39 protein-coding genes, 2 tRNA genes and 1 pseudogene are annotated in these 44,985 nt (G+C 50.2%); 17 read left to right on the forward strand and 25 right to left on the reverse strand.

Annotated elements, in window-relative coordinates:
- From ACJAZW_RS07025 to ACJAZW_RS07050, 6 genes are all read right to left on the reverse strand, one after another.
- Positions 1–351: ATP-binding cassette domain-containing protein (locus tag ACJAZW_RS07025; RefSeq protein ID WP_415156457.1), on the reverse strand; the 351-nt coding region annotated here is incomplete at its 3' end.
- Positions 338–1,015 (reverse strand): SMC-Scp complex subunit ScpB, encoded by a 678-nt coding sequence (gene scpB / locus ACJAZW_RS07030; RefSeq protein ID WP_415156532.1) that lies wholly within the window; start codon positions 1,013–1,015, stop codon positions 338–340. The genes scpB and ACJAZW_RS07025, both read right to left, overlap by 14 nt.
- Positions 1,016–1,046: 31 nt before the next feature.
- A complete protein-coding gene (locus ACJAZW_RS07035; RefSeq protein ID WP_415156459.1) occupies positions 1,047–1,838 on the reverse strand; it encodes a segregation and condensation protein A in 792 nt (263 codons plus the stop codon).
- Between the two features lie 105 nt (positions 1,839–1,943).
- Complete coding sequence (locus ACJAZW_RS07040; RefSeq protein WP_415156461.1) at positions 1,944–4,151, reverse strand: SPOR domain-containing protein; 2,208 nt, start codon at positions 4,149–4,151, stop codon at positions 1,944–1,946.
- 88 nt (positions 4,152–4,239) lie between these two features.
- The gene (gene argS, locus ACJAZW_RS07045; RefSeq protein WP_415156463.1) at positions 4,240–5,994 is read right to left on the reverse strand and encodes an arginine--tRNA ligase; all 1,755 of its coding nucleotides are present in this window, start codon (positions 5,992–5,994) and stop codon (positions 4,240–4,242) included.
- A gap of 41 nt (positions 5,995–6,035) precedes the next feature.
- Positions 6,036–7,235 carry a deoxyguanosinetriphosphate triphosphohydrolase gene (locus ACJAZW_RS07050; protein WP_415156465.1) on the reverse strand — a complete coding sequence of 400 codons (1,200 nt, stop codon included), beginning with the start codon at positions 7,233–7,235 and terminating at the stop codon, positions 6,036–6,038.
- A 101-nt stretch (positions 7,236–7,336) separates the two neighbouring features.
- Between ACJAZW_RS07050 and ACJAZW_RS07055 the strand changes: the two genes are divergently transcribed.
- Positions 7,337–7,687: a HesB/IscA family protein gene (locus ACJAZW_RS07055; RefSeq protein ID WP_415156467.1), complete on the forward strand. Its 351-nt coding sequence runs from the start codon at positions 7,337–7,339 to the stop codon at positions 7,685–7,687.
- Between the two features lie 68 nt (positions 7,688–7,755).
- Entirely contained in the window at positions 7,756–8,535 is a 780-nt protein-coding gene (gene xth / locus ACJAZW_RS07060) for an exodeoxyribonuclease III (RefSeq protein ID WP_415156469.1), read from the forward strand.
- A 10-nt stretch (positions 8,536–8,545) separates the two neighbouring features.
- Here xth and ACJAZW_RS07065 read toward each other — a convergent pair whose 3' ends face one another.
- From ACJAZW_RS07065 to ACJAZW_RS07090, 6 genes are all read right to left on the reverse strand, one after another.
- The gene (locus ACJAZW_RS07065; protein WP_415156471.1) at positions 8,546–9,331 is read right to left on the reverse strand and encodes a tetratricopeptide repeat protein; all 786 of its coding nucleotides are present in this window, start codon (positions 9,329–9,331) and stop codon (positions 8,546–8,548) included.
- On the reverse strand, positions 9,318–11,042 hold the full coding sequence (gene ilvD, locus ACJAZW_RS07070) for a dihydroxy-acid dehydratase (protein WP_415156473.1): 1,725 nt from the start codon (positions 11,040–11,042) through the stop codon (positions 9,318–9,320). Before ilvD ends, ACJAZW_RS07065 begins: the two co-directional genes overlap by 14 nt.
- A gap of 270 nt (positions 11,043–11,312) precedes the next feature.
- Complete coding sequence (locus ACJAZW_RS07075) at positions 11,313–13,970, reverse strand: valine--tRNA ligase (RefSeq protein WP_415156475.1); 2,658 nt, start codon at positions 13,968–13,970, stop codon at positions 11,313–11,315.
- A gap of 123 nt (positions 13,971–14,093) precedes the next feature.
- Positions 14,094–14,978, reverse strand: a complete 885-nt coding sequence (locus ACJAZW_RS07080; RefSeq protein ID WP_415156477.1) for a DUF2497 domain-containing protein — start codon at positions 14,976–14,978, stop codon at positions 14,094–14,096.
- A gap of 138 nt (positions 14,979–15,116) precedes the next feature.
- Positions 15,117–16,460, reverse strand: a complete 1,344-nt coding sequence (locus ACJAZW_RS07085) for a TolC family outer membrane protein (RefSeq protein ID WP_415156479.1) — start codon at positions 16,458–16,460, stop codon at positions 15,117–15,119.
- A gap of 171 nt (positions 16,461–16,631) precedes the next feature.
- Entirely contained in the window at positions 16,632–17,282 is a 651-nt protein-coding gene (locus ACJAZW_RS07090; RefSeq protein ID WP_415156481.1) for a protein-L-isoaspartate O-methyltransferase family protein, read from the reverse strand.
- 181 nt (positions 17,283–17,463) lie between these two features.
- Here ACJAZW_RS07090 and ACJAZW_RS07095 point away from each other — a divergent pair.
- From ACJAZW_RS07095 to ACJAZW_RS07110, 4 genes are all read left to right on the forward strand, one after another.
- Positions 17,464–17,537, forward strand: a tRNA-Cys gene (locus ACJAZW_RS07095).
- Between the two features lie 363 nt (positions 17,538–17,900).
- Positions 17,901–18,626, forward strand: a complete 726-nt coding sequence (locus ACJAZW_RS07100) for an alpha/beta fold hydrolase (RefSeq protein ID WP_415156483.1) — start codon at positions 17,901–17,903, stop codon at positions 18,624–18,626.
- Between the two features lie 95 nt (positions 18,627–18,721).
- Entirely contained in the window at positions 18,722–19,348 is a 627-nt protein-coding gene (locus ACJAZW_RS07105) for an NTP transferase domain-containing protein (protein ID WP_415156485.1), read from the forward strand.
- A 90-nt stretch (positions 19,349–19,438) separates the two neighbouring features.
- Positions 19,439–19,514: transfer RNA gene (locus ACJAZW_RS07110), tRNA-Asn, on the forward strand.
- Positions 19,515–19,627: 113 nt separating this feature from the next.
- Here ACJAZW_RS07110 and ACJAZW_RS07115 read toward each other — a convergent pair.
- From ACJAZW_RS07115 to ACJAZW_RS07140, 6 genes are all read right to left on the reverse strand, one after another.
- A complete protein-coding gene (locus tag ACJAZW_RS07115; RefSeq protein WP_415156487.1) occupies positions 19,628–20,440 on the reverse strand; it encodes an ABC transporter permease subunit in 813 nt (270 codons plus the stop codon).
- 9 nt (positions 20,441–20,449) lie between these two features.
- On the reverse strand, positions 20,450–21,406 hold the full coding sequence (locus ACJAZW_RS07120) for an ABC transporter permease subunit (protein ID WP_415156489.1): 957 nt from the start codon (positions 21,404–21,406) through the stop codon (positions 20,450–20,452).
- Positions 21,403–22,539, reverse strand: a complete 1,137-nt coding sequence (locus tag ACJAZW_RS07125) for an ABC transporter ATP-binding protein (protein ID WP_415156538.1) — start codon at positions 22,537–22,539, stop codon at positions 21,403–21,405. Before ACJAZW_RS07125 ends, ACJAZW_RS07120 begins: the two co-directional genes overlap by 4 nt.
- Before the next feature lie 71 nt (positions 22,540–22,610).
- Positions 22,611–23,696 (reverse strand): polyamine ABC transporter substrate-binding protein, encoded by a 1,086-nt coding sequence (locus tag ACJAZW_RS07130; RefSeq protein WP_415156491.1) that lies wholly within the window; start codon positions 23,694–23,696, stop codon positions 22,611–22,613.
- 26 nt (positions 23,697–23,722) lie between these two features.
- On the reverse strand, positions 23,723–25,030 hold the full coding sequence (locus ACJAZW_RS07135) for an NAD(P)/FAD-dependent oxidoreductase (RefSeq protein WP_415156493.1): 1,308 nt from the start codon (positions 25,028–25,030) through the stop codon (positions 23,723–23,725).
- Positions 25,030–26,346, reverse strand: a complete 1,317-nt coding sequence (locus ACJAZW_RS07140; protein ID WP_415156495.1) for a glutamine synthetase family protein — start codon at positions 26,344–26,346, stop codon at positions 25,030–25,032. Before ACJAZW_RS07140 ends, ACJAZW_RS07135 begins: the two co-directional genes overlap by 1 nt.
- A gap of 135 nt (positions 26,347–26,481) precedes the next feature.
- Between ACJAZW_RS07140 and ACJAZW_RS07145 the strand changes: the two genes are divergently transcribed.
- On the forward strand, positions 26,482–27,201 hold the full coding sequence (locus tag ACJAZW_RS07145) for a GntR family transcriptional regulator (RefSeq protein ID WP_415156497.1): 720 nt from the start codon (positions 26,482–26,484) through the stop codon (positions 27,199–27,201).
- Here ACJAZW_RS07145 and ACJAZW_RS07150 read toward each other — a convergent pair.
- Both ACJAZW_RS07150 and speB read right to left on the reverse strand, forming a co-directional pair.
- Positions 27,198–28,625: an aldehyde dehydrogenase family protein gene (locus tag ACJAZW_RS07150; protein WP_415156540.1), complete on the reverse strand. Its 1,428-nt coding sequence runs from the start codon at positions 28,623–28,625 to the stop codon at positions 27,198–27,200. The two genes, ACJAZW_RS07145 and ACJAZW_RS07150, sit on opposite strands and share 4 nt — an antisense overlap.
- Before the next feature lie 54 nt (positions 28,626–28,679).
- Entirely contained in the window at positions 28,680–29,633 is a 954-nt protein-coding gene (speB, locus tag ACJAZW_RS07155) for an agmatinase (RefSeq protein ID WP_415156499.1), read from the reverse strand.
- 94 nt (positions 29,634–29,727) lie between these two features.
- Between speB and ACJAZW_RS07160 the strand changes: the two genes are divergently transcribed.
- From ACJAZW_RS07160 to ubiV, 7 genes are all read left to right on the forward strand, one after another.
- Positions 29,728–30,414 (forward strand): GntR family transcriptional regulator, encoded by a 687-nt coding sequence (locus ACJAZW_RS07160; protein ID WP_415156501.1) that lies wholly within the window; start codon positions 29,728–29,730, stop codon positions 30,412–30,414.
- Between the two features lie 52 nt (positions 30,415–30,466).
- Complete coding sequence (locus ACJAZW_RS07165; protein ID WP_415156503.1) at positions 30,467–31,834, forward strand: glutamine synthetase family protein; 1,368 nt, start codon at positions 30,467–30,469, stop codon at positions 31,832–31,834.
- Positions 31,835–32,113: 279 nt separating this feature from the next.
- Entirely contained in the window at positions 32,114–33,505 is a 1,392-nt protein-coding gene (locus ACJAZW_RS07170; protein WP_415156505.1) for an aspartate aminotransferase family protein, read from the forward strand.
- A 17-nt stretch (positions 33,506–33,522) separates the two neighbouring features.
- Positions 33,523–34,827: an NAD(P)/FAD-dependent oxidoreductase gene (locus tag ACJAZW_RS07175; RefSeq protein ID WP_415156507.1), complete on the forward strand. Its 1,305-nt coding sequence runs from the start codon at positions 33,523–33,525 to the stop codon at positions 34,825–34,827.
- Positions 34,828–34,919: 92 nt separating this feature from the next.
- Positions 34,920–35,450: a ubiquinone anaerobic biosynthesis accessory factor UbiT gene (ubiT, locus tag ACJAZW_RS07180; RefSeq protein ID WP_415156509.1), complete on the forward strand. Its 531-nt coding sequence runs from the start codon at positions 34,920–34,922 to the stop codon at positions 35,448–35,450.
- Positions 35,447–36,451, forward strand: a complete 1,005-nt coding sequence (ubiU, locus tag ACJAZW_RS07185) for a ubiquinone anaerobic biosynthesis protein UbiU (protein ID WP_415156511.1) — start codon at positions 35,447–35,449, stop codon at positions 36,449–36,451. Before ubiT ends, ubiU begins: the two co-directional genes overlap by 4 nt.
- Positions 36,452–36,467: 16 nt before the next feature.
- Positions 36,468–37,379: a ubiquinone anaerobic biosynthesis protein UbiV gene (ubiV, locus tag ACJAZW_RS07190; protein WP_415156513.1), complete on the forward strand. Its 912-nt coding sequence runs from the start codon at positions 36,468–36,470 to the stop codon at positions 37,377–37,379.
- Between the two features lie 70 nt (positions 37,380–37,449).
- Here ubiV and cysN read toward each other — a convergent pair whose 3' ends face one another.
- Positions 37,450–39,366: a sulfate adenylyltransferase subunit CysN gene (gene cysN, locus ACJAZW_RS07195; RefSeq protein ID WP_415156515.1), complete on the reverse strand. Its 1,917-nt coding sequence runs from the start codon at positions 39,364–39,366 to the stop codon at positions 37,450–37,452.
- Between the two features lies 1 nt (position 39,367).
- On the reverse strand, positions 39,368–40,282 hold the full coding sequence (cysD, locus tag ACJAZW_RS07200) for a sulfate adenylyltransferase subunit CysD (RefSeq protein WP_415156517.1): 915 nt from the start codon (positions 40,280–40,282) through the stop codon (positions 39,368–39,370).
- Positions 40,283–40,705: 423 nt separating this feature from the next.
- On the opposite strand from cysD, the gene ACJAZW_RS07205 reads away from it, so the two are divergent.
- Genes ACJAZW_RS07205 through ACJAZW_RS07215 form a run of 3 tightly spaced genes read left to right on the forward strand, consistent with a single transcriptional unit; the run spans position 40,706 to position 42,882 of the window.
- Positions 40,706–41,755 carry a cysteine synthase A gene (locus ACJAZW_RS07205; protein WP_415156519.1) on the forward strand — a complete coding sequence of 350 codons (1,050 nt, stop codon included), beginning with the start codon at positions 40,706–40,708 and terminating at the stop codon, positions 41,753–41,755.
- Entirely contained in the window at positions 41,745–42,494 is a 750-nt protein-coding gene (locus ACJAZW_RS07210; protein WP_415156521.1) for an alanyl-tRNA editing protein, read from the forward strand. The genes ACJAZW_RS07205 and ACJAZW_RS07210 overlap by 11 nt, the downstream gene beginning before the upstream one ends.
- A 25-nt stretch (positions 42,495–42,519) precedes the next feature.
- Positions 42,520–42,882, forward strand: a complete 363-nt coding sequence (locus ACJAZW_RS07215) for a GFA family protein (RefSeq protein WP_415156523.1) — start codon at positions 42,520–42,522, stop codon at positions 42,880–42,882.
- 11 nt (positions 42,883–42,893) lie between these two features.
- On the opposite strand, the gene ACJAZW_RS07220 is transcribed toward ACJAZW_RS07215, so the two are convergent.
- From ACJAZW_RS07220 to ACJAZW_RS07230, 3 genes and pseudogenes are all read right to left on the reverse strand, one after another.
- Positions 42,894–43,910 (reverse strand): transporter substrate-binding domain-containing protein, encoded by a 1,017-nt coding sequence (locus ACJAZW_RS07220; RefSeq protein ID WP_415156525.1) that lies wholly within the window; start codon positions 43,908–43,910, stop codon positions 42,894–42,896.
- Between the two features lie 117 nt (positions 43,911–44,027).
- Positions 44,028–44,822, reverse strand: a complete 795-nt coding sequence (locus tag ACJAZW_RS07225) for an amino acid ABC transporter ATP-binding protein (RefSeq protein ID WP_415156527.1) — start codon at positions 44,820–44,822, stop codon at positions 44,028–44,030.
- 6 nt (positions 44,823–44,828) lie between these two features.
- Positions 44,829–44,985 (reverse strand): annotated as a pseudogene (locus tag ACJAZW_RS07230) (amino acid ABC transporter permease); the annotation flags it as partial.

Consider the following 44,985-nt stretch of genomic DNA (forward strand, 5'->3'; position numbering starts at 1 on the left):
CGCAAAGTCTTGAAACATCAAACCAATGCCGCGCTTTTCGGGGCGCACTGAGACGGTTGATGAGGCAACGACCCGCTTGTTGATGCTGATTATGCCAGATGTAACATCTTGTAAACCAGCTGTTGCGCGCAGAATTGTCGATTTTCCTGATCCCGACGCCCCAAGTAGGCAAAGAATCTCGCCCGGTGCAGTGGAGAAATCAGTGCCTTTGAGAACCTCGCGGCCGCCCATTTCACAGTGAACTTTGCTAAATTCCAAAGCAGCGGCGAAACTGATCCCAGCGGTGCCGCGCGGGCCCCATTCTTGGTCTACCCCGCCGGATTTGGCATCTCGATTTTTAGTCAAGGTCATCTTGGCTCAATTCAGTCAGCAAGTCATTGCCATCGTCATCTGCATCAAGCGGGTCTTCATTGTCAAACAAATCCCCATCATTTGGCGCAGGAATTGTAAATTCAGCTGGTAGGTTCGCAGATAACAGCCCCGTTCCTTTCAGCTCATTCAATCCCGGCAGATCTGAAATGGCCTCAAGGCCAAATTGATCCAAGAATTCCGGCGTTGTTCCATATGTCACCGGCCGACCGGGCGTCCGACGGCGACCGCGCATGCGCACCCAGCCCGCTTCCATCAACACATCCAGTGTGCCCTTTGAAGTTGCTACGCCGCGCACTTCTTCAATTTCCGAACGGGTAACCGGCTGATGATACGCAATTATCGCCATTATTTCGAGCGCAGCGCGAGACAGTGGCTTGCGTTCTATTTCTTCTCGACGCAACAAGAAGCTAAGGTCTTGCGCTGTTCTAAACGCGTAGGCTTCGCCCCGTTTTACAAGATTTACACCCGCATATTTGTATTTTTCAGTAAGTTGTTCGGCAAGCTGGGCAATATCTGCACCATCAGACAAAAAAGGTTGTGCTTCACTCAGGTGAAGCGGTTCTTTTGCTGCAAACAACAGCGCCTCAAGTACCCGCAAATTGCGCCGCGCGATGTCGCTTTGCTCATAGCCATCAGGTTGCATTTGTTCATTTTCTTGATTCAAATTGCTTTTCCTAACAGTCTTTCTTGCGGCGCAACATGAGCGGCCCGAATGCTTGTGCCTGACGCAATTCAATTGTTCCCTGCCGAACCATCTCCAGCGAGGCTGTAAAACTTGACGCGAGCGCCGTTGCACGTTCGTCTGGCAGATCGATATAAGCTGACAAACAGGCATGCAGCGGAATCCAATCGGCGCCCTCACCGATTAATCTGCGCAAGATGTCTTCTGCATCCTGCAAAGACCATACTGTGCGTTGTGTGGGGGAATATTCAGCAGGGATTTGGCGTTCCCGTTGCACCGCATAAGCCCGCAGCAAGTCAAAATATGTCGCCTCCCAAATGTTCTTTTTGTCTGTAACGACCGCCTCCGGGTCGCCACGACTGAATATCTCCCGATTTAGCTGAGGCCGGTTTATCAATTTTGCCGCTGCATCGCGCATTGCTTCAAGTCGTTTCAAGCGAAATTGCAGCAGTGCCGCCATTTCTTCGCCCGTTGGTTCGTCAGCATTGTCGTCTTGGGGCACCATCAGGCGACTCTTAAGGTAAGTCAGCCAAGCTGCCATGACCAAATAATCGGCGGCGACTTCGATCCGGCGCTCACGGATAGTGTCAATAAAGCCAAGATATTGTTCGGCAAGTGCCAATACGGAAATATTTGCCAAATCAACTTTTTGCTTTCGCGCAAGATCAAGCAGGAGGTCAAGCGGCCCCTCGTACCCTTTTACGTCGACATACATAATTCCATCGCCCCGTACTTTGGGGTCTTGGGCCTGCATGAAGTCCGACTGATTTGCGTCTTGGGCCATTTGCCTTCTCACATCACGAATTGAATGCAAGTGTGACGTGGGCGATACCATATGGTCAAGCAAGATTGAAGGCATAAGCCGCCAATTCACTGAAAATGGTAAGGTTTAGTTGTTTCTGACGAAACAATCACCACCGCTGGACTTTAAGCTGGAGCACAGAGCATTCGCCTCAGCCAAACTGCTTGTAGGAACCCGCACACGGAAGTAAATTCCTTTGTCATCCAAATCCACCCGATTGATGTCGATTGTTTGGTTACCAAGGACAGTAGGGTACTTACTTTGCAGCGACGACGCTGTTGCCTGAGCGGTCTCAACAGAACGCTGTGATGCAAGTTGCACATAAAATGGCGCTAAAACACCCGCCGTTGTCGCACTATTTGTACTTGCCGGTGGGCTAATTGCGTTCGCTGTAGGCAACAATGATAGCGGCTGGGCCGCAATAGATGGTTGTGCCGGAGCAATACCAAGAGCTGGAGCAACACCAACGCCTAAGCCAATTGGACGAATGGGTGGCTGTGGAGCTGCGGGTTCGTCCGCAGCAAGTGCTGCATTTTGTGTCGCTGCTGGAAGCTCTGGCGCGACACTGGCATCCGCGCCCGGCGGCAATAATTCAGTGGGCAGCGCTGGTGCTTGGTTACCTTCTTTAATGGCGTTGAGAACATTTGCGATCTCATCTGTCGAACCGCTTGGTGTAGCCACGGCAACAGTTGGCGCATTTGGACGCACATCTTGAGGCAACTGCTCCGCACCCGCTGATGCTTCCGTTCCACTTACGATTGTTCCATCAGCCAAAACCGTAACAGTTTTGACTTTTCTATTTGTAAGACCATTGCTCGAGCTATTTGGTGTCACAACACGCGCAACATCTGTGCCCGACGCGCCCGCTGTTTCGTCTCGAGATATGATTTGCTCTGACGAGGTAGCCTCGGTGTTGCCCTCAAGCGCGTTGAAAACACTAGACCCGTTTGTGTCAGTGGGTTCTACCTCAGGTATTTCTTTAACCTGAGTATTTTGCGCAGCTACTACTGGAATATCTTGACCCACCTGGCCTTGACCCGTGAAAATCCAATAGCCGACGCCCCCAATTAGCGCCAACAACACAATTGCTGAGACGGAAGCAATAATCGGCAAAACGCCACCGCGCCTGTGCTCTGTGATATACTTTTGTGCAGGCTCGGGTTGTACAGGGTTTCGATATTGCGGGTTGATGGAATCGCGCGCCGTTGGTGCCGCTGTTTCCAACATGGGTTTGTTCATGGGTTCATTTTTTTGAACCGTAGAGGCGCGCGCTGCGGCGACGGGCGAGGTCTCAATTCTCGACCTGCTACCCGCCGCGGATGCCAATGCTGCTAGAATGGCAGCCTCAGCCGCGTCTGCGGGTCTTGGTTCTGGCGAAACTGATGGTGTATTGGTGTCAGAGATTAGGTTTTCGATGTCTGTCAGCGGATCATGGATTTCCGCACCGTCGTTCGTCAGAGTTGGCGGCACTGCAAACTCGTCCTCACCTGCGGGAACATGCAACGCCTGTTGCGGGATATAGTCATATGCGCCATCAACCTCGCCATCGTTCGGCGTTGAAGCCGGTTGTTGAACAGCGGCAGCCGGTTCTGGCAAATCGGTTTGTTGCGGCGTTGCATGCAGAACAGGGATTGGTTCAAATGGCGTAGAACTTGGCGCTGCCGACTGCAATTCGACATCCTCAATGATGGCCGCAATGCCATCAAGTGTATCGGGTGTGGGAACTTCTTCGTTAGCAAATTCGTCTACAGGAGCACTCGATTGCACAGTCGAAACAACATCTTCGTTTTGAACCGGGTTGTCGGCAATAGGGTCGACTGATGAATTTTCTAGGGCGCCAAGTCCGGCTTTGATGTTGTGTGAAAAATCAAACTCAAATGGTACGGCGGTTTGCGTGGCACCATCGCCCAGGTTTGGAGATGTGGATGGGTTTTCTTCGGCCGGCATTGCATTTTGGTCGGACCGAATTGCCGTCACACCGTCTCCAACTTGCGAAAAAGGCAAGGGTGAGTGGTCGGGAGTAAATGGCGAAGTTTCCGTGGGAGCCGATTCTTTGCTCGCTTCAGCCGAGGTCGAACTGGCCCCAAAAGCCGGAACCTCCACCTTTGCGATCGGCTCAAATGAGCGAGCTGCGGGTACGTGTGTACGGGCATCCGCTGCAAGCTTTGTGCGTTCATCAACTGCTTGGGAAACACTGGATTGTCTCGCATCATCTGCGACAATGCGCGCAAGTTCAGCAATCAAATCGTCTGTTTGATCCGTTGCCAGGTTGTTGCGATCATTCGAATTCGTCATTTTGTATGGCCAATAACGTTAGTTATGACCCTCACCGTTACATTCGCGACACTGTAGTAACAGCTGGTAAACCAGCAATGTGCCTGAATTATGATAGTTCATCCGGCGCCGACACTCCAAGAATACTCAAACCATTTCGAAGTATTTGCCGTACAGCATTTACCATTGCGAGTCGCGCCAATGTTATTGTCCTATCTTCATGATTAACAAATCGTAACTTTGGCTCTTCTTTGCCCTTTGTCCAGAACGCGTTAAACGCCCCAGCTAGCTCGTGAACATAAAAAGCAACCCTATGTGGCTCATGCGCAACAGCTGCGGCTTCAATGGCCCGAGGAAACTGCCCCATGACCTTCAACAGCGCCAGTTCTGCTGGATGAGAGAGCAAGCTGAGATTGGCCGTATTCAAAGCATCCAATGAAACGTCAAGTTCGGGAACGTCCCGCGCAGCGTTTCTGAAAGCTGAACATGCCCGCGCATGCGCATACTGAACGTAGAACACTGGATTATCCCGGGTTTGCTGGGTCACCAGATCAAAATCGAAGTCCAAAGGCGCTTCATTGCGGCGGAACAGCATGATGAAACGGACCACGTCCTGTCCCACTTCTTCGACCAGATTTGCCATGGTGATGAAGTTGCCGCTTCGCTTTGACATCTTTGCGGGCTGGCCATTGCGCAACAAATTCACCAGCTGGCAAATCTTCACGTCAACTGCTGCTTCACCACCTGATACTGCTTTGCCGGCAGCATTCAACCGCTTGATATAGCCAGCGTGGTCAGCGCCGAGCACCACGATTTGCGAGTTGAAACCACGCAAGAATTTATTTCGGTGATAGGCGATGTCTGCCGCAAAATAGGTATATGATCCGTCAGACTTCACCAAAGCACGGTCTGTGTCGTCACCGAAGTCCGTCGCTTTGAACAAAGTTTGTTCGCGGTCTTCCCACTCTTCAGGGGTTTTGCCTTTTGGGGCTTCCAGTGTGCCTTGATAGACCAAACCTTCATCTCGCAACCATTGTAGCGTCTTGTTGATGTCGCCATCTTCGCCATGCAGAGTATTCTCAGAGAAAAATACGTCATGTTTGATGCCAAGTTTCGCCAAATCAGAACGCACCAAATCCATCATGAGTTCCAAAACGATTGGTCGAATGGTGGCTTCCCGCTCGGCTTCATCCATTGACTTTAGCTTGTCACCGAACTGGTTTGCGAGTGCCTTGCCCACTGGAATAAGATATTTTCCCGGATAGAGCCCGGTCGGAATTTTGCCTATGTCGTCGCCCAATGCCTCGCAATAACGCAAATAGGCTGAATTGGCCAAAACAGTAATCTGACCACCCGCGTCATTGATATAATACTCGCGCGTGATGTCGAAACGGCAAAACGCCATCAGGCTCGCCAACGCATCACCAAAAACAGCGCCCCGTGTATGCCCAACATGCAACGGCCCGGTTGGGTTTGCAGAAACATACTCGACATTCACTTTGCCTTCTTGAGCCTTCGCTGGGCGACCATAATCACCGCCCTGCTCGTTGGCGTCCGCAATAACGGATTGCCATACGTCCGGCGTCAGCGTGAAGTTGATGAAGCCAGGCCCAGCGATACCAATGCTTAAAACTTGCTCGTCGCCATCAAATGCTGCAACAAGTTTTTCAGCGATTGCGCGTGGATTGGACTTAAGGGCCTTGGATAACACCATAGCCGCGTTGCAGGACAGATCGCCGTGGCTTGCATCGCGGGGTGGTTCAACCACAAATCGGCTAAGCGCTGCCTTGTCGTCGCTTAGTTCGGGAAATAGGTTGACCAATTTTTCTTCCACACGGTTGCGGAAGACTGCAAATGCGTCCATTTTGATGTGTCCATCTCATAAAGAATTGATTGTGCAAGCGGTTACCGGAAATCCACGTCCGCGTCAAACAATCGGTTGAAAGTGGAAGTTGCATATGGGTCTGTCATGCCCGAAACAAAATCGCAAACAACGCGCTCTCGCCCGCCAATTGGATTGGAATTTGCCAACTGTTCCCAATCGCCCGACATGGGTTCACCATTGTTGAATGTATCAAACAAGCTGCCAACGATTTTTTCACCCTGGATCACGGGCACCATGACGCGTTCGGAACGATAAACATTGGCAAATAGAAAGGATTTGAGCTCCTTTTCTTTGGCTGCCATTTCTGGTGAAAACCCAATCAATGCTCGGCCTGCGGTCCTGATATCTTCTGGGGATTGAGGCGAAAAGCTTTTGATGTTTTGCGCGGCAAAATCAATTACATCCTCAATTGTTCTGGTGATCAATCGGCGAATTGTTTCATGCGACTGACGGTCGGCGCTAACTGTTGGGTATTTGTCCTGCACTTCGCGCACAATTTCTCCAACCAACGCCACGTCGCGCAGTTGATCAAGGGTGAGCAAGCCTGCCCTTAGCGCATCATCAATATCATGTGCGTTGTAAGCCACATCGTCGGCAATGGCTGCAGCCTGTGCCTCTAAGCTGGCATAGCTATCCAGTCGCAAGTCAGCGATGGCAGGAATTTGTTTCACACCGAACGGCAATCCGTCGGTTTGATAGCGACCAATCGGCAAGCCATTTGCATCCGTCAATGGCCCATTGTGCTTAATGATGCCTTCGAGCGTTTCCCACGTCAGATTAAGCCCATCGTGCTCGGCATAGCGGTTCTCCAAAGACGTAACGATGCGCATGGCCTGCACATTATGGTCAAAACCACCATACTCTTTCATTCGGCCATGCAGCACACGCTCACCGGCATGACCAAACGGGGTATGCCCAAGGTCATGAGCAAGCGCCAAGCATTCCGCCAAGTCTTCATTAAGGTTCAAGGCCCGCGCGATTGATCGTGCAATTTGCGACACTTCAAGCGTATGGGTTAGCCGCGTGCGGAAGTGATTGCCCTCATGGTGCAAAAAAACTTGCGTCTTGTGCTTTAAGCGCCGAAAGGCGTTCGAATGGATAATTCGATCCCTGTCGCGTTGGAATTCTGAGCGGGTTGGACTGTCACTTGTAGAGAACAAGCGACCCAAAGAATCCTGTGAATGTGAAGCATAAGGGGCGAGTGCGTGATTTAGTTGCATATCAACTTTCCTTGTACCCTCTTTTCAAAGCGCTTTATGAAGCCTATCTATTAAACAAGACTTGTAAAATCGCCTTTTTGGCGTGCGGATAGGGAATTATTATGTCAGATGTCGCAGTAGCACCTGCAAATGTGGTCGTAACAGACAGAGCATTGGCACGGATCGAAGCAATTTTGGCTAAACAAAAGTCAGGCACGGTTCTGCGTGTGGCAGTGTCCGGTGGCGGATGCTCGGGTTTTCAGTATGAATATAATTTGGTTCAAGAACAACCAACAGACGATGATTTGGTCTTAGGCGGCGAAAAATCTCGCGTTTTGATCGATTCACTCAGCCTAGAATTTATGCAAGGCGCTGAAATCGATTTTGTGAATGACCTTATTGGTCAAAGCTTTCAAATCAACAACCCAAATGCTGTTGCATCATGTGGTTGTGGCACTAGCTTTTCAGTTTAGTTTATTGCGACTAGGTATACTTCGCCCTAGTTTAGGAAACTGATTCAAATGGAAACGAGCCACAACAAATGCAAATAGCGACTTGGAACATCAATGGAATCAAAGCTAGATTGCCCGAAGTGGAGTATTGGCTGAAGGCAAACATGCCTGATCTTGTGTGCCTGCAGGAAATCAAGAGTATTGATGAAAACTTCCCGCGCGAAGTGTTTGAAGACCTTGGCTACAATGTGGAAACACATGGTCAAAAAGGTTTCAACGGGGTAGCGCTGCTGTCACTCCACCCGTTTGAAGAAATCAATCGCGGGTTGCCCGGAGATGACGGTGACGAACAAGCCCGATTTATCGAAGGTGTGATTGCGCGACCAACCGGCCCGGTTCGCGTGGCTGGAATTTACTTACCCAATGGCAATCCGGTTGATACGGAGAAGTTTCCTTACAAATTGGGTTGGATGGATCGGCTAAACACTTGGACCAAGTCTCGACTGTTACTTGAAGAACCTTTGATAATAGCAGGTGATTACAACATTATCCCAGAACGGCTTGATACACATGACCACGATGCGTGGTGGGGGGATGCCCTTTATCGACCAGAGAGCCTTGAGCGTTTTAGAACATTGCAAGCCATGGGTATGACGGATGCGTTGCGCGCAACGAATAATCAACAAGCCTTTACATTTTGGGACTTCCAAGCGGGCGCGTGGCGCAGGAACAACGGTATCCGCATCGACCATTTAATGTGTTCACCACAAGCTGCAGATCGTCTCAATACTGTCGAAGTGCATAAAGATATGCGCGCCCGCGAGAAACCGTCAGATCACGTGCCAGTGATTGGGCATTTTGATTTTTAGATTTGGTGCGTTAGCCGCCAAACCGACTGCCGAGTGAATCGGCCGCTCGAACAGCCTGTTGACGCTGGTCTGGGGACGCAACAGAAATCGCACGTTCATGCAGTTCTGCAATCCAATGTTCGTCGTCCGTCCCGCCAGCACCGCGGCTAGCCAAGGTTAGCCACATCAATCCTTCGACCGGGTCAGAATCGATTCCCTCGCCGTTAAACATGAGGTCACCCAACGTTGCTTGGGCGGCAGGATGTCCCTTGCGCGATGCTAAAGAAAGCCAACGTGCGCTCTGCAATGGGGAGTAGCCAAATTCATTTTCATCGAGATAAAGTTGGCCGACTTTATATTGCGCGTCAGCATCGCCAAAATATGACGCCGCATGGAGCAGGAGCTTGCGCGAGAGCGAATCATTGGCTTGCACACCAGCGTCCGGCACACCTTCACGGTAATATTGACCAATCTTGAGGAAACTTTGCGCAACAATATCGGCACCAACAGATTTTGGTGGCGTGTCGGCATTGTCATTTGCCAGCTCACGGAAATAAAGGAAGGCTTTGGTGCGGTCTTGCTGCACGCCGTCGCCTTTTTCGTACATCATGCCCAAGCGCCACAATGCAATTGGCTGGCCCGCATCGGCGGCTTCTTCCAAAGCCGCCAGCAGATCTTGATTGGACACTTCGCTGTCGCTATCGCCGAAAAACGACAAAATGTTGGTATTGTCCTGCGCGTTGGCGCTGCTTATTCCCACAAGCGCCAACGACAAAGCAACCAAACAAGCAACAAATTTAGTGCTAAATGTCCGCATAGCACTCCTTTTCGCCCTTTGCGCCAGGGTGGGTCAGCGCGCCATAGCGGGCAGCCCCAACTCCTTGTGCATATTTCCAAATGACACCTGAACCAAAATTGGTTTCACGCGGTTGCCATTTGGCTTTTCGGGCCTCTAACTCTTCATCAGAAAGATCAACAGAGATCTCGCCTGAATTGGCATTTATGGTGATCATATCACCGCTATTGATGAGTGCGATTGGGCCGCCAATGGCCGCTTCGGGGCCAACGTGACCAACACAGAAACCGCGCGTCGCGCCAGAGAAACGACCGTCTGTGATGAGCGCAACCTTGTCGCCCATGCCTTGGCCATAAAGAGCGGCTGTTGTTGCCAACATTTCGCGCATGCCCGGTCCACCTTTTGGACCTTCGTAGCGTATAACCAGCACTTCACCTTCTTTATAATCACGTTTTGACACTGCTTTGAAACATTCTTCCTCGCTGTCAAAACAACGCGCAGGACCGGTAAATTCCAGCTGCGCCATGCCCGCAACTTTTACGATGGCACCTTCGGGCGCTAAATTGCCGCGAAGCCCAACAACACCGCCGGTTTTGGTGATCGGTTTATTGGCGGGCCAAACGACGTCTTGTTTGTCGTTCCACTTAACCTTTTCAAGGTTTTCAGCAATCGTGCGCCCTGTGACGGTCATGCAGTCCCCATGCATAAAGCCATTGTCGAGCAATGTTTTCATGAGTTGGGGCACGCCACCAGCTTCAAACATGTCTTTGGCCACATAGCGACCGCCTGGTTTCAAGTCTGCAATATAGGGTGTTTTTTTGAAGATTTCGGCTACATCAAACAAGTCAAAATCAATACCTGCTTCGTTCGCAATCGCTGGCAAGTGCAGCGCGGCGTTTGTGGAGCCGCCGGACGCAGCCACAACTGTTGCGGCATTTTCAAGTGCTTTACGGGTCACAATATCGCGTGGACGAATGTTGAGTTTAATCAATTCCATCACCTGCTCACCCGCAGTGTAACAAAATTGATCACGTATTTCGTAAGGGGCTGGTGCGCCAGCAGAATATGGTAGTGCTAGACCAATCGCTTCTGACACGGTCGCCATTGTGTTGGCCGTAAACTGCGCGCCACATGCACCCGATGATGGACAAGCGACGCGTTCAAGCTCTTCCAAATCATCGTCAGAGAAGTCACCAACTGAATGTTTGCCAACAGCTTCAAAAACGTCTTGAACGGTTACCGGGTTGCCTTTGAAACTTCCAGGTAGGATTGAACCGCCGTAAAGAAACACAGAAGGCACATTCAAACGCACCATCGCCATCATCATGCCCGGCAGCGACTTGTCGCAGCCTGCAAGGCCAACAAGCGCATCATAGCTGTGACCGCGCATGGTCAATTCAACAGAATCAGTGATGACATCGCGCGAAACCAGGGAAGACTTCATGCCTTGGTGACCCATGGCAATGCCGTCAGTCACGGTAATGGTTGTAAATTCACGCGGCGTGCCGTTTGCAGAAGCAACGCCTTTTTTGACAAATTGTGCTTGGTGGGAGAGCGCAATATTACAAGGTGCGGCTTCGTTCCAACACGTCGCCACGCCAACAAATGGCTGGTGAATTTGACCGCTGGTTAAGCCCATCGCATAATAATATGAGCGATGCGGAGCCCGTGCGGGGCCTTCCGTCACATGTCGACTGGGTAATTTGCTCTTGTCGATGTTCTTTTCGTCCACTGGTCATTCCTTCCAAGCATCATTGTTGCCGTAGCGCTAAAATGTTTTTACTTCGGCCACCGTTTGATGCAAGGCACAATTGTGACAAGGCGTACGGTATGGTTCGCAATCCAGTGCGAGAAACAACATACCATCCGCCAACGTCGTTGTTGTGTGCCGTTATGAACATCCAATGGGTTAAAAAAATGGCGACCACATTGTCAAAATGTGATCGCCCATCACTTTGGTGTGATTTATTGCGCTGTGTTGCAATTTTATGACAGAAAAATTCTACCCAAGTCGCGCCAAAGCAGCCTCAACCCGTTGTTTCTTTGCCATTGCATCATCACGGCGTTGTTTCTGGTCGTTCACGACACTTTCGGGTGCTTTTGAGGTGAATTGCACGTTGGCAAGTTTGCGATCGACACCGTCAATCTCCTTGTCCAACTTGGCCAAGTCTTTGCCCAAACGATCTTTTTCGGCTGAAATGTCGATGACACCTGCAAGCGGCAAACAGAATGTCGCCTCATTCAAAACCAATTGCGCGGCTTCATTCGGTACCGAGCCAGCAAATGAAACATCTTCAATCCGTGCCAAACGTTTCACCATTGCTTCTTGGCTCTCAAGCCGCGAGCGGGTGGTTGATTCTGCACCAACAACCACAAGTGGAACTTTGGCACTTGCCGGGACATTCATTTCGGCACGAACTGAGCGAATGCCAGAGATCAAATCGATCAACCATGTCATTTCGCCTTCTGCATCCTCGTCAACAAGCGCACTCAGCTGTGGCCACTCAGAAATGATCAACTGCTTTGTCCGTGCTGGGCCTTGTTGGCCCGTTTGCGCCCAAAGTTCTTCGGTCACGAATGGCATAAATGGATGCAAAAGCGCCAGTATTTGATCAAGAGCATAAGCAGCGGTTGCCCGCGTTTCAGCCTTCAATGCCTCGTCAGCACCATTAAAGACTGGTTTTGCAAGTTCAACGTACCAATCGCAAAATGTGCCCCAGACGAAATCATAAGCCGCATTTGCTGATTCATTGAAGCGGAAAGTCTCGATGGATTTTTCAACATCTGCAACAGCTTTCGCGGTGCGGCTCAAAATCCATTTATTGAGCGTAGAATTCACCGATTTCGGATCAAACCCCTCAACGCGAATACACTCGTTCATTTCTAGGAAGCGGGCCGCATTCCAAATTTTGGTGACAAAGTTCCGGTAGCCCTCAACGCGTGACAATGACAGGCGAATGTCCCTACCCTGCGCGGCCATTGCGGCCAAGGTGAAACGTGTTGCGTCAGTGCCATATTCATCAAACAGCACCAACGGATCGATCACATTGCCTTTGGTTTTGGACATTTTTTGCCCATTTTCATCCCGAACAAGCGCATGAACATAAACGTTCTCAAACGGCTCTTCGTCCATGAAATGCAGACCAAACATCATCATCCGGGCAACCCAGAAAAAGATGATGTCAAAGCCGGTTACTAGCGTGTTGGTTTGGTAATAGGTGGCCAATTCTTCAGTTTTCTCGGGCCAACCCAACGTTGAAAATGGCCAAAGAGCGGATGAAAACCAGGTATCGAGAACGTCTTCGTCGCGTTTAATCTTTGTCGGTGCACCATAGTGGGCATCAGCTTCTGCCTGAGCTTCTGCTTCAGTTGCGGCAACAAAAAACTTATCGTCTGGGCCATACCATGCTGGAATTTGGTGTCCCCACCACAATTGGCGTGAAATACACCAAGGTTGCAGGTTTTCCATCCAAGCGTAGTATGTGTTTTCCCAGTTTTTCGGAACGAATTTTGTGCGCCCTTCTTTAACGGCCGCTAATGCCGGTTTCGCGAGCGTTACCGCATCCACGTACCATTGATCGGTCAAATATGGCTCAATGATCACCAACTTCGATTTTTCGTCGTGCGGAACTGAAATCATTTTGTCTTCGACTTCAACCAAAACGCCGAGCGCATCGAGATCGGCAACAATCTTCTTACGCGCGTCAAACCGATCTAGCCCACGATAGGCTTCGGGGGCCTCATCATTGATTTTCGCATCAGCGGTGAAGATATTGATTTGCTCAAGATTGTTGCGCTTGCCAACTTCAAAGTCGTTGAAATCGTGTGCGGGGGTGATCTTTACCGCGCCAGAACCTTGCTCGGGATCAGCATGTTCGTCCGTAACGATCGGAATTTTGCGGCCTGTCAGGGGCAAAATGACCATTTTACCCACAAGATGGGTGTAGCGCTCATCGTCGGGGTGAACAGCAACAGCGGTATCACCCAGCATGGTTTCGGGGCGGGTCGTCGCAACTACGATGGTTTCGTCTGTGCCCTCAATCGGGTAACGCAGGTGCCACATGTGGCCGTTAATTTCGACATTTTCAACTTCAAGATCCGAAATTGCCGTTTGCAAAACCGGATGCCAGTTCACCAGGCGTTTGTCTTTATAGATCAAACCTTCCTTGTGTAGCTGCACAAAAACCTTAAGCACCGCGTCGGACATGCCCTCGTCCATCGTAAAACGCTGGCGCGACCAATCAGCAGAAGAGCCAAGACGCTTTTGCTGCGACACAATGGTGTTGCCGCTTTTTTCTTTCCATTCCCAAACTTTTTCTAAGAACTTCTCACGCCCCATATCACGGCGTGATGGCAATTGATTTTCCATCAATTGCCGCTCGACAATCATTTGTGTCGCTATGCCTGCGTGGTCGGTACCTGGTTGCCACAGCACGTTTTTACCCCGCATCCGCTCAAAGCGGGCCAACAAGTCTTGAATTGTGAACGTTAGGGCGTGTCCAACATGCAGATCACCGGTGACATTTGGTGGGGGCATTGCAATAGTGTAGCTCTGTGCGCCCTCTTTTGCGCCAGCACCTGCAGCAAACAGGTTTTCGCGGGTCCAACCTTCATAAATCCGGGTTTCAACCTCTTGCGGGTTGTAGCTCTTATCAATCATCTCGCACAGCCTTTGTCTGCTAAAGGCAAAGAACTGCCTTCAACTGAAATTCTTCGAACTAGGTGTAAAGCTAAGGACAGCCGCGCTGTCAACAGCACCGCTCAGATTAATGGGCAAATATGTTCAGCGGTTTCCGCGTGACACACGTTCTATCTCTCGTTGAACAAGTTTTTCAACGACACCCGGCAGGTTTTCATCCAACCAGCCTTTTAACATTGGGCGCAGCATCTCGCGGATCAAATCCTCAACAGTTTGGCCGTTACCGCTCGCCATTGTTAGCGCGTCTAACTGGCCAAAGGCACTCTTGGCAGCGGCTTGGGTCGTGGGTTCTAACAGTTCATCTGACATTTGTGTGGTCAATGTTGGATCGGGCAAGGGGCTTGGGGCTGGAACTTCTTCAAAAACCGGCGCTTCAACCTCAGGGGCAACGAACGCTTCATCTAACGAAGCAATATCGACCTCCGCCACAAGAGCGTCCAAATCGGTTTCAGTCGGATCGCCTTCAGCGTCGTCATCGCTAATGAATGCAATATCGTCCGGCACGACCATTGCAACATCTTCGGATATGGCATCGTTAAATTCAGCAACATACTCCTCAGGAGGAGGTGCAGCGCGCATCATATCGTTAGGAATTTCACTCTTGGCTGCACTTGGTGGATTGAGCATCTGCTCGGTACTAAGCGCCAATGGCGCATCTTCGGCCACGTCAAGTTCAGGGTCGGGCATGCCCACACTCTGTTTTGGTGGATTGAGCATTTGCTCAGTGCTCAGCGTCAGAGGCTCCTCTTCAACATCCATCACTTGAGGTCGTGCTGCGGCCACAGGCTGTGCAGGTTCCTCAATCATTGAAGTCGGATCAATATCGGGTTCGTCCGCTGTTATCTCGGTCGCAAGCGCCTCTGGCTCCGCCATAACCTCGTCGGCAGGCGGTTCATCATCTGCTATAATCTGCCGAATAGATGACAGAATTTCGTCCATCGATGGGTCTTTAGACGCAGGTTGATTCATCTTGGCCTCACAATCGTGCGAAGCAAAAAGCACATCAAATACACGACGCGATTCGCACTATTCCAGCTTATTGTGCGAGATATTAACTTGTTAGTCTAGTCGGACCGCAAAATCTGCGTTTTCCACCAATTAGTTGAACTATTCGCGCAACTCAGCCCAGATGTCTTCTACGCGGGTTCTGTAGCCGTCGGCGGACTTTATAGACACGGGCAATTGCAGCGATGCTGCGTCTAGTTTGCCTGCTGCTGAGACCAATGAAAATGCAGCGACGATCTTGTTACGTTGTGCTGTGTACAAGGCTTCGTTGGAACTTGTGAGCTCGGCCCGAGCGTTCAACACATCAAGTGTTGTTCGTTGACCGACATTTCGTTCCTCTATCACGCCATCCAAAGCGATTTGACTTGATCGCACTGACGCATTTGCCGACTCGATCAACGCGATTGATGATTGCAAACCAGACCAAGCAGAAATTACAGATTCTTCAACTTGGGCGACAGTTCCCAGTGCGTCAACTTCGGCGTTGATTTGTGCCAAGTTTGCTTTGCGTGCTGATGCCCCAAGGGAACCACCTTGGTAAATCGGTACCGACAATGTTAACCGAATGGAGCCAGATGTGCCGCGCGCTGAAGGGCCTCCACCGCAATCAACTGCGCAGATTGAACCAATCAAATCCAATGTTGGACCAAAAGCGCGCATGGCGGCATCGGTGCCATATTTTGCGGCTTCAACTTGAGCAACAGCCGTTTGAATTGCAGGATGATTCGCTTTTGCGGAAACCAAAGCTTCGCTCAGCGAACGCGGCAATATTTTGCCAAATTTAAAGTTGGAGTTTAGCCCTGACGGTTTAACGCCCATCCAGCGAACATAGCTTGCTTGCGACGCACGCAAAGAATTGATCGAAGACTTGTAGGCCGCGACAGCTTGGGCGAGCCGAGCTTCAGCTTGCGCGACGTCAATTTTTGTTCCCTCACCGATGTTCAACCGATTTTTGGCCGACGATACTTGAGCACGCAAAAACTTCACATTGTCGGCGCGTAGACTGGCCAAATTGGTGTCTCGAACCACATCCATATATGCTGTTGCGGCAGACAAAAGTACGTTTTGTTCGGTATTTCGCAGGCCCTGTGTCGCGGCGTCAACATAGGCGCGCGCTTGATCAACCTGCGCGTCGGTCTTTAGGCCGTCAAATAGCCGCTGATTATATTGCAGGTTCAAGCTTGTCGAACCGCTATCAGTGTGCGTTCCGCCAAGATCGGCCCAGCTATATTGTGTGGTTGCAGAAAGGTTCACCTGCGGGCGCTTGCCAGACTTACGCAGAACAATGTCCTCAGACGCAAGTTTGACGCTAATCAGCGCAGCGGCCATTGCTGGATTGTTTGTATAAGCTTTTGCCAAAGCATTTGTGAGGCTCTCAGCGCTCACAACACCAGTAAAGGCAATCGACAGCGCAACCGCCGCTAAAACAGACTTCTTTAAAGACACAACTATTACCCCGAACAGATCTAAGCGTTCACAATGTACTCAATCCCACAAAAATGAAAATTAACTTTTCGTTAATCTTTAAGTTTGTGTGACTTTGTAGCGCAGACGCAACACCAACCTATCCCAAGATGGGCCAGCGACTGGTATATTCAAGTACATACGGTAAATTTTTTATAAACTGAACTCAGGTGCGATTGAAAATGCGGTCAATTGTGGCACTGAGGCATTGAAAGCGACACGTCGAGAAAAATCACCAGCGTTTTTCGTGTAGATAATAGCGCTATCTACACCGTTGATCGGCTCAACACATACGATCCGCCCACCATCGGCCAATTGTTTTTTCAAACTATCAGAAACGAAGTCAACGGCACCTTCGATAAAAATCACATCGAATGGCGCTTCCTTTGCGCATCCCAATTGCAATTCAGCCTTCAAGACGGCGACATTACCAATTTCTAAATCTGCCAAAGTCTCAGTTGCTGCTTCAACAAGGTCTTCTTGATCGTCAATCGCAACGACCGAACCAGCCAGCCCAGCAATAATTGCGGTGGCATAACCAGTCCCGCAAGCCACATCCAAAACAATGTCCGTTTTTTGAATGCCTGCCAATTGTATGAGTTGCGCCAGACGCATTGGAGACAACATCTTGCGATGATCTGAAAGCGACAAGTGCTGGTCCAAATATGAAAGTTGGCGCTGATCGGCTGGAACAAAATTTTCCCTCGGCACAGCGTTCATAATTCTGATGATGTCAAAATCTGTAACTGCATTTGGTCGAATTTGGCAATCAACCATTGCTGTGCGCGCGCGTTCGAAGTCCATTTTACATTCCTTTTGGCATTGCGTCTCAATGAGACTCAATATCGCCGTATCCGCCGATATGCAAGCGATGCCAAACCGAATTATGACGCTTTTGGGTCTGACCAGACAAACTTTGAAAACTTCCAGCGCAACAATCGCTTGAATCCGGTTTGGGTTTGGTATAGCAACGCACTCGATATGAGGCCACGTGGCGGAGTGGTTACGCAGCGGATTGCAAATCCGTGCACCCCGGTTCGATTCCGGGCGTGGCCTCCAGATATCCCCAAAATTTATCATTCCAGTGGCAAGGTGTTTCGTATGCACCCAAATTGCGCCCCATATGTATCAATGGGTTAGCAAAGTAGTGTCCCACAGGAATTGCCCGTTGGGTCTGGCGATTAAGTCGCCAACTCGCTCAGTTTTCCCCATTGGCCATCTACGGCGCGCTGGTCCTGTGGATGCATTGGGATAGCCAGCAACCTGCAATCACACCAAGCCAAATGCGCCGTTCGATGCCCGATCAACTTGTGAACGCGTGAATCGCTTTACATTTTTGAATTTCTTGAAATAATGCAGACGCTTAGATTTGAGCAGAAATATTTTTGTTTTATTTTGTGTATGTTTATCAAGGATGTGAACTTGAACCGCCATTTTGTATTTTTGCCCGGCACACTGTTAAACGCCGACCAATTCGCGCCGCAGTTGAGGAAACTCTCATCAACACATACAGTCTCTGCATTTGAATATGTTCGAAACTCTTGCAACTTGACGCGTAAAAACCTTATCGAGGTATGGGCGCAAGATAGTTTGGACTATGTCAAGAGCATTGGGCGCCCAGTTACGCTGTGTGGGCATTCGTTCGGCGGCATTATTGCTCAGATTGTCGCCTTTCAAAGACCGGAACTGATTGAACGTTTGGTGTTAGTGGAAACCAATTTTTGTTCGACTGACGGCCTCCTGGACACAGTTACCCTGCCGCTTGCAAAGCTGTTTTTGCGTTCAACACCTTGGCCACAGCTGAGAAAACACATTTTGAATGTGCACGGCCAGCACTCGTTTGAGGCAAAAATGTATTTGGAGGCGACCCTTTCGCCAACTCACGAACCAGCGTTTGCAAGAGACATTATGCGCGCAGCACTAGACTGGGGCGGCAAAGAAAAACTAAACCGAATTTTTCCGCCGACCGACATCATAGTTGGCGAGTTTTACGACAGAACGGCCAAGCAGGCAGAACATTTCCAAACATTGATTCCGAACGCACAACTTCACAAAATTGGCAAAGCTGGCCACCTTGTCAATCTTGATGCACCGGCCGCGTTCAACTCAATATTGCTACAACAGGATGCCTCAGTTCTAGCCGCTTAGTTGGCCCGCCACTTCTCTTGTGAAGCATAAGCTGGATTTCCCTGCAAAATTCAAATAGGGAATAGAAAATCTACAGTGCAGGATTGGAGGCGGAGATGGCAGTATATTGTGTGATACTTGCTGGTGGCGGCGGTTTGCGCTTGGGCGGCGTCAACAAATCAGCAATCCGAATGGGTTCTGAAAATCTTGCCACAAGTGTCTATAATCGCCTAAATCCGCAATCTGACTTTTTATCAATCACAAACACCAATTTGGACGACAGTTCGGGTTTACCCCATGACGTCGCCAATTTAGTGGACGGTTTCACGCCACAAATCGGACCATTAGGTGGCATCTATGCGGGGTATTGCTGGGCAAAATCAATCGGTGGCGCTGACAATGAGGACTTCTTGTTGGTCGCGCCTGTCGACACACCTTGCTTTCCAACAGATTTTGTACGTAGGGCGCGCTCTGCGATTGGCGAAGCAGACGTTTTGGTCGCACGCTATGGTGATCAAGAATATCCCACGTGCAGTTTATGGCGCTTGGGCGCTGCATCAAGCATTGCATCGACACGTGGCAGTGCGCCGAATAATTCAATCCGCTGCTATCTCGAAAATCTTGATGTCACATATCTAAATTTTGCGCCATATCACGTCGAAAACCCCTTTAAGAACGTCAACAAAATTAGCGACTTAATCCACTTGGATCGCGGGGCTGCCAAAATTGTTGGGATGGCGTAAAAAAGTTCGAAAAATGGCGAGAAAGGTCTTGGCAAGCTCGCCCAAAACAGGTAAACCCCGTCTCACCTGATCATCAGGAACGTTTGGTGATCCTCAGTAGCTCAGTTGGTAGAGCAAGCGGCTGTTAACCGCTTTGTCGCAAGTTCGAGTCTTGCCTGAGGAGCCAAAACTTTTTCTCTCAAATTGATATCCATTGCGCCAAAAAGGTGCTGCGACATGTGACGCCATTTCGACGCGCACATTGGCAGCGCCTTCACCTAACTTGGCTATACTCCCGCGTTACTGTGACGCACGGTTTTGTGGGGACTTGAGCAACTGCCATGCTGCCAACGCCACACCAATCGCGACGACACCAATCATAAGGCTTGCTAACGCGTTAATCTCTGGGCTTACGCCAAGACGGACTTTTGAGAAAATCACCATCGGTAAAGTCGACGCACCTGGTCCAGACACAAAGCTTGCAATCACCAAGTCATCCAACGACAGGGTGAAAGAGAGCAGCCACCCGGACATCAGGGCCGGAGCAATCGTGGGCAGCGTAATGTCAAAAAACACCCGAACTGGTTTTGCACCAAGGTCCCTCGCCGCTTCCTCAATCGACTCGTCCATGTCGCTCAAACGCGATTGCACGACAACGGCCACATAGGCCAAGCTGAACGTAGTGTGTGCGATAACGATGGTGGTAAAGCCGCGTCCAGAGGGCCAGCCAATCAATGATTCCATGGCCACAAAAAGCAGCAACAATGATAGTCCCGTGATCACTTCGGGCATCACCAGAGGTGCCGCTGTCATGCCACTTAAGAGCGGCTTGAACCAAAAGCGCCCCATCCGGGTGAGTATGAACGCCGCAAGCGTGCCGAGCACAAGTGCAAGGGACGCGCTGATGAATGCAATGCGAAGGCTGATCCATGCAGCACCTAAGATCTGCGGATCCTGCAAAAGCTCCCCGTACCAGTGCGGCGAAAACCCGCCCCAAACCGTCACAAGCTTTGATTTGTTAAAGCTGAACACCACCAGGACGATGATGGGAATATAAAGAAACGCAAACCCCAGAAAAGTTGCAATCGGCAGGAAACTGAATCGTTTTTTCATAGTACGCTCCTACTTTGCACCTTGTTGATTGTTTTGGTTTTGTCCGGCTTGGGCCTTTTGCAACAGCACAATGGGCAGCACCAGCACCAGCAGCATGATGATGGCGACAGCGGATGCGGTTGGCCAATCGCGGTTTCGGAAAAACTCATCCCATAAGACACGGCCAATCATGTTTGTGTCCGGCCCGCCAAGCAGCGCGGGAATGACAAACTCGCCCACAACTGGAATGAACACGAGCATACAGCCCGCCAGAACACCAGGAAGCGACAAAGGCAGCGTGATGGTCAGAAATGTTGTGAAAGGCTTTGCCCCTAGATCGCTCGAGGCTTCCAGCAAAGACCCATCAAGCTTCACCAAACTGGCATAAAGCGGCAATATCATGAAGGGCAGATAGGTATAAACAATCCCAATATAGACGGCAAAGTCGGTTTGCATCATCACAAGGGGCTCGTTGATGATGCCAAGGCTCATCAGCAAATTGTTGAGATACCCGTTGCCTTTGAGAATGCCGATCCAAGCATAAACACGCAACAAAAAGGACGTCCAAAATGGCATAATGACCAACATCAGTAAGATATTGCGCCATTGGCCGCCAGCTCGAGCAATGAAATACGCCATCGGATAACCAGCAAGCAGAGCAAGGATTGTTGAGAAAAAGGCGATGCGCAGTGACGAGCCGTACGCCGCCAAATACAGTCCGTCTCCAACCAAATATTGGTAGCTCTGGAAACTGAAATTTATCGCAAAGCCGGATTCTGTGGCTTCGATTAGTTTCGAATAGGGAGGCCGCGCGATCATTGCCTCGGCAAAGGATATTTTGAGCACCACCGCAAAGGGAATGAGAAAGAACAGCAGAAGCCACAAAGTTGGCACAGCGATTACAAGTCCACGCCCATTCAAGCCAAATTTTGCCAGCAGGTTTGCGGTGAATTTGTATGGTTTGGAAATCAAAATGGCCTGGATCATGATTGTAAAACCACACCTGCAGTTTCATCCCAGGTGACGTATGTTTCTTCGTCGCAGGAAAATGCTTCTTCGTCTCGACGAACACGATTGGATTGTGTTGCCTTAACAATTTTACCGCTATCCAGTCGAATTCTGAATACGCTCAAATTTCCCATGTAAGCAACATCTTCAACTGTACCTTTTAGAATATTTGCGTCGCCTTCGGGCCTCTTTCGGCTAAGAATTAATTTCTCCGGTCGTACCGCAAACCACAGCTTTTGATCTGGCGAACAGCTTACGCCGTGCCCTACGTGAATGTCGCAGCCGGCCTCATCTGAGTGAATGCGCACAAAATCTTTGTCATCTTCTTTCACCCGTCCTTCGAACATATTCACAGACCCAATAAAATCTGCGACGAAACGCGATGAAGGGTATTCGTAAATCTGTGGTGGTTCGCCAATCTGTACAATCTCGCCATAGTTCATCACCCCAATTCGGGTCGCAAGTGTCATGGCTTCTTCTTGGTCATGGGTCACAACAATAAATGTGATGCCCAGGCTCTCTTGGATATTGACGAGTTCGAATTGGGTCTCTTCGCGCAACTTTTTGTCGAGTGCGCCCAATGGCTCATCTAACAACAGCAGTTTTGGCCGTTTGATCAAAGAACGCGCCAAAGCAACACGCTGGCGTTGACCGCCTGAGAGCTGATCTGGCTTGCGTTTGCCAAAATCAGACATTTGGACCAGCGAAAGCATCTCGGCAACTTTGTCGCTGGTTTCTGCCCGGCTGACGCCGTCACGCCGCAAACCATAACCGATATTTTGTTCAACACTCATGTGGGGAAACAAAGCGTATGACTGAAACATCATATTGGTTGGGCGTTCATGCGAGGGTATGTTGGCCATGTCTTGGCCGTCGATTTCTATGGTGCCAGACGTTGGTGTTTCAAATCCCGCCAACATGCGCAGCAAAGTCGATTTGCCGCTTCCAGAGCCACCAAGCAAACAAAACAGTTCGCTTTGATAAACGTCCAAGCTGACATCGTCCACGGCAATGAAATCACCAAATTTCTTCGTTAAGCGATTTAAGCGGATAAACGGCTTTTCATTCGCTTCGCGCCAAGGTTTCTTTTCCCAGGCCAGTTGAGTTTGCATGGACATAGTTTCCCCCCAAAATTTATGCGAAAAGGGGGAGACGCGCGGCGCCTCCCCCCAATTTTTGCAGCTTATTGACCGGTTTTGATTTTTGTCCAAAGTCCGGTGATCATGCGATCAGTCTTTTGCCCGTAAACTTTGGAACTCCAAAGATTTTTCTTGGCTTCCTCAGTTGGGAAAATGCCAGGGTCCGACGTGATTTCTTCATCAACCAGGGCCATAGATGCAGCGTTACCGTTTGCGTACCAAACATAGTTGGTAATATCTGCGGTAATCTGCGCGTCCATCACAAAATTTATGAACTTGTGCGCAGCGTCTGGGTTTGGCGCATCAACAGGAATGGCCATCATGTCAAACCATTGCAGTGCACCTTCTTTGGGGATCACATACGCAATTTCAACACCATTATCAGCCTCTGCAGCGCGGGCCTGTGCTTGGAACACATCACCTGACCACCCTACAGATACGCAAATATCGCCATTTGCGAGATCAGAAATATACTGAGATGAATGGAAATAGCGGATGTTGGGCCGAACCGTCATTAGAAGTTCAGCACCCTTTTCAAAATCAGCCTGCTCGGTTGATTGGGGGTCTAAGCCCAAATAGTTCATCGCGGCAGGCAACAGCTCTGTTGGCGCGTCTAGTACACTAATGCCACATGCGGCCAACTTCGATGAATATTCTGGGTTAAAGAGTAGCTCCCAACTATCGGTTGGTGCATCATCGCCCAAAATTTCTGCAATTTTCCCAACATTGTAACCAATGCCGGTGGTGCCCCACATATAAATCACAGAGTGCTCGTTGCCTGGGTCATAGCCCGCAGCGCCAGCCATCAAATCTTGGTCCATGTTTTTGAGATTTGGAAGTTTGCTGAAATCCAGTTTTTGGTACACGCCAGCCATGATTTGGCGCTGCAAGAAGTCAGACGTTGGGATCACAACATCATATCCGGCGCTGCCAGCGAGCATTTTTGCTTCGAGCACTTCGTTGCTGTCGTAAACATCATAGTTGACATCAATACCAGTTGCTTCGGTAAATTTGGCTATCGTGTCTTCTGCGATATAGTCTGACCAGTTATAGACATTTAGCGTTTCCGCCTGCGCGGCCACAGTGGTCGCCAATGCCATCAAAGGCACCACAATAAACTTGTTCTTCATCCAACTTCTCCCTTTATCAGAACTGATTAAATTCCCAGCTTGTCTTTCAGTGCGTAGTACCAGGACCCCAGTGTAGAATACGGCACACGAAGGAGCCTCCCTCCCGGAAATGGTATCCATGGTACGCTTGAAAACACATCAAATCGAGACAAATCACCATCGATTGCCTCTGCTAGTATCCGGCCGAACAGATGTGAGCCGGTAACGCCATGTCCTGAATAGCCATGTGCGAAATAGGTATTGTTATTGAGCCGCCCCAATTGAGGGACGCGACTGAATGAGAGCGCAAAATTACCACTCCAGGCATAATCGATTTTTGAACTTGCCAGTTGAGGGAATATTTTGAGCATGTTTGGTCGCAATTTGCCCACAATATCTGTAGGGTCGGTGCCACCATAAACTGTACCGCCACCGAACAATAAACGCTTATCGGCAGAAAGACGGTAATAATCCAATATGTATCTAACGTCTTCGATGCAGGTGTCAGTCGGCAAAATACTATTTGCCACGTCCTCCGACAACGGCTCGGTTGCCATAATTTGCGTCGATACCGGCATGACGCGAGACTTCAAACGCTTTGATGCGTCGCCAAGATAGGCGTTTCCACAAAAAACCAGTGTTTTGCAGCGCACAGTTCCGTTCGCCGTGCGAACAATGTGCCCGCCATCAATTTGCTGCGTGGACATAACACGCGATTTTTCGAAAATCGTTGCGCCCAAAGATTCAATTGCGGCAGCTTCGCCCAAAGCAAGATTTAGAGGGTGCATATGGGCACCTGAATGATCAACCATGCCACCAATATAGGCATCAGTTTTCACATATTCTGCGATCTGGCTTTTGTCCAAAAGCTCGTGATCGTTCATTCCATATTTTGACCAGAGGGCTTTTTTTGCCGACAATTCAGCCATCTGCTTTTCGGTGAAGGCCGCAAAAACATTTTTTTCCTTCAGATCACACTGGATATCGTATTTGGCGATGCATTCTCGGATAATTTTGCCGCCTTCGGTGACAAGCCCACCCACGAATTGTGCGAATTCATCGCCATAACGTTTTTGGATTGTGTCCAGACTTGCATTCAGCCCGTTGACGATTTGACCGCCATTTCGCCCTGAAGCACCCCACCCGACTTTTGCGCTCTCTAAAATGGCGACTTTGTAACCGCGCTCTAGGAGATGAAGTGCTGTTGAAAGTCCTGAATATCCCGCACCAACAACACAGATATCTGTGACAAACTCTCCCGCCAAAGCGGGTCGTTCGGGGGGCGGATTTGCCGACGCTGCATAGTAGGAACCAACATGTTCCTGATCATCCAAGCGTTGACCTGCGAGGTTCATCACACGGTCTCCAAATAGCTAGCGAACTCTCGGTCAGTTACCTGCCGAAAAATGCCATTCAATTCCTGCTGCTTGCAGGAACGAAAATTCTCAATCATTTGATCGCTGAAAATCGTTGGCAGAATCTTTCCTTCACAGAAGGTGTCGATCGCGGCTTGCCAATTGGTCGGCATAAACGTTTCAGATTGCTCAAAGGCATTGCCAAAAACCGGAGGCATCGGAGACAATTTGTTTTTTATGCCATGCAGCGCCCCGCCCAATACAGCCGCCAAAACCAAATAGGGGTTGGTGTCGCCACCGGCCACGCGATGCTCTATCCGGCGTGCCTGATGGGGACCACCTGGAATGCGGATGGCTGCGGTGCGGTTTTCATACCCCCAAGAAATTCCTGTGGGTGCGTGGGTGTTTTCCGCAAACCGGCGATAAGAATTGTAATGGGGCGCAAAGATGAGCGTTGATTCTTCCATCGATGCCAATAGTCCGGCGATTGCTGACTTCATCAGGTCACTGCCACCTTCTGTGCCATCGTCAAAAACATTGTTTCCGTCCTGATCAAGAAGAGAAAAATGCATGTGAAATCCGTTGCCAGCCCGGTTGGTGTAGGGCTTTGCCATAAATGTCGCGGCCATACCGTGTTTTTGCGCAATTCCTTTGACCGCACGCTTAAAATACAAAGCATCATCGGCGGCCTTTAGCGCGTCGTCTTGGTGGTCAAGATTTACTTCAAATTGTCCAGCACCGCCTTCAGAAATCACTGCATCTGCTGGTATGTTTTGCAGCATGCAAGAATCATAAAGTGCGTCCAAAAATTTCGAATTGTCGGCAATCGCGTCCAAAGAAAGCACATCGTTTTGGGAAAAATCGAGTTGCCGCGAGTTGGGCGGCGTCGGGCGGGGACCCGAATTGTCGACAAGGTAGAATTCCAATTCGGTTGCAACAACCGGCGTCAAACCCAGCTCTGTATATTTGCTCAACACTTCAGCCAGTGCGTTGCGTGGGTCACCAAGATAAGGCACCCCGCTATTGTCGTGCATTGTCACCGGGATTAAGGCCGTGGGTCGATCACTCCAATCTAAGGGCACCGCACCGCGCGACGTCGCCAAACACACCCCGTCCTGATCGCCACTTGCCATCACAAGCGGGCTACCTTCGATGTCGTTACCCCAAATATCGACGGAACAGGACGATGTGGGCATGCGAATACCCTCTTTGAGTACTTTTTCCAGAGACGCAGCAGCCAGACGTTTGCCGCGCAACAAGCCGTTGATATCGCAAACACCCACGATCAAGTTCACATACTGGTTCGACTGACTCAATTCAAACTCCCCACCGACGGTCGGCAATATTTCAAATCTTTTTGGATATCTCAGAAAATGTGATATCATTTCTTGAAAACCTATCACTAATAGATAAATTGTCAATCAAATATAGAGGTGATATTGCCCTCCAGCATGACAAAAAAAGCCCAAATTTCGGCCGACCGCAAAACATTCACACTTGTTGCAAGTGAACGCCCAAATGGGGTGACCACGCAAGAGCATATTTATCTCCAATTGCGAGATGCAATCATGCTTGGTCGGTTCCGTCCAGGCATGTCTGTGACCATTCGCGGATTGGCAGAATTGTTGGAAACCAGCCCCACGCCGGTTCGTGAAGCTTTGCGACGTTTATCTTCAGAAAACGGGCTAGAACTTTTACCAAACCGACGCATTGTGGTGCCACATATGACGGCAGAGCGTTTGGCAGAATTGATCGAGACGCGCGTAGAATTGGAACGTTTTGCCGCCGTCCGCGCCCTGCCCTATATTGCCGACAAATTGATAGACGAATTAGAAGTGATCGACACCCGAATCGACAAAGCCGTTGTGGAGGGTGACCGCGACAGCCAAATTCGTGACAACCAGCTCTTTCACCGGAAAATCTACTGTGCAAATCCAGACACCATCACAATGCCGATGGTGGAAAGTGTCTGGCTGCAACTCGGACCGTTCTTGCGCATCGCACTGCGAGAAATGGGCGAGTTTTATATCATTGACCGTCACAAAGAAGCAGTTTCGGCCTTGCGCGCACGCGACCCGGAAATGCTGCGCGCTGCCATTGAAGCAGATGTGCGTGATGGCGTCGGTCAACTTGGTCGCGACGCCATCGCCACCATCTTGAGTGAAAGCTAGGACGCCACTGAAATCGCTTTGATTTCGAGGAAATCTTCCAGCCCGTAATGCCCACCTTCTCGGCCTGTTCCAGACATTTTATAGCCGCCAAACGGCGTCCCATAACCAATATCTGAATTATTGATATGCACCATCCCGGCGCGCAGTTTCCTTGCTATACGCATGGCTTTTTCAGCGTCGTTTGTTTGCACGGCAGCGGCCAAACCGTAATCGGTATCATTTGCAATCGAGATTGCTTCATCTTCAGTATCGAACGGTATCAGGGCAACGACCGGACCAAAAACTTCTTCTCGCGCAATCCGCATGTTGTTATTGACGTTGCCGAACACTGTTGGCTTTACAAAATAGCCAAGTTCGAGCCCCTCGGGTCGGCCCGTTCCACCTGCCAAAAGTGTTGCACCTTCGTCAATTCCGGCCTGAATTAGGGACTGAACCCGATCAAATTGCAGCTGCGAAACCAGCGGACCTATATGGTGGCCCTCTTTGTTCGGATCACCGACGGGCTGCCCGTTTGCAGCGTCCGCCGCCACTCGCATCGCTTCAGCATAAATTGATCGTTCAACCAACATGCGGGTGCGCGCATTACAGCTTTGCCCGGTGTTCGAAAACACCCGACGTGTTTCCCGTTTGACGGTATCGAGTGCACCTTCTTCGTCAAAAATGATGTTTGGCGATTTTCCGCCAAGTTCGAGCGTAACTTTTTTGACGTTTTCTGCGGCATCGCGAGAAACCGCAATCCCTGCCCGTGTTGACCCGGTAAACGACATCATCGCAACATCTGGGTGTCGCGACAAAGCGGCCCCAACGTTCAGACCGTCGCCATTTACAAGATTAAACACGCCCGCTGGCACCCCGGCTTCGTCTAAAATCTCAGCATAAAGGATTGCATTGAGCGGTGTGACTTCGCTTGGCTTCAACACGACAGTGCAGCCGGTTGCTAAAGCGGGCAGCACTTTGAGCGCAATCTGGTTTATCGGCCAATTCCAAGGTGTTATCAGTCCACAAACGCCAATTGGCTCCTTGAAAATCAAGTCACCATTCGCCTCTTTGGATTCAAACTCAAATCCCTCAAGCGCCTCGATGAAGCCTTCCAAATGCCCCACACCAACGCCGGCCTGCGCACCGTGTGCCAATTTGTGTGGCGCGCCCAATTCAAGCTTAATAGCTTCTGCGACTTCGCCTTTTCGCCGCTTATAGACGTCCAAAATCCGCTTGAGCAGCGCGAGCCGCTCCTGCTTGGTTGTTTGCGAAAAGGTTTCAAACGCCTTTTTTGCGGCGGCGACAGCATTATCGACGTCCACTTGCGATCCAAGTGAAATAATTGCCACTTTTTCTTCAATCGCCGGATTAATCACATCAAAGTCATTTGGCGTCGCTGGTGCGACCCATTTGCCATCGATGTAGAATTCGCGTTTTTCGATAATTGTCATGTCGAACATTCCTCAAACAAATGGATTAATACCGCAATCAAGCGCGACCTATTCAAGCGCCTTTTTGTGCGCCATTAAGCAAAGCCAATCATGCGCAACAGTTGCGGCTGCGATTGCGGTGATTTCTGAATGATCATAGGCGGGCGAAACTTCCACCACGTCCATACCAATTAGGTTCAAACTACCAAGACCTCGCAAGATTTCAAGTGCTTGCCACGTCGCCAGACCACCGACCACCGGAGTGCCGGTGCCGGGTGCAAAAGCCGGATCCAAGCAATCTATGTCAAAACTGATATAGGCGGGACGGTCGCCCACACGCTGCAAAATACTTGTTATCGCATCATCCACGCCGTTGCGATGCACCCAAGGGGCGGTCAAAATTTCAATACCATGCGGATCATCATTGTGCGTACGGATTCCAATTTGAATCGAATGTTTCGCATCAATCACCCCATCATCCACGCCGCGGGTAAACATGGTGCCGTGATCAAGATGGTCCGGCGTCACGTCCCATGTATCACTGTGTGCGTCAAACTGGATCAGCGCGACCGGACCGTATTTTTCGGCATGCGCTTTTATCAACGGATAGGAAATGAAATGATCGCCACCCAAGGTGAGCATTTTGGCGTTTTGAGCAATGATGTTGCGCGCATGTTCTTCGATTGCGGCTGGAATGCTTGATTGTTGCTGGGGGGTCAAATAGCAGTCGCCAAAGTCAACCACACCCAGTTGCTCAAAAGGATCTGTCCCGAAAGGGAAAGCCTTCAGCTCCGCCAATTGCACCGACGCGGCGCGAATTGCTTGTGGCCCCAATCGACACCCAGAGCGATGGCTAACTGAGCCATCATAGGGCACGCCAGACACAACCACGTCAGCCCCGGCAATGTCTTTGCTGTATTTACGGCGTAGAAAACTCAAAACACCCGCATAGGTCATTTCAGGCACCCGACCGGTCAGCTGTGTTGCTTGGATTGCTTGGTCGCCTTTTGGTGCTGTAGACATAAAATCGCCTCCACTTGATATAATTTGATCAAATATTGCTTTTTGATCAAATGTCAAGCATATTGGAAAAAACGCAACACGGATTGAGCATAATATGGATCTACCGCCACAAGAGCTAGACGATGTCAACATTCCCACCCATGAGCGCCTTTATCGTGATTTGCGGGAACGTTTATTATTTGGCCAATTTCGCCCGGGAATGTCGGTCACGCTGCAAGGAATTGCGGACGATCATGATGTAAGCTTGACCCCTGTGCGCGAAGCAATCCGACGGCTGGTTGCCGAGGGAGCGCTCGAAATGCACGGGAATCGGCGCATATCCGTTCCCGAGATGGACGAGAAGCGCATTGATGAGATTTTAGCGGTTCGGCTGATGTTGGAGCCGGAATTGGCAAAGCGTGCGATCACAAATGCAGATGTTAAATTGCTCGGCGCCATTGATGATCAAATGGACAAAGCCATTCAAGAAGGCAGTGTTGATGATTATTTGAAATGCAATTTCGCGTTCCACTTTGCGCTCTACCGGGCATCAAATGCCAACATCATGATTTCGATTGCGGAAAGCTTGTGGCTGCAAATGGCGCCTTATATGCGCGTCGTTTGTGGTCGTGTTGGCACCAGCAATCTTGAAGACCAACACAAGCGGGCTATTTCGGCGATAGAGGCCCAAAATATTGGCGCATTGCAGGCAGCAATAATTGAGGACATTTCCTCAGGGGCAACATTTGTGCGCACCACACCTCAAATTGAAAATGAAACAAATTTGATTGACAAATCATAATTTGATCAAATTATATAGCACATCCATTTTGATTGGATGGCAAGGGAAGAATATGTCACAAAACCCAGAATGGATGAAGCTCATCCCCGAACACGCCACTCAGTGGCTTGCAAACCGCCGCGTTGAAGAAGTTGAATGTATTGTGCCTGATATGGTGGGCATATCGCGTGGTAAAACCATGCCTGCGAAGAAATTCTCCGAAACTGGCCGCACCTACCTGCCAACCTCCATATTCTATCAAACCGTCACCGGTGCCTATGCTGACATGGACATAAAGGACCAATGGACGGAAACGGACATGGTTTTAAAGCCAGATATGAGCACGGCATGTGCTGCGCCGTGGACGGAAGACATCATTTTGCAAGTGATTCACGATCTTGAAACCACCGATGGCGAGCCGATTTCAGTTGCGCCACGTAACGTTTTGAAGCGCGTTCTGTCGTTTTATGAAGCAGAGGGTTGGCAGCCAATCGTTGCGCCTGAGATGGAATTTTATCTGACGCATCCCAACACAGACCCTAACGAGGCTATTGAGCCCCCCATCGGGCGGACGGGTCGCAAGGGTATCGGCAGACAAGCTTACTCGATGGTTGCCGTGGACGAATATGGTCCTGTTATCGACGATATCTATGACTTTGCTGAAGCGCAGGGGTTAGAAATCGATGCCATCATTCAAGAAGGTGGTGCTGGGCAAATTGAAATCAATCTGCAACACGGAAACCCGCTCAAATTGGCGGACGAGGTGTTTTATTTCAAACGTACAATCCGCGAGGCCGCCCTGCGAAATAATTGCTTTGCGACCTTTATGGCGAAGCCAATGCGCGACGAACCCGGCAGTGCAATGCATATTCACCAAAGTGTTGTGGACATCAAAACCGGCAAAAACATCTTTTCCAACGCAGACGGTACAGAGTCACCTTACTTTTGGAGTTTCCTTGGCGGGCAACAAGCCCATCTTGAATCCGCTGTTCCAATTCTTGCGCCTTATGTGAATTCTTATCGTCGGTTCAAAGCTGACGATTCTTCTCCAGCAAATATTGAGTGGGCTGCTGACAATAGAACAACAGGCATTCGCATACCGATTTCAAATGCAGAATCGCGACGGGTCGAAAACCGCATCGTTGGCATGGATTGCAACCCCTATTTAGCAATCGCCGCCAGCCTCGCATGTGGATTTTTGGGCATGAAAGACGGCACAAAACCGCGTCCGCAAAGAACCGGCGACGCCTATAAAGACGGCGTTACATTGCCCCAATCAATCAATGAAGCGATGCCAGGTTTTGCCGAAAACCAGGCTCTGCGTGATCTATTGGGCGAAGATTTTTGCAAAGTCTATGAAGGCATCAAGAATCAGGAAATCAACGAATTTTTGGGCGAAATCTCCGCTTGGGAGCGCGAGCATCTGTTGCTCAACGTCTAGGGTCTGGACTGAATTGAGAAAAGGTCTGGATTGGGTGCAAAATAGACTGATTTGAGGAGAGAAACGAAAGCGATTTTCATATCGGTGAGGCTTTTCGACGCTGAAGCAGCCTGTTTTGCATCCAACCCGAAAGGCAGCATTCAATTTTGCCAGTTTGCGTTGAAATATCCTCATTGACAGCAAGTCAATTCGGCCCATTCGCCTAAATCTGATCAAACTTGAACTGCTGTCCAGATCATTTCTCAATTGAGTTCAGACCCTAATAAGATTGGAAAACCAATGAACTATATCGACAACCATTTACCAACCGAACAGCTGCAAGCGCTGGATGCGGCCCACCATATTCATCCGTTTTCTGATATGGGCGATTTGAACGCCAAAGGCACCCGGATTATCACGCGTGCCGATGGCGCTTACATTTGGGACAGCGACGGCAACAAACTGCTTGATGGCATGGCTGGTCTTTGGTGCGTAAATGTGGGCTACGGTCGGCAAGAATTAGTTGACGCTGCGACCAAGCAAATGATGCAACTGCCCTATTATAATTCATTTTTCCAGTCCACCAACGTGCCGGCAATCGAATTGAGCGCAAAACTTGCGGAACTTGCGCCCGGCGATTTGAACCATGTTTTTTATGCAGGTTCGGGTTCTGAAGCCAATGACACCAACATTCGCATGGTGCGCCACTATTGGGCATCGCTGGGCAAACCTGATAAAAAGGTGATCATTTCTCGGCACAATGCCTATCATGGGTCAACTGTTGCGGCCGCAAGTTTGGGCGGCATGGGCTTTATGCACGCGCAAGGTGGTTTGCCAATCCCAGACATTACGCACATTGCACAGCCTTATTGGTATGCTGAAGGTGGCGACCTTTCGCCTGAAGAGTTTGGGTTGAAGTGCGCGCAGGCATTGGAAACTGAAATTGAACGTTTGGGCGAAGACAAAGTTGCGGCCTTTATTGGTGAACCCATTCAGGGTGCTGGTGGGGTTATTATTCCGCCTTCAACCTATTGGCCTGAAATCCAGAGGATTTGCGATAAGTATGAAATCTTGTTGATTGCTGATGAGGTCATTTGTGGCTTTGGTCGCACCGGCAATTGGTTCGGCAGCCAAACGTTCAACATTCGCCCCGATATTATGACAATCGCCAAGGGCTTGAGTTCGGGATATTTGCCGATTGGTGGGTCAATGGTTGCAGACCATGTTGCCGAGGTGCTTGCACAAAAGGGCGGGGAATTTGCTCACGGTTACACCTATTCTGGTCACCCTGTAGCGGCGGCAGTCGCCCTTGAAAATCTACGCATTCTTGATGAAGAAAAAATCGTAGAGACCGCATCAACAAAAATTGCGCCGTACCTGAAAGACAAGTGGGAACAGTTTGCTGATCATCCTCTTGTTGGGGAAGCACGGATTTGCGGCATGGTGGCTGGTTTGGAATTAACGCCAGATAAGTCTGCACGTGCGGCGTTCAAAACGCCATTAGGAACTGCTGGCAATATCTGTCGCGACTTTGCCAACAAAAATGGTCTGGTGATGCGCGCCGTGCGCGATGGGTTGATCATTTCGCCACCCCTGATCATTTCTCTTATGCAAGTTGACGAGCTGATCGACAAGGTTGGCCGTGTTCTTGATCAAGCACACACCAAAATGCGCCAAGCAGGCATGCTCTAACCATAACGGGGTCCCGAATGGCCATGGATGTACTCACCGCCAACGACGTCGCGGGCGCATACCCTGCGTCCTATTATGCAGCAACCGTCAAACAACTCGCGCCGTTTCCCACCTTACGCGGGGATATTGTGGCTGACGTTGTGGTGGTTGGCGGCGGCTTCACCGGTTTGTCGACGGCGCTGCATCTGGCAGAGCGCGGTTATGATGTTGTTGTGGTGGACGCACAACGTGTCGGTTGGGGGGCGTCTGGGCGCAATGGCGGGCAACTTGGTTCGGGCCAACGGGTGGAGCAAGATGCACTTGAGAAGATGCTCGGACGCGACAATGCCCACCTGCTTTGGAGATTTGCCGAACAGTCCAAAGATTTGGTCAAATCTTTGGTCAAAAAACACAAAATCGAGTGTGACCTAACACCTGGCATTATTCACGCTGACCATCGCAAACGCTATGTGGCTGAAAGTCGGCGATATGTCGACAAGCTGCAAGCCGAGTATGGCTACGATCAAATCCGGTTCGTTGAGCGCGACGAGTTGCGGCACATGGTTGATTCTCCTGCCTATCATGGCGGCTCGATCGACATGGGTGCGGCGCATTTGCACCCTTTGAGTCTCGCCTTGGGCATGGCCGATGCAGCGCAAAAAGCTGGCACTCGAATTTTTGAAAATAGCCGCGTCACTGAGATTGACGAAGCTGCACGTAAAGTGGTCACCGCCCAAGGCTCTATCACCGCAAAACACATTGTATTGGGTTGCAACGGCTATTTGGGTGATTTGAACGGGCAAACTGCCAAGCGCGTTATGCCGATCAACAATTTTATCATTGCCACCGAGCCGCTGGGCAGCAACACAGCGCCAGCGGTTTTTGCTGATAAACTGGCGGTAGCTGACAGTAAGTTTGTCGTCAATTATTTCCGCATGTCGGCGGACAATCGCCTATTGTTTGGCGGTGGTGAAAGCTACGGTTACAAATTTCCCGCTGACATTTCTGGCTTAGTGCGCAAATGCATGCTGGAGATATTCCCCCAACTTGAAGGCACCAAAATTGATTATGCATGGGGCGGTACGCTCGCCATCACCATTAATCGGATGCCGCATTTCGCCCGTTTGGCGAAAAACATCTATTCAGCATCGGGCTATTCTGGTCATGGCGTTGGCATGGCCACATTAGCGGGGCAAATCATGGCTGAAACAATTGCTGGCACTGCAGAACGTTTTGACGTTTTGGCGAACGTGCCAACACATAGGTTCCCCGGCGGCGTTGGGTTGCGCACACCTTTGCTGATACTGGCCATGACCTATTATGCGTTGCGCGACAAACTGTAGAACAGCCACATATATGTGGCATTTCCACGCAAATTGATCTCTATTTGATTTATATCAAGTTCGCATTCCCACGTCAGGCGTATCGATTTGCCATGACAAAGAAAACTCATCGTGGCCAACCGCGGATTTTTCGCGATCCCAAAGCTGGCCCAATTTCGCGTGCGCTCCCTTTATTTCCGTTGCAGCCAGTGCTGCGGCGTATTGTGCGCCATGTAACCAAGATTCACCCAGAGCTCTTTGAGCGTTTGGAAACTGGCTGTTTCAAAACATTTCTGATTGACGCCAAGGGCATTCCGTTTCTGCTGGTCCTCAAGCCTGATCCGAGCAATCCGACGCTCGTGGCAAAATCTCGCCATGACGAGGTTCAGTACGACGTGCTGGTCAGCGGCAAGTTCTCCACATTGTTGCGCATGATCGACAGCAAAACCGATAGCGATGCCCTGTTCTTCAACCGCGATATTCTGATCACGGGCGATACCGAAGCAATTCTTTTGCTGCGCAATGCACTCGACGATTTGGACACAACACTTGCAGATGATGTGGCCACCGCATTTGGCCCGCTGGCCAAACCGATGCGCGCAAGCATCAACTTAGCCAACAAAATAACAGGTGCCAGAGCATGACACTTTTTGAAAAACCTGAACTGGTATGCCCTGCTGGAACACCGGCAAGTTTGCGCACAGCCGTTGATGCGGGTGCAGATGCTGTTTATTGCGGCTTTAAAGGCCCAACAAACGCCCGAAATTTTGCCGGATTGAATTTCACCAAAGCAGAACTTTCACAAAGCGTGAAATACGCGCACGACCGCGATGCAATCGTGTTGGCCGCCATCAACTCGTTCCCAACAGCCGGGCGCACCGACCTTTGGAAAAAATCGGTCGACGATGCTGTTGAAATCGGCATCGATGCGGTGATCATCGCTGATATTGGTATGGCGCAATATGTCGCCCGCGAGCACCCAAATCAACGCCTGCATTTGTCTGTTCAGGCTGGCGCTTCTTCACCTGAAGCAATCAATTATTACGTTGAGCAATTTGGGGTGAAGCGCGTGGTATTGCCCCGCATCCTCACCGTTGCAGAAATCAAACGGGTGCACGATGCCATTGACTGCGAAATCGAAGCCTTTGTGTTCGGCAATATTGGCATGATGGCCGAGGGGCGTTGCTCGCTCACCAATTACGTCACGGGCGTTTCCACCAATATGGATGGCGTGTGTTCGCCAGCAAGCCATGTGGAATATGAACCAGACGAAGATGACAACCTCACGACACGTTTGGGCGAGTTCGCGATTGATTGCATTTCATGCGGCGAAACGGCGGGTTATCCGACCATTTGCAAGGGCCGCTACGACACAGCGATCAAGAAGAACTATTACGCCTTTGAAGAGCCGATCAGCCTCAATCTGACGCGGTTGCTGCCAGACCTGATCAAGGCCGGGGTGACGGCCCTTAAAATTGAAGGTCGGCAACGCTCACGCGCCTATATCAAATCCGTAGTCTCGTCATTCCGCCAAGCGATTGACGCCTATGCAATTGGCGACGAGCCAGACATTTCGGAATTGATTGCCCTCACCGAAGGCGGCAAAGAAACCGAAGGCGCGTTTAAATCCAAAACGTGGCGCTAAAGACGTGGAGATAGTCATGGACGCACAACTCACCCTTGGCCCTGTTCAGTACAACTGGGCGGCCGACGACTGGCGCGATTTCTATTTCAAGGTTGCTGACGAAGCAGCGGTTGAAACTGTGTTTGTGGGCGAAGTGATTTGCTCAAAACGCGCGCCGCTATACGACAAACACTTGCCAGACGTTTATGAACGCCTCACCGATGCGGGCAAAAAAGTTGTGTTTTCAACTCTGTCCGAGGTCACCTCGGACATTGACCGCCGCCAAATGAAAAAAGTGGCCACCGCAGAAGGCTTTTTGATTGAGGCCAACGACGTGTCGGCGCTATATCAAATGGCCAAGGGCCCGCATTACATTGGTCCGTTGATGAATTGCTACAATGAAGAAGCGATTGAAGTTTACGCCAAGGGTGGCGCGACCTCGATTTGCTTAAATCCCGAAATTCCAAAGTCCGGATTGGAAGCGCTCGCCAAAGCCGCCGCGCCCTACAATATCGACTTGGAAGTGCAGGTCTATGGCCGCATGTCATTGGCGCTTTCTGCGCGCTGTTATCACGCCCGGGCCCACAACCGGACCAAAGATTCATGTCTGTTTGTTTGTGATGAAGACCCAGATGGCATGCGGCTCGACACCCTTGAAGGCGACAAATTTCTCACCGTCAACGGCATTCAAACCCAATCGCATTCAGTGCTGAATTTGGTCGACTGTTTGGATGAAATGCAGCAAATCGGCATAAAAACCTTCCGGATTTCGCCGCACTCAATCGGCACTTTCACTGCTATCAACGCCTTCCGCGACGTGCTTGACGGCAAACTCAGCCCCTCCGAAGCGCTCAAACTGATGCGCGACGACGGCATCGACGCGCCTTTCTCGAATGGCTTTTATCACCAAAAACCGGGCTATGAGTGGCACGATGCTGTTGGGGGATAGAGGAGTTTAGTCTGCAAAACCTTAGAAAAAAGGCGGCCAACTGGCCGCCTTTTTGCAATCTGTTAGAAGTTTACAACGCGCTATATTGGTGACCTACAAACATCATGTCGTAGAGCTCATTGGCGAGGTCTGTGGGGTCACGGTCCGCTGTATTCAATGTAATGTCTGGGTTCTCTGGCGCTTCAAACGGGGAATCTATGCCCGTGAAGTTTTTGATTTCACCAGCTTTTGCACGGGCATACAGACCTTTTGGATCGCGCTGTGCACACACTTCAATCGGCGTGTTCACATAGGCTTCGATAAACTCGATATCGCCCGCAATTTCGCGCGCCAGTTTACGCTCGTTTTTGAACGGCGAGATAAAGGATACCAAAACGATCAGCCCTGCATCGGCCATCAGCCGTGCGACTTCGGCGATGCGACGAATGTTTTCCACCCGGTCTTCATCGGTAAATCCAAGGTCTTTGTTCAGCCCGTGGCGCACATTGTCCCCATCAAGAATGTAGGTGTGTTTGCCTTCAGCGGCGATACGCTTTTCGAGCAGGTTCGCAACCGTTGATTTGCCAGAACCTGACAAGCCGGTAAACCAAACGATTTTTGATGTTTGGCCCTTCATTTCGGATCGGGTTTTGCGGTTCACGTCAAAATCTTGATAGGTCAGATTTTGCGCGCGGCGCAAGCCAAACTCAATCGTTCCCGCTGCCAAAGTGGCGTTGGACAGACGGTCAATCAGAATAAAACCGCCTGTTGTGCCATTGTCCGCATAGGGGTCAAACGCAATCGGTTTGTCAGTCGCAATTGTCACCGTACCAACCTCATTGAGGTCAAGGCATTTGGTCTCGCTCTGCTCAAGCGTGTTGACGTTGGTTTTGTGTTTGACGTTGGTGATGGTGGCTGGCACCAATTGTGTGCCGACCTTGATCAAATAGGAGCGGCCAGACATGGCGCGTTCTTCATTCATCCAGACCAGTTTGGCTTGGAACTGATTGGAATATTCAGGCACAATCCCGGGTGCAGACAATACATCACCGCGCGAAATATCAATCTCACGATCCAGCACCAGCGTCACCGCCTGCCCAGCAATCGCTACATCCAAATCGCCGTCCATGGTGACAATGCGGGATATTTTTGCGGGTTTGCGTGACGCAGCCACTAAAACATCATCGCCCGGCCGAACGCTGCCGCCAGCCACAGTGCCGGAAAAGCCACGGAAATCAAGGCTGGCGCGATTGACCCATTGAACAGGAAAGCGGAAAGGCTTTTCGGTTTTGTCTTCTGTGACGTCGATTTCTTCAAGATATGGCACCAGCTGCGGGCCGCGATACCAATCCATGTCTTTGCTTTTATTGACGATATTATCGCCCTTAAGCGCTGACACGGGAATAGTGACCAATGACTTGAAGCCAAGTTGCCCCGCAAATTCACGATATTCAGCTTCAATCCTGTCGAACACGTCTTTATCATAATCAACAAGATCGATCTTGTTCACCACCGCAACAACGTGCTTCACCCCAATCAGCGACAGAATGAAACTATGGCGACGGGTTTGGGTGAGCAGGCCTTTGCGCGCATCAATCAAGACAATCGCCACGTCCGCGTTTGACGCGCCAGTGGCCATGTTGCGGGTATATTGTTCGTGACCCGGCGTATCGGCCACAATAAATTTGCGTTTATTGGTGGTGAAAAAGCGGTAAGCCACATCAATCGTGATGCCCTGCTCGCGTTCAGCGGTCAGGCCGTCGACCAACAACGAGAAATCGATCCCCTCGTCACCCGTGGTGCGGTTGCTGCTTTCCTTTTGCAGCGCGGCGAGCTGATCGTCCAGGATCAGCTGGCTATCGTATAACAAGCGACCAATCAGCGTCGATTTTCCATCGTCAACTGAGCCACAAGTGAGAAAGCGCAGCAGGCTTTTGTTGGTTTGTTGGCCAAGCCAACTGTCAACGTCTAAGGCACTGTTTTTTTGGATATTTTCTTGAATAGACATATTAGAAATATCCTTCTTGCTTCTTCTTCTCCATCGACCCAGCCTGATCGCTGTCGATCAAACGACCCTCGCGCTCAGAGGTGGTTGAGGCATTCATTTCCATGATGATTTCGGGCAGCGTCGCCGCGTCTGATCTGATCGCACCAGTCAGGGGGTAACAGCCGAGTGTGCGGAACCTGACCATCTCTTCGCGCGGCACCTCGCCTTCGTTCAACGGCAGACGGTCATCGTCGACCATGATCAAAGTGCCAGAACGTTCAACAACGGGACGCTTTTTTGCCAAATAGAGCGGTGGAATTTCGATGCCTTCAGAATAGATATAGGTCCAGATATCCAGTTCGGTCCAATTGGACAAGGGGAACACCCGCATGCTTTCGCCGGGCGCAAGCCGCGTGTTGAACACCCGCCAAAGTTCGGGCCGCTGATTCTTTGGGTCCCATGCATGTTGCGCGTTACGGTGCGAAAAGATGCGCTCTTTGGCGCGAGATTTTTCTTCGTCACGGCGTGCACCGCCAATGGCCGCATCGTACTGGCCAGCATTCAACGCCTGGCGCAAAGCGACGGTTTTCATGATGTCTGTGTAACGCGACGAGCCATGGTCAAATGGGTTGATATTGTCCGCTTTGCCTTCTGGATTTGTGTGCACCAACAAATCAAAACCGTGTTCATCGGCCATGCGATCACGGAACGTGATCATTTCCTTGAACTTCCACGTGGTGTCCACATGCAGCAAAGGAAATGGGATTTTTGACGGGAAAAAAGCTTTGCGCGCCAAATGCAGCAGCACGCTTGAATCCTTGCCAATCGAATACATCATCACCGGACGTTCAAACGACGAAGCAACTTCGCGGAATATTTCTATGCTCTCAGCTTCAAGTGCTTGAAGGTGAGATATTGAATTTTGTGTGGCCGACATGATGGCTCCAAAACGGGCAAAACAGTTGCTGACCAAAATAAGCTGACATAGCTTGTAAAACAATCATACAAATCAGTACTTTAGATTGAAATGGACGCAGTTTTTGCGTTAGTCGACAAAGGCGAACAGGACGCCTTGCATGCGCAAAGTTTTGGGAAATCTGATTGTCGAATTTGCATATTATCGGGCAAACTATTTCACCAAGCGTTTTTATTCTTAAACGGTATGGCCCGATGAAAACTGGTTTGTATCACCTGGCATCGCAAAGCCATGAGAATATAATTCGCACAAAATTTGCCGACGCTAGATCGGTTTGCCCTGTTTGTTGACGAAAGGGAAAAGCCTTTGTTTTTCACCAATTTGTGCCTTGAGAAACCGCAATTTGGGACCTAATGTCTAGCCAACATTAAAAGGAATGACTCGATGACCCAGCACAGAAGCGTTTTAGACGCTATTGGCAATACACCGCTTATCCGGCTCAATGCTGTATCTGAGGCAACAGGTTGCGAGATTTGGGGCAAGGCGGAATTTTTGAACCCCGGACAGTCGGTCAAAGACCGGGCAGCGCTTTATATTATCCGCGATGCTGAACGGCGTGGCCTCCTGCGCCCGGGTGCAACCATTGTTGAAGGCACTGCCGGTAATACAGGCATTGGCCTTTCTATGGTCGCAAACGCGCTTGGCTATAAGTCTGTAATCGTTATCCCGGACACACAGAGCAAAGAAAAAAAGGACAGCATCCGTTTGGCTGGCGCGACACTGATCGAAGTGCCTGCAAAGCCGTACAAGAACGCGAACAATTACGTAAAGCTGTCTGGGCGTTTGGCCGAAAAGCTGAACAAAGAACTGCCCGAGGGTGCCATATGGGCGCAACAGTTTGACAATGTGGCCAACCGTCAGGCGCATATCGAAACAACTGGTCCTGAGATTTTTGAACAAACGGGCGGCAAGGTTGATGGGTTCATTTGCGCTGTAGGTTCTGGCGGCACGCTTGCAGGCGTTGCTCATGCACTGAAAGACCGCAACAATGACATCAAGATCGGCATTGCGGACCCAGAGGGTGCTGCGCTTTACAGCTATTACACAACGGGCGAGTTCGGCTCTACAGGCAGTTCAATCACCGAGGGCATTGGCCAAGGACGCATAACCGCAAACCTTGAAGGCTTAAAAGTGGATCACGCGTACCAAATTCCCGACGCAGAAGCCCTGCCCTACATCTTTGACCTGTTGGCCAATGAAGGCTTGTGCCTTGGCGGATCAAGCGCCATCAACATTGCTGGCGCTGTGCGCATGGCAAGAGAAATGGGACCGGGCAAAACCATCGTTACGGTTCTGGCCGATTACGGAAATCGCTATCAAACAAAATTATTCAATAAAGATTTCTTGAACTCAAAAGGCTTGCCAGTCCCGTCCTTTCTGGACCACAGTTTGAACATTGATGTTCAATCTGTAATGGCGAGTGATGATGGATAATGGATTTGGCCGCACAGAATTTCTTTTTCGTGGCTACAGCTATTTGAATGCAATTTCCGCCAGGGTCGTAGAAATAAACGAGCTTGGCGGTATTGTGCTTGATCGCACAAATTTCTATGCCACATCTGGCGGGCAACCTGGTGACTTTGGTTGTTTGGAAAGCGCCTCTGGCGACAAAACTCAAATTGCAACAACCATCCACCCAAACGGCGAAAAGCTAGAAATTGTTCACGTTCCCGCTGATGGGCAAATTTTGCCAAATGTTGGTGATGAGATTACCTGCCATATTGACTGGGACAACCGCTATAATTTGATGCGTATGCACACCGCATTGCATCTTTTGTCCGTGGTCATTCCCCTGCCTGTTACAGGCGGCTCTATTGGCGCAATTAAGGGCCGGCTAGATTTTCAAATGCCGGAGCCACCCGAAGATAAAGATGCTCTAGCCGACCAACTCAACGCCCTTATTGCGCGCGAATTGGACGTGACGGAGGAATGGATTAGCGAAGCCGAGTTGGCTGCGAACCCGGAACTGGTGAAAACCATGACGGTGAAACCACCGTCAGGACAGGGCGAAATTCGAATGATCCGTATTTCAGATGGCGAGCAAACAATAGACTGGCAACCCTGCGGTGGCACACATGTGAACAACACGCGGGAAATCGGCAAAATCCGGTTCGGCAAAGTTGAGAAAAAAGGCAAAATCAATCGCCGAGTTGCAATCCATTTCGACGAGTAGATTGCAGGTATTGGAGGGAAGAACTATGGAACAGGACTATCAAGGTTCATGCCATTGCGGCGCGGTGCAGTTTGCAGTCAAAGCGGATTTGAACAATTCCATCACTTGCAATTGCTCTTTGTGCAGCAAAAAGAACGCCGTGATGGTGCGCATCCCGGGTGAGAACTTCACACTGATTGCTGGGCAAGATATGCTCGGGCTTTACCAATGGAATACAAATATAGCCAAGCACTATTTCTGTACGACATGCGGCATATATACGTTCCATCGCCCACGTTCAGCACCTGAAAAGTATGGAATTAACGTCGCCTGCTTGGATGGGATCGATGCGCGCGCGCTTCATCCGCAGCTTTTGGATGGTGCATCATTGTCGCGCGAAGCAAAGTAACTTCAAAACATCTAGCGGACAGGTGGTGCGTACATTAAACCGCCGCGTGTCCATAATTCGTTTTTGCCACGCGCTAAGGCAAGGTCTGAATCACGCCCAAGGTTTCGACCATAAATCTCGCCATAATTGCCGACGCCGCGAATGATATCGCGTGCCCAAGTATCGGGGATACCTAAGGGGGCGCCAAATTTTCCATCAAGGCCAAGCAGGCGGCGAACTTTAGGGTTTTTGCTTTCAGTCATCGTGTCAACATTTTGGGAGCTGATGCCCAACTCCTCCGCGTTGATCAGTGCGAAAATTGTCCAACGCACGACATTTTGCCAGCGGTCATCATTGTTGCGAACGATCGGCCCCCAAGCGTCTAAGGAAAGTCTTTCAGGGAGTATGCGATTTTCGCTTGCGCTCAAGTCTTTGTCGAGCAAGGCCTGCAATTCGCTTGCAGGCGCAGTAATAACGTTACACAAGCCAGCTTTGTAAGCGACGACAAGGTCATCGAATGCCTCGTAATATGCTTCTTGGTAGGCAATTTGTTGCCCAAACAAGTAGCGCTCCACCCTATCCTGTTCGATCGAACCACGCACGGCACAAACCGTTACATCTTGCAATTGGATTGCGGATACGACACCCAAAGTTTCTGGCACCAGCAGCGCTTGCCCATCAAAATAAGTCGCCACAACATTTTGAACCCCAAATTGGGTATCGCGCGACATTGTCCAGTATGCACTACGCGCCATAATGTCGACTTCGCCGCTTTGCAGCGGGGCCACCCGATTTGGTCCTGGATATTCTGTGAAATCGACACGGTTTGCCACGCCGAATACCGCTGCTGAAACTGCCCGGCAGATATCTACGTCAAAACCCTTCCAGAAACCATCAGCTGATTTTTCGGAGAAGCCTCGGTGTCCTTCAGCTGCGCCGCAGCGCACGATGCCCGTCTCCAGCACATTGTCCAGGGTATCTGCTTGTGCAGATGAGACCAATACAAGTGCCGTCAACAAACCGGCTAAAATGGTACGCAAACCGTTCACTGGTCCCTCTTAAAGTTTGAGCGGCCCCAGCGGGCCGCCCAAGATATTTGTAATTCAATCCTTTGTGCGAAGCAATTGCTTTGAACGGGTGTTTCACCGGCCCAAAGCAACATCTCACTAATGCAGGATTTGGCTTAGGAACAGCTTTGTCCGCTCATGCTGCGGATGATCAAAGAAGTTGTCCGGATCATTTTGCTCAATAATCTGGCCCTGATCCATAAAGATAACGCGGTTCGCAACTTGGCGGGCAAAGCCCATCTCATGCGTAACACACAGCATTGTCATGCCCGTTTCGGCGAGATTCACCATCACTTCCAGCACTTCTTTGATCATTTCAGGATCAAGTGCTGAAGTTGGCTCATCAAACAACATAATGTTTGGGTTCATGCACAATGAACGTGCAATCGCCACACGTTGTTGCTGACCACCTGACAATTGACCAGGAAACTTTTGCGCTTGCTCTGGAATTTTCACCTTTGTGAGGTATTCCATCGCAGTTGCTTCAGCCTCAGCCCTTGGAATGCCACGTACCCACATTGGAGCAAGTGTGCAGTTTTCCATAATTGTGAGATGCGGAAAGAGGTTAAAGTGTTGGAACACCATGCCCACTTCCCGACGCACTTCATCAATCCGCTTCAAATCATTCGTCAGCTCAATGCCATCAACAATGATCTGGCCCTTCTGGTGTTCTTCCAAGCGGTTGATGCACCGAATAAGCGTCGATTTTCCGGACCCCGAAGGTCCCGCAATAACAATCCGCTCACCCTTCATGACCTTTAGATTGATGTCTTTTAGAACGTGAAAGTCACCGTACCACTTGTCCATGTCGTTAATTTCAACGGCAACGTCCGTATCGGACACTGTCATTTTTGTGCGGTCAGCTTTGATGTCGATTGCTGTAACTTCTGACATAATTTTCTACTCCTTGTGTCCGGTATCTAGGCGACGTTCCATGTACATGGAATAACGTGACATACCGAAACAGAATACCCAGAACATTGCGGCTGCGAACAAATAGCCGGTTGTTGCCTGGTGAGGTGATTTCCATTCAACTTGCGCTGTCGTTGCTTGCACT

Origin of the sequence: Maritalea sp. (genome assembly GCF_047634455.1) — a bacterium.
Lineage (GTDB): Bacteria > Pseudomonadota > Alphaproteobacteria > Rhizobiales > Devosiaceae > Maritalea.

Bases quoted from the DNA above. Each gene is read 5' to 3' on its own strand.
- scpB (WP_415156532.1), bottom strand. From the start codon at position 1,015: ATGCAACCTGATGGCTATGAGCAAAGCGACATCGCGCGGCGCAATTTG.
- ACJAZW_RS07035 (WP_415156459.1), bottom strand. From the start codon at position 1,838: ATGGCCCAAGACGCAAATCAGTCGGACTTCATGCAGGCCCAAGACCCC.
- ACJAZW_RS07040 (WP_415156461.1), bottom strand. From the start codon at position 4,151: ATGACGAATTCGAATGATCGCAACAACCTGGCAACGGATCAAACAGAC.
- argS (WP_415156463.1), bottom strand. From the start codon at position 5,994: ATGGACGCATTTGCAGTCTTCCGCAACCGTGTGGAAGAAAAATTGGTC.
- ACJAZW_RS07050 (WP_415156465.1), bottom strand. From the start codon at position 7,235: ATGCAACTAAATCACGCACTCGCCCCTTATGCTTCACATTCACAGGAT.
- ACJAZW_RS07055 (WP_415156467.1), top strand. From the start codon at position 7,337: ATGTCAGATGTCGCAGTAGCACCTGCAAATGTGGTCGTAACAGACAGA.
- xth (WP_415156469.1), top strand. From the start codon at position 7,756: ATGCAAATAGCGACTTGGAACATCAATGGAATCAAAGCTAGATTGCCC.
- ACJAZW_RS07065 (WP_415156471.1), bottom strand. From the start codon at position 9,331: ATGCGGACATTTAGCACTAAATTTGTTGCTTGTTTGGTTGCTTTGTCG.
- ACJAZW_RS07075 (WP_415156475.1), bottom strand. From the start codon at position 13,970: ATGATTGATAAGAGCTACAACCCGCAAGAGGTTGAAACCCGGATTTAT.
- ACJAZW_RS07080 (WP_415156477.1), bottom strand. From the start codon at position 14,978: ATGAATCAACCTGCGTCTAAAGACCCATCGATGGACGAAATTCTGTCA.
- ACJAZW_RS07090 (WP_415156481.1), bottom strand. From the start codon at position 17,282: ATGGACTTCGAACGCGCGCGCACAGCAATGGTTGATTGCCAAATTCGA.
- ACJAZW_RS07105 (WP_415156485.1), top strand. From the start codon at position 18,722: ATGGCAGTATATTGTGTGATACTTGCTGGTGGCGGCGGTTTGCGCTTG.
- ACJAZW_RS07115 (WP_415156487.1), bottom strand. From the start codon at position 20,440: ATGAAAAAACGATTCAGTTTCCTGCCGATTGCAACTTTTCTGGGGTTT.
- ACJAZW_RS07120 (WP_415156489.1), bottom strand. From the start codon at position 21,406: ATGATCCAGGCCATTTTGATTTCCAAACCATACAAATTCACCGCAAAC.
- ACJAZW_RS07125 (WP_415156538.1), bottom strand. From the start codon at position 22,539: ATGCAAACTCAACTGGCCTGGGAAAAGAAACCTTGGCGCGAAGCGAAT.
- ACJAZW_RS07130 (WP_415156491.1), bottom strand. From the start codon at position 23,696: ATGAAGAACAAGTTTATTGTGGTGCCTTTGATGGCATTGGCGACCACT.
- ACJAZW_RS07135 (WP_415156493.1), bottom strand. From the start codon at position 25,030: ATGAACCTCGCAGGTCAACGCTTGGATGATCAGGAACATGTTGGTTCC.
- ACJAZW_RS07145 (WP_415156497.1), top strand. From the start codon at position 26,482: ATGACAAAAAAAGCCCAAATTTCGGCCGACCGCAAAACATTCACACTT.
- speB (WP_415156499.1), bottom strand. From the start codon at position 29,633: ATGTCTACAGCACCAAAAGGCGACCAAGCAATCCAAGCAACACAGCTG.
- ACJAZW_RS07160 (WP_415156501.1), top strand. From the start codon at position 29,728: ATGGATCTACCGCCACAAGAGCTAGACGATGTCAACATTCCCACCCAT.
- ACJAZW_RS07165 (WP_415156503.1), top strand. From the start codon at position 30,467: ATGTCACAAAACCCAGAATGGATGAAGCTCATCCCCGAACACGCCACT.
- ACJAZW_RS07170 (WP_415156505.1), top strand. From the start codon at position 32,114: ATGAACTATATCGACAACCATTTACCAACCGAACAGCTGCAAGCGCTG.
- ACJAZW_RS07175 (WP_415156507.1), top strand. From the start codon at position 33,523: ATGGCCATGGATGTACTCACCGCCAACGACGTCGCGGGCGCATACCCT.
- ubiT (WP_415156509.1), top strand. From the start codon at position 34,920: ATGACAAAGAAAACTCATCGTGGCCAACCGCGGATTTTTCGCGATCCC.
- ubiU (WP_415156511.1), top strand. From the start codon at position 35,447: ATGACACTTTTTGAAAAACCTGAACTGGTATGCCCTGCTGGAACACCG.
- ubiV (WP_415156513.1), top strand. From the start codon at position 36,468: ATGGACGCACAACTCACCCTTGGCCCTGTTCAGTACAACTGGGCGGCC.
- cysN (WP_415156515.1), bottom strand. From the start codon at position 39,366: ATGTCTATTCAAGAAAATATCCAAAAAAACAGTGCCTTAGACGTTGAC.
- cysD (WP_415156517.1), bottom strand. From the start codon at position 40,282: ATGTCGGCCACACAAAATTCAATATCTCACCTTCAAGCACTTGAAGCT.
- ACJAZW_RS07205 (WP_415156519.1), top strand. From the start codon at position 40,706: ATGACCCAGCACAGAAGCGTTTTAGACGCTATTGGCAATACACCGCTT.
- ACJAZW_RS07210 (WP_415156521.1), top strand. From the start codon at position 41,745: ATGATGGATAATGGATTTGGCCGCACAGAATTTCTTTTTCGTGGCTAC.
- ACJAZW_RS07215 (WP_415156523.1), top strand. From the start codon at position 42,520: ATGGAACAGGACTATCAAGGTTCATGCCATTGCGGCGCGGTGCAGTTT.
- ACJAZW_RS07225 (WP_415156527.1), bottom strand. From the start codon at position 44,822: ATGTCAGAAGTTACAGCAATCGACATCAAAGCTGACCGCACAAAAATG.